Raw genomic sequence first — 54,549 nt, forward strand, 5'->3', positions numbered from 1 at the left:
GGAAAACGCCCCGCGCACTCGGCGTGTCGGGGCGTTTTTCCTGTGCTCGGCGGCTGGTGGCCGGGCAGCGGCGGGGTCAGTCGTTCTGGAGGAGGATGCCGTCCTGGATGGCGCGCTTGCGCAGCGCCACCTTCGTGCCGACGTCGTAGCCGGCCACGCGGTACTTCTCGCGGATGCGCTTCAGGTAGCTCTTGGCGGTCTCGTCCGAGATGCCGAGCTGGAAGGCGACGGCCTTGACCGGCTCGCCCGCGCCGTACAGCGCCATCACGCGGCGCTCCTGCGCGCTGAGCTTCGGCGCCGCACCGGCCTCGCCCGCGTTCAGCGCGAGGTCGAGCTCGGCCGAGATGAACGACTCGCCCTTGCTGGCGGCGCGGATGGCCTCCACGATCATCTCGGCGTCCTCGCTCTTGACGAGGTAGCCGAGGGCGCCGGCGGCCAGCGCCTCGCGCACCACCGCGGGCTCGGAGTACGTGCTCATGAGCACGGTCCGCACGCCGGTGGTCTTCAGCGTCGACAGCTTCAGCGAGACCGGGATGTTGTCCTTGAGGTCGAGGTCGAGCAGCACGACGTCGACGGGGAACTCCGGGTGCGTCAGCAGCTCGGGCCAGCTGGCGACGGCGGCGACCATCCGGATGTCGTCCGCAGCACTGCGGATCCATTCGGTGAGGGCGCCGAGCAGCATCTTGTGGTCGTCGACGATCGCGATTCGGATGGGGGGTGCCTCGCTCACGGCTGCCTCTCTTCAGGTTCCAGCGGCCGGCTGGGTCAGCCCAGCGCGGCCGCGACATCGCTCACGGTGGTGATCTCGATCCGGAGCGTCGAGCGCGAGAACGACTCGACGTAGCGGCCCACCTTACGGATAGCTTGCCACGCCGCAGGGTCTACCCCGTTTCGCGGCACACCGGTCGTTCTGATCACGATGGACATTGTCGCACCGGTGCCGGGGCTGGCGGGCTGCTGCTCCGGCCGGGTGATGTCGAGCGACAGCGACCGCGGCTGGCCGGTGCCCGCGCGCACCGGGTCGCTGATGAGCAGCCACACCGCCGTGAGGAGGCCGTCGCGCTGATCCCGCGCGAGCCCGGCGGCGAGACCGTCGGCGTCGGTGAGTGTCACGGCCGGGCCGAGCAGTGCCGACTCGGTCACCGCGTGGTACAGCCAGGTCTCCTTGCGGCCCTGGATGAGGTGGAGGCGCAGGTCCGTCGCGATCGTCGCCGCCGTCTCGGCCGTGGTCTCGTCGAGGGGCAGCGGGGTGCGGCCGGTCGCGACGCCGTCGAGCAGGCGCTCGGCGGCGAGGTCAAGCCGGGCGAGCTCCTCCGACGCCATCATCCCCACCGCGTAGCCGGGAGAGGAGACCGTGCTCTGCACCTGCACGAGGTCGAGCTCCAGCTGGACCAGCCGCCGCAGGGCGCGCACGATCTGCACGCCGATCAGGGGTGGGGCGACCGCGATCGCGATGGTGGCGAACGACGGCCCGAGCAGCTGCGGGTCGATGCCCGCCCGCAGGCCGAACACCGCGGCGAGGACGACGCCGAGCACGCCGGAGGCGGCGACGATCTCGCGCGCCGGGCGGACGGGCGCGCAGAGCAGCAGCGCCGGACCGACGGCCGCTGCGGCGGTGAGCGGATACCAGTCGGTGCTGCTCGCGGTGCCCGCGACATCCAGCACCACGGCGGCGCCCCACGCCACGAGGGCGACAACGAACAGCCAGAGCGGCAGCTCGTCGGGCAGCCGGAAGCGCAGCACCAGCGCGGCGACGAGCGTCCCGGCGACGAGCGCCCATGCGCCGATGCTCAGCGGCGGCGCGGGCAGCGCCGCAGCGGTGAGCAGGAACATCAAGAACAGGAACAGGATGAGCGTCAGCGCGGCCACGTTGAAGCCCAGGTCGAGCCGGGCGCGGCCGAGCGCGTCGCGCTCGTCGCCCTCCGCGGGGTGCCCGAGCGGCCCGCGCGGGATGGTGCGCTCGTCAGCGCGGGTCACTTCGGCACCTCCAGCACCACGGTCGTCCCGCTGCCGGGGGACGAGAACAGGCGGGCGTTGCCGCCGACGTCGCGCAGCCGGGCGACGATCGACTCCGTGTAGCCGAGCCGGCCCTCCCCGATGGTGGCGACGTCGAAGCCCTTGCCCGCGTCGGTCACCATCGCGCGGACCGTGGTCTCGTCGTCGGTGATCGTCACGTGCGCCTCGTTGACGCCCGAGTGCCTGCGCACGTTCTCCAGGCATTCGCCGAGCGCCAGCAGGAAGGAGTCGAGCACGTCGCTCGGCAGGAACACCTGCCCGGCACCATGCCAGTTGACCTCCAGGCCCATGCGCCGGAAGCGCTGCTTGACCGACTCGAGCGTGTTGCCGAGGGTCGACTCCTCGACCGGCTTCAGCCGGTAGTCGCCTGAGCGGGAGGGGTCCGGCGTGAAGCCGAGGCGCAGCTGCCGCAGCAGGGCCGCGTCCTCGGCGGCCTGCTCCCGCAGCGCGCCGACGCCGACGCCGACGCCGGAGTGTGCGAGCAGGGTCAGCGTCGCCAGCACCGTGTCGTGGAGGAGGCGCGCGCCCTGCCGGCGCCGCGCCTCCGTCTCGCTGGCCTGCCGCTCGACGCGGTAGGCGCGGCTCATGGTCGAGATGCGCTTGAGCGTGCGCGGGACCGTGCGGGCGAGCCAGATGCCCGTCGCGGTGAGCGTCACCCAGCCGGCGACGATCAGCAGCAGCGGCTCGATCATCCGCGAGCCGGTAGCCAGGAGGGTCGCGGTGGAGGCGGCGAGCGTCGCGAGGCCGGCGCCGCCGAGCAGCAGGATGCGGGCGCGGGAGGTCACGGCCGGGATGGCGAGGCACGCGACGCCCGCCGCGGCGATCACCGCGACCGCGCTCACCGCCGACGCGCCCAGGGGAGCGGCGGGGAGCAGGTGGATGAGGACGAGCGAGATCCCGGCGACGGCGATCACCGTCATCCACACCACCGGGCGCTGCAGGCCGGCCAGCTCGTACTGCGCCACGCCCATGCAGGCGAGCAGCACCAGAGAGGCCAGATACAGCGGCAGCGGAAGCGTGTCAGGGATGCTCAGGCAGAGGAAGGCGGTGGCGGTCGCCGTCAGGCCGACCGTCCGTGCCGTGGAGGCGAGGAGTCGATCACGCTCCTTCTGGATGCGCGACATGCCCCTCCGTTCCCCTCACGCTGCGAGCAGCCTCCGCAGGTGCTCGCCGACGGCGTCGTCTTCGATCAGGAACGCGTCGTGACCGAAGTCGGACCTGATCACCACTGGAACTCTACCGTCGATCGTGTCGGGCAGGTGCGCCGCGATCAGCTCCTGGCCCTCGACGGGGAACAGCCGGTCGGAGTCGATGCCGAGCACCAGGGTGCGCGCCGTGACGCGCGACAGCGCCGCTGCCAGCCCGCCGCGACCGCGGCCGACGTCGTGCGAGTTCATCGCCTGCACGAGCGTGATGTAGCTGTTGGCGTCGAAGCGCCGGGTGAATTTGTTGCCGTGGAAGTCGAGGTACGACTCGACCGCGAACCGGCCGCCGCCGCCGAGCGGGCTGATGCCGCTCTGCCAGGTCCGCTCGAAGCGCTCGTTGAGCTCGTCCGGGCTGCGGTAATTGAGCAGCGCCATCCGCCGGGCGAGCGCCAGCCCGCGGTGCGGGCCGTCGCCGTCGCCCGCGTCGTAGTAGAGCCCGCCGCGGAACAGCGGGTCGGTGCGGACGGCCTCGATCTGCACCGAGTTGAGCGCGACCTGGTCGGCGGTCGAGAACGGGGGAGCGGCGAGGATCGCGAGCCGCTCGACCCGCTCCGGGAACATGACCGCCCACTCCAGGGCCTGCATGCCGCCCATCGAGCCGCCGACCACCGCGGCCCAGCGGTCGATGCCGAGCGCGTCGGCCAGCGCCGCCTGGGCGTTCACCTGGTCGCGGATGGTCGTGAACGGGAACCGCGGCCCCCACTCCGCGCCATCCGGGGCGATGGAGGCGGGACCGGTCGTCCCCTGGCACCCGCCGAGCATGTTCGGCACGACCACGAACCAGCGGTCGGTGTCGATCGCCTTGCCGGGGCCGATGACGCCCTGCCACCAGCCGGCCGTCGGGTGGCCGGGGCCGGAGGCGCCGACCGCGTGGCTGTCGCCGGTGAGCGCGTGGGCCACCAGCACGGCGTTGTCCCGCTCGGGGCTCAGCTCGCCCCAGGTCTCGTACGCGACGCGCACGAAGGGGAGGCTCTCCCCGCTCTCGAACGAGAAGGCACCGATCCCCGCGAACCGGCGGGAGCCGGCAGGGTCGGACTCCTTCCAGGCGCCGCTCGCCGGCGGCTTCCCGAGCAGCGAGCGCGCCTGCGCCTCCGTGATGAAACTCGACGGGGCCGTGTCGGCGGAAGTCTGCCACTCCATGACACCCATTGTCCTGGAGCCGGGAGCGGCCGCGGTCCGTGTTACGGCGCCTCGCCCTCCCGCTCCTCTGCGGCCTCCTCCTGACCGCGGAGCTCGGGATGGCTCGCCTCCTTCGCGCGCAGGTGCCCTGTCCGCTCGTTGAGGTACGACACGATCGTCGCGCTCGCGGTGCCGACGATCGCGACGCCGCCCATCATCAGCACGACCGCGAGCACGCGGCCGGGGATCGTGACCGGGTAGTAGTCGCCGTAGCCGACGGTCGCCATCGTGACGCACGCCCACCACACCGCGTCGCCGAAGCTGCGGATGTTCGAGCCCTGCGCGTACCGCTCGACCTGGAACTCCGCGAGCGAGATGACGTAGATGAACATGACGACGAAGCTCGCCGCGATGATGATCACGCGCCGCCGCAGGTGCGAGGCGGTGTTGCCGCGCAGGCCGGGGAGGCGGAACAGGCCGGTCAGCAGCCGGAACGGCCGTGCGGCCGGCAGGAACACCGACAGCAGGTCGATCGGGTTGTGCTGGACGAACCGCAGCTTGTGCTCCGCGAGGCTCAGCCGCACGACGTAGTCGAGCACGAAGAAGGCCCACACCGCGATCAGGACCGCGATCAGCACGACCGAGTGGCCGGGCGGCTTGTGCTCCTCCAGGATGTTCCAGGAGTAGGCGATGAGGAAGAGCGCGCTCGCCGCGACGCCCGGCCACGCGGTGGCGCGCTCCCAGCGCTGCCGTTTCGCGTCGTCCGCCATCCCCGCCCCCTTCCGCGCCTGCGCTCCGTCCGCCTGCCTCAGTCTGCGACCTGCAGCGGCCCCTTGTGCAGACGGTACGGCGCGGCCTGCGCCACCGGCTTCACCACGATCAGGTCGAGGTCGACGTGTCCGGGCAGCCCGAGCGCGTGCACGATGGCCTCGGCGACGTCCTCCGCCGAGAGCGGCTCCGGCACGTCCTCGTACACGGCGTCGCGCCTGGCCTTGTCGCCGCCGAACCGCACGAGCGAGAACTCCTCGGTCGCCACCATCCCCGGCGCCACCTCCACGACGCGGATCGGCTCGCCGTTCAGCTCCAGCCGCAGCACCTCGGTGAGCGCGTGCTGCGCGAACTTCGCCGCGTTGTAGCCGCCCCCGCCGACGTAGGCGGTGTGCCCGGCGATGGAGGTGAGGTTCAGGATGTCCGCGTGCCCCGACTCCGCCGCCGCCGACCGCAGCAGCGGCAGCAGGGCGGTGATCATGCGCTTGGTGCCGAGGACGTTGACCTCGTACATCCAGGTCCAGTCGTCGATCGCGGACTTCTCGACCGAGTCGAGGCCCTTCGCGCCGCCGGCGTTGTTGATCAGCGCGTGCACCGGGCCGGTCGCGGCGAGGTGGTCGCGGAGGGCGTCGACGTCCTCCTGGCGGGTCACGTCGGCCACGAAGACCTCGGCGCCGGTCTCCTGCGCCAGCTCGCGGAGGCGGTCGTCGCGGCGGGCGACGCCGACGACCTCCCACCCCCGCTCGCGGAACAGGCGCACCGTCGCCGCACCGATACCCGAACTCGCTCCCGTCACGACCACACGTCTGCTCATGGCCCCCATTCTTCCGGGTTACGGCGTGTTGCGGGTGCGTTGCCGGCCGAAGCGTGCAGCCCTAGCCTCGATCTGGAGGCGGTGGCACTGCCGCCACGACAGCCCTCACCCAACGCTTCACCCGAAGGAGAGACGCCATGACCGACGCCGCCCAGTGGCAGTTCGAGACCAAGCAGATCCACAGCGGCGCCGCGCCGGACCCGGTGACCAAGGCCCGCGCCACGCCGATCTACCAGACGACCTCCTACGTCTTCGACAACGCCGAGCACGCCAAGAACCTGTTCGCGCTCGCCGAGTTCGGCAACATCTACACCCGCATCCAGAACCCGACCCAGGCGGTCGTGGAGGAGCGGCTCGCGGCCCTCGAGGGCGGCTCTGGCGCGCTGCTGGTCGCCTCCGGCCAGGCCGCGGAGACCTTCGCCGTGCTCAACATCGCGCAGGCCGGCGACCACATCGTCTCGTCGAGCTCGATCTACGGCGGCACCTACAACCTGTTCAAGTACACGCTGGCCAAGCTCGGCATCGAGACCACCTTCGTCGAGAACCAGGACGACGTGGAGGAGTGGCGCCGCGCCGTCCGCCCGAACACCAAGCTGTTCTTCGCCGAGACCATCGGGAACCCGAAGATCAACATCCTCGACATCCGCTCCGTCGCCGACGTGGCGCACGAGGCCGGCGTGCCGCTGATCGTCGACAACACGATCGCGACCCCCTACCTCATCCGCCCGTTCGAGCACGGCGCCGACATCGTCGTCCACTCGGCCACCAAGTTCCTCGGCGGCCACGGCACGGTCATCGGCGGCATCATCGTCGACGGCGGCACCTTCGAGTGGTCGAAGAACGTCGAGAAGTTCCCCGGCCTCACCGAGCCCGACCCGTCGTACCACGGCGCGAGCTACACGGCCGCGGTCGGCGACTCCCTCGCCTACATCATCAAGGCGCGCGTGCAGCTGCTGCGCGACCTCGGTGCGGCCATCGCGCCGGCGAGCGCCTGGCAGCTGATCCAGGGCATCGAGACCCTCTCCCTCCGCGTCGAGCGTCACACCCAGAACGCGCAGGAGATCGCGGAGTTCCTGGAGGCGCACCCCGACGTCGCGTCGGTGAACTACTCCGGCCTCCCGACCAGCCCCTGGTACGCCGCGGCCAACAGGTACGCGCCCAAGGGCGTCGGCGCCGTGCTCTCCTTCGAGCTCAAGGGCGGCGTGGACGCGGGCCGCGCGCTGGTGGACAACCTCGCGCTGTTCAGCCACCTCGCCAACATCGGCGACGTGCGCAGCCTGGTCATCCACCCGGCGTCGACCACGCACTCGCAGCTGACCCCGGAGCAGCAGCTCACCGCGGGCGTCACGCCGGGCCTGGTGCGCCTGTCGGTCGGCCTCGAGAACATCGACGACCTCAAGACCGATCTCGCCACCGGCCTCGCCGCGGCCCGCGCGGTGGCCGAGGCGGCGCGCGCCTAGTCTCCGCACCGGACGCGAAGGGTCCCGACCCGCCGCCCGGCTCCGGCCGGTGCGGTGAGCCGGGACCCTTTCGCGTGCGCCGCGGTCAGGACTCCTCCGCGAGTGCCACGCACCGGCGCAGCAGGCGGATGGCGCGGCGCGCATCCCCCGTGGTGAACGTCTGGCGGTCGCCTGCGCGGTCGCGCACGGCGCGGTCGAGCAGTTCGGCGTACTCCGGCCAGCGGGCCGCGGCGACCGCGGCAGCCTCGCTCTTGGAGACGACCTCCCCGGTCTCCATCGACGCCACCAGGCGGATGGGGCCGAGCGCGATCCAGCGCACCGTCTCGTTGCGCACGGGGTCGTCGTCGGAGCGGCTCGCGAGCTCGGCCTCCGCGCCGTCGCCCACCTGGCGCCAGTAGTCCAGGAGGTTGCTGCGCGAGTACTGCCGCACCCCGCTCTCCGAGTCGGGATGCCGGTCGGAGGTCGGCGACCAGATGACGTCCCCGCCGTCGACGATGCCCTGCACCCCGCTCTCGAGCTCCCGCCAGGTCGCCCAGCTCAGCTGGCCGCCCGGCATGGCCGAGACGAGCACGCCGTCCACCACCTGCGGCGCGGTGAGCACGGCCTCTGGCCCGCGGGCGAGCTCCGACTCGGTGAGGTAGACGCCGTCGATGTGGGGCTGGGAGTCGGCGTGCAGCCGGGCCAGCGCCTCCAGATCGGGGGCGGGGTCGCGGTTCACGACGAACACGACGTCGATGTCGCTCGCGCCGTCGTGCCAGTCGCCCGCCGGGGCGGAGCCGGTGACGATCGCGCGGCTGACGAGTCCGGGCGCGATGCGGCGCTGTTCGAGGAGGAAGCGGGTGAGCGCCTGCGCGACGGCGGGCGGGAGCTCGGGCATGGGCGGTTCGCGATCCATGGTCGTCGTCCTCTCTGGCTGCGGATCAGGCGGTGGGGACCTCCGCGTCCCCGAAGGCGAGCTTGGGCACGAAGAACAGCAGCACGGCCGCGGTCAGCGCGCCGAGTCCGCAGATGGTCCACACGACCATGTAGCCGAGGAGGCTGGCCGCCGTCGCCGTGACGGCCGCGGCCCCGCTGAGCAGCACCACCCCGAAGACCGCGGAGGCGAACGAGCCGCCGATCGTCTTCGTCGTGTTCGTCATGGCGGTCGCGACGCCCGTCTGCCCGCGGGGCGCAGCAGCGGCGGCCGCGGCGGGCAGCGCCCCGACAAGGGCGCCGGAGCCGACGCCGGCGATCGCCATGTTGACGAAGACCTCCCACGTCTGCAGATGGAAGGGCAGGAAGAGGAGGTACCCCGCGGCGACGAGGAACGACGCGCCGATCAGCGTGACCCGCGGCGTCAGCCGCGACGAGACGACCGGGAACAGCAGCGCGCCGACGATCATCGAGATGAGGTACGCCCCGATGAGGATGCTGCGCTGACCGGCCGAGAGTCCCAGCCCGTAGCCGTTGACCGGATCCGTCCCCGCGTAGGTGCTGAGCGGCGCCTGCGCCCCGAGCAGGCTGATGCCGATGAGGCCGGCCGTGAGCTGCACCGGCCACATCGCCGGCCGCCGCAGCACGCGGAGGTCGATGGCGGGGTCGTCCTGGCGCAGCTCCCAGCGGGCGAACGGCACGAAGGCCAGCACCCCGAGCAGGATGAGCGCCCACACCCACCAGGTGCCGACGCCGTTGAGGCGCAGGAAGGTCAGCCCGGAGGTGATGAGCAGCAGCGCGAGGGCCAGCAGGCTGAAACCGACGCCGTCGAGCCTCCGGCCCGCCACCGGCTCCGACTCGGGAACGCCGAACAGGATGGCGAAGAACACGAGCGTCACCGCCACCGCCGGCACGACGAGCGTCAGCGTCACGTTCTGCCCGAGGGCCTCGAACAGGAGCCCGGCGCCGACCGCGCCGAGGATCGCCCCCGCCTCCAGCGCCACCACCAGCAGGCCCGCCGCGCGGCGGGTCTGCGACGCCGCCGTGCCGGTGCGGCGGCCGCGGTCGAAGATCAGCGCCACCTCCAGCGGCAGCCAGACCACGTAGAAGCCCTGCAGAGCGAAGGCGATCAGGTACGTCGTGAAGTCGCCGGAGAACGCCACCGCCCAGGTGGCGAGCGCCGTCAGCAGCGTCGCGGCCAGCAGGATGCGCTTGTGGCCGAACATGTCGCCGAGCTTCGCGAGCACCGGGACGACGAGGGCCGAGAGCAGCAGCTGCGCCGCCTCGAACCAGTTGTAGTCCGCGTCGTGGATGCCCAGATGACGCACGATGTCGGAGATCAGCGGCACGTAGTAGCCCTGGAGGACGCCGCTGGTCAGCTCGACGAGCGCGAGCCAGCCGATGAGACCGGCGGTGACGCCGATCGCGGCGGACGCCCTGCTCTGGACGCCCGTCTTCTGCGTGGTCATGCTGGATGCTAACACCGGCCGCGCCCCGCTACGGTAGAGGGATGGCCGGCCCTCTCGACGACTCAGGAACAGACGTGCTCGCGACATCGGAGCGGGAGGTCCTGGGCTGGTTGGAGTTCGGCGAGGCCTCGCGCCACCTGGCCGGCGAGGTCATGGAGAGCGGCTTCGAGCCCGACCTCGTCGTCGCGATCGCGCGCGGCGGCCTGCTGCTGGCCGGCGCGATCTCGTACGCGCTCGGCATCAAGGCGTGCGGCGCGCTGAACGTGGAGTTCTACACCGGCGTCGACTCGCGCCTCCCGGAGCCGGTCGTGCTGCCGCCGATGCTCGACGCCGCCGCCCTCGACGCGAAGCGCGTGCTGCTGGTCGACGACGTGTCCGACTCGGGGCGCACGCTCGCGATGGTCGTCGACCTGATCGCCGCGTCCGGCGCCGACGTGCGCACGGTGTGCCTGTACTCGAAGCCGCGGACCGTGCTCGAGCCGGACTTCGTCTGGCGCCGCACCGACCGCTGGATCACCTTCCCGTGGTCGGCGCTTCCGCCGGTCACCGCGGCCACCCATTGAGCCTGCGGTGACGGGCGCCGTGCCGAAGACGCTGGACGAGCTCGCCGCCGACGGGTCGATGGACCCCGGCTGGGCCGAGGCCCTGCAACCGGTCGCCGACCGCATCCGCGACCTGGGCGACTTCCTCCGGGCCGAGGTCGCCGCGGGCCGGCACTACCTGCCGGCGGGCGAGAACGTGCTGCGCGCCTTTCGCACGCCGCTCGCCGACGTGCGCGTGCTCATCGTCGGGCAGGACCCGTACCCGACGCCCGGACATCCGATCGGGCTGTCGTTCGCGGTGGAGCGGCACGTGCGGCCGCTGCCGCGCAGCCTCCAGAACATCTACCGCGAGCTGCGCGACGACCTCGGCATCGTGCCTCCGCCGCACGGCGACCTCAGCGCATGGTCGGCGAACGGCGTCATGCTGCTGAACCGCGTGCTGACGGTGCGACCCGGCGAGCCCGCCTCGCACCGCGGCAAGGGCTGGGAGGCGGTGACCGAGCACGCGATCCGGTCGCTGGTGGCGCGGCGGCGGCCCTTCGTCTCCATCCTGTGGGGGCGCGACGCCGCCACGCTGAAGCCGCTGCTCGACGGCAACCCCGTCATCGAGTCGGCGCACCCGAGCCCGCTGTCGGCGTCGCGCGGCTTCTTCGGCTCGCGCCCGTTCTCACGGGCCAACGCGCTGCTCGAGAAGGCGGGGGAGCGCCCGGTGGACTGGTCGCTGGAGCCCTGACGCGGCGGGCGGACCGGCCGCGCTTTCGCAGCCTCCCGTAACGCGCCCGCAACGGCGGCGACGTACGCTGGTGCCGTGCTGGAAGAGGAGTACCAGGAGCGCCGCGTGCTGCCGCGCCATCTGCGCAAGTCCGCGCCGCAGGAGGCGCCGTTCGAGTACTCCATCCGGGAGGCGCGGCCGGAGGATCTCCCCGACGTGCGCGAGATCTACAACCACTACGTCGCCAACAGCACCGTGACCTTCGACGAGGACGCGATGACCCTGCGCGAGTGGCGCAGCAAGTACGCGTACCTGAAGAAGCTCGGGATGCCGTTCATCGTCGCCGAGTCGCCGAGCGGCCAGATCCTGGGCTACGCGCTCGTCACGCCGTGGAAGCAGAAGCGCGCCTACCGGTTCACCGTCGAGAACTCGATCTACCTGCGCGCCGCCTCCACCGGCAAGGGCCTCGGCCGGGTGCTGCTGCAGGAGCTCATCGACCGCTCGAAGGCGGCGGGGCTCAAGGAGATGATCGCCGTCATCGCCGACAAGGGCGCGGAGGCGTCGATCCGGCTGCACGAGAACTTCGGCTTCACCGAGATCGGTCGCATGGGCCGCGTCGGCTACAAGTTCGACCGCTGGCTCGGCACGGTGCTGCTGCAGAAGTCCCTGAAGTAACGGCGGCGCCCGCTACAGTCGAGCCGTGGACGAGTCGCTCACCGCACGCACCCGGTCGTTCTACCAGGAGGTCGCCGGCAGCTACGCCGAGCTGCTGCCCGATGTGCGGTTCGAGTCGGCGATCGAGCTCGCGCTGATCGCGGACTTCGTGGAGCAGGTGAGCGGCGGGGGCAGCGGCGACGGTTCCGAGCTGCTGGACGCCGGCTGCGGCACCGGTCGACTCGTCGCGCATCTCCGCGGCCTCAACGGCGGCCTGCGCATCACGGGCGCCGACCTGTCGCCGGCCATGCTCGAGCACGCGAGGGCCGCGCACCCCGACGTCGAGTTCGTGGAGGCGCCGCTCGCCGCGCTGCCCTTCGCGGACGAGCGGTTCGACGGCGTGCTGGCGTGGTACTCCATCATCCACACCGCTCCGGGCGCGCTGCCGGAGGTCTTCGCCGAGCTGCGGCGGGTGCTGCGGCCGGGCGGCGCGCTGCTGCTGGGATTCCAGGAGGGGACCGGCGAGCGCACTGCGACCGGCGCGTACGGGCACGACGTCGAGCTGCACGCGTTCCTGCACACCACCGCGTCCGTGGGAGCAGCGCTGGAGGCGGCCGGCCTGACCGTCGACACGACCATCGACCGGGCGCCGCGCGGGCCCTTCGAGCGCCGGCCGCAGGGGTTCGTGCTCGCGAGGAGAGGGCGCTAGGCTCGCGCCCGTGACCACCGTCAGCCCCGACAGCCGCCCGGTCGCCTCCGCCGCCCCCGCGGCGCCCGCGAATCTGCCGCTGCGCCAGCGCCCGATCGACATCCTGTTCATCGTCGTGTTCTCGCTGTTCATCGTCACGTGCGTGATCAGCGACGCGATCCCGACGCTCGGCATCCCGCAGACCGCGGACTCGCCGAACCTGCTCGCGCAGTGGAACTGGTGGTACTCGCACCAGTGGGATCCGCTCTACCAGGACCCCCCGCTGTGGCTGCGCTTCATCACGGGCACGAGCGCGTTCATCTACCTGCCGTTCTACGTGGTGCTCGTGGTCTGCCTGGTGAAGGGCGTCAACGGCATCCAGCTGTTCGCGGTCATCTACGCCACCATGATCATCAGCCTGACGGCGATCCCGATCTTCGGCGTCGAGTTCTTCGGCCCGGTGGGGCAGCGTACGCCGAACCCGGCGATGTTCCTGCTCTACAACGGCCCGTATGTGCTGTTCCCGCTGCTGCTGCTCATCCGGATGCGCAAGCCGCTCCCGTTCACCAGGAGGTTCTGAATGCCGCTGCTCGAAGATCTGACCGTCTACGAGGACGGCGACGACTACACGGTCTACGACCACACCGAGGTCCTGGAGCAGGACGCGGAGCTCGGCCGCGGGCGGCCGCTCGGCGTCATCCGCGCGCAGGCCGACGGCACGTACGTTCCGGAGGGTGTCGGCGCGGTCTTCACGTACACGCCGCCGGCGCGCACCCTGGACGAGGCGCTGGAGGCGTTCGTCGGGTCCGCCTGACGCCCTCGCTGCTCAGGCGGCCGGCTGCTTCGCGCCCAGCTCCAGCAGGCCGACGCCGCCGACCACGAGCACCAGCCCGACGATCTGTACCCACGTCAGCGGCTCTTTGAAGAACAGCCAGGAGATCAGCGCGATCGCCGCGACGCCGACGGCCGACCAGATCGCGTAGGCGATCCCGAGCGGGACGCCGCGGGCCAGCGTCTGACTGAGCGCGAAGAACGAGGCGACGTAGCCGACGACCACGACGACGTACGCCCACCATTTCGGGTCCTCGCCCGACGTGAACTTCAGGAAGGTCGTGGCGACGACCTCCGTGGCGATCGCGACGGCGAGGTAGACATAGCCCAGCATGAGACGCAACGCTACAGAGTGGAGGTGACGCGCGGATGGACAGCGGCGACACGGTACGGCAGCTGCGGATCGTGGTGGAGGCCGAGGACTACGACGAGGCCCTCGCCTTCTTCCGCGACGCGCTGGGCCTGGCCGAGCAGGAGGCGTATCAGGGCCAGGGCGGTGCGCGGGTCACGATCCTCGACGCCGGCCGCGCCACGCTCGAGCTCGCGAACCCGGCGCAGAAGGCGATGATCGACGAGGTGGAGGTCGGCCGCCCGGTCGCCCCGCACATCCGGCTGGCGTTCGAGGTCGGCGACGGCCGCGAGGTCACCGCCCGGCTGGTGGCGGCGGGCGCCGAGCAGCTCGCGCCGCCGACGGTCACGCCGTGGAACTCGCTCAACGCGCGGCTGGCGGCGCCCGCCGGGCTCCAGATCACGGTGTTCCAGGAGCTCGGGGGCGCCGCCGACTGATGGCGGGCCGACGCGCGGCGCTCAGCTCTTGGGCGTCGCCCGGCTGAGCGCGGCGTACCCGACGACCGCGGCCACCGCGGTCGGCACGAGCAGCCAGGCGACCACGCCGACCGGCCCCATCCGCACGAACCAGTCGCCGACCGCCGGCCAGCTCTGCGTGAGCGTGATCAGGGCGATCCCGCCGACGATGGCCAGCGTGAGGAGCGCGCCGGCGAACAGCACCCCGTACATCCGCCACCGCATGTACAGCGTCCCGGCGGCCGAGCCGACCGCGAAGAAGAACAGCATCCCGGCGAACACGATGAAGAGCCGGGAGAGCAGCCCGCCGTCGGCGACGTACACGGTCGTGAACATGTGCCCGCCGAGACCCCAGCCGTTCGTCCACTCCTCGATGTACGACAGCAGGGTGAACCCGACCGCCCATCCGGCCGACAGCAGCACGAAGGTGAGCCCGGCGCCGAGCGCGAAGTCGCGACGCGTCACGCTGTAGCCGAGGGCGAACGGGAACGTCAGGGTGACGACCTGGACGCCGACGACCAGCATGTAGACGAAGACGTAGAACGACGCGCCGCTCCACTGCGTGCCGTCCATCGCGTCCGCCCGGTCGGCCGGCACGGTCGCACCCCAGATGATCCACCAGATCAGCCAGTTCACCAGCCAGATGAATCCCATGATCATCGCGGGCAGCCAGATCGCCGTCGCCTTGTTGACGACGATGAGCCGGACCACGCGCCAGATGCGGCGGGCGGAGGCGGGGGCGGCGCTCAGGGTCGGCGCCGCCGATTCGGGGGTGATCGCGGTCATGCGCTCTGCTCGAATTCTGTCTCACGGACGTTGGTCTTGCGGATGATGAGCTGCTGGAGGGAGACCGGCGCGAGCTCGAGGCCGGCGCTCGCCGCCTCCGCCCGGTCGGCCGGGCCGAGGCCCGAGACGGTCACCGAGGCGAGTCCGCCGATGCCGTCGCGGTGCAGCACCTCGCGTGCGGCCACGAACGACTCGACCGCGGTGCGCGGGCCGACCACCGTGGTGGCCGAGCTGCGGAGCGTCTCCGCGTCCTCGTCCATCAGGATGCGGCCCTGGTCGATGACGACGACGTGCTCCAGGAGGTTGGCGACCTCGTCGATCAGGTGGGTGGAGAGCACGACGGTGCGGGGGTACTCGGCGTAGTCCTCGAGCAGCCGGTCGTAGAAGAGCTGCCTGGCCACGGCATCCAGCCCGAGGTAGGGCTCGTCGAAGAAGGTCAGCGGCGCGCGGGAGGCGAGCCCGACGATGACGCCGACCGCCGAGAGCTGCCCGCGGGAGAGCTTCTTGATGCGGCGGTTCAGCGGCACGCGGAACTCGTCGATCAGCTGCTCGGCGAACTCGGCGTCCCAGTGCTCGAAGAACCACGGCGCGCTGCGGAAGACGTGCTTGGGCTGCCAGTCGTCCGGATAGCGCTGGCTCTCCTTGATGAAGCAGATGTTCTGCAGCACGCGGGCGTTCTCGGTCGGCCTCTCGCCGAACACGCGGACCTCGCCGTGCGTCGCGAAGTCCTGCCCGGTGATGAGGTGCATCAGCGTCGTCTTGCCGGCGCCGTTGCGCCCGAGCAGGCCGTGGATGCGCCCGGGGCGCAGGGTGAGGGTCACGTCGTCGATCGCGGTGAACGATCCGAAGCGCTTGGTCAGCCCGGTGAGCTGCACCGCCGGGGCGATGGAGGCCGGAGCGACGCGGCCGTGGGCGGGGGAGGTCGATGGCGCGTTCATGCGCTGATGCCTTCCTTCTCGATCATGCTGGTGAGCTGGTCGGGGCCGATCCCGAGCTTCGCCGCCTCGGCGAGCAGGGGACGGAGGTACTCGTCGCGGAAGGCCTCTCGCCGTTTGGCGACGAGCTTCTCGCGAGCGCCGGTGGAGACGAACATTCCGATTCCTCGCTTCTTGTACAGGATCCCCTCGTCGACGAGGAGGTTGACGCCTTTTCCGGCCGTGGCCGGGTTGATGCGGTAGAAGGCCGCGAACTCGTTGGTGGACGGCACCTGACCCTCGGCGGGGTAGACCCCGTCGATGATGTCGTCCTCGATCTGCTCGGCGATCTGGACGAAGATCGGCTTGCCCTCGTCGATCACCGAAGCCTCGCCGTCAGCCTCGCTGGTTCATTACTCATGTAACTAACCAACCAGGTCGGCGGGGTGTCTGTCAAGAGGGATAGCCTGGCCGCATGGCCGACCTTCACGAGCTGACCGCGCTGGCCCTCTGGCAGGAGCTGCAGAGCGGCCGGGTCTCGCCGCGCGAGCTGACCGAGCACTACCTCGACCGGATCGAGCGGCTCAACCCGTCGATCGGCGCCTTCGTGACCGTCGACCGCGAGGCCGCGCTCGCCCGCGCCGACGAGGTCGCCGAGCAGGTTCCGCGCACCGCGCCGCTGTGGGGGCTGCCCTCCGGCGACAAGGACCTCTGGCAGCGCGCAGGCGCTCCTGCCGGATTCGGATCGCGGGCGCTCGCCGGGTTCGTCGCCGACACCAGCGACGAGATCGTGCGGACGCTCGACGCCGCGGGGACCGTGAGCCTGGGCCGGACCGCCGCCCCGGAGTTCGGCCTCCCCTCGTACACGGAGTCGCTCGCGAACCCGCCCGCCCGCAACCCGTGGGACCTCGGCCTCGGCGCCGGCGGGTCCAGCGGAGGCGCGGCGGCGGCGGTCGCAGGCGGCCTGCTGCCGTTCGCGCCCGGCTCCGACGGCGGCGGCTCCGTCCGCATCCCCGCCGCCGCGTGCGGGCTGGTCGGGCTGAAGCCGTCGCGCGGGCTCGTGCCGGCGGGCAGCGGCCTGGAGTCGCTCGGCGGGCTGGTCGTCGCCGGGCCGCTCGCGCGCACCACGGCCGACGCGGCCCTCCTGCTCGACGGCATCATCGCGCAGCGCAACGGCAGGATCGACCACCACTACACGCTGCGCGCGCCCTACGACGACGACGGCCCCTTCCTCGGCACGGCCGTGCGCGGGGAGGGGCGGTTCCAGCTCGGCGTGATGACGACCTCCGCCTGGGACGACGCCTACGACATCACCGTCTCGCCCGAGGCGCGCGCCGCGCTCGACGCCGCGGTCGAGGCCTTCAGCGCGATGGGGCACGGGATGGAGGAGACCGCGCTCGCGCCCGATCCGACCTACGCGCCCGCGTTCCGCACGCTCTGGCAGGCGGGCGCCGCCTCCATCCCGGTCGAGGGGGAGCAGCTCGACCTGCTGGAGCCCCTCACCTCGTGGCTGGTCCGCCGCGGACGCGAGCTGAGCGCCCGGGAGCTGGCGGAGGCGCTGCGCGCCCTGACCGCCTACGAGCGGTCGTTCATCGCCCAGCTCTCCGCCTACGACGCCGTGCTCACGCCGGCGCTCGCGCTGACCCCGCGACCGGTCGGCTGGTACGACCAGGAGGACGGGGAGCGCAACTTCGCGCAGCAGGTGCAGTACACGCCGTTCACCTCGATGGTGAACGTGACCGGGCTGCCCGCGATCGTGCTGCCGATCGCGCAGACCGACGACGGCCTCCCGATGGGCGTGCAGCTGATCGGCCGGCCCGGGGGCGAGCGCACGCTGCTCTCGCTCGGCGCGCAGCTGGAACGGCGGGTGCGGTGGGCCCAGCGGCGGCCGCCGGTCTGGTGAGCGCCGCGGGTTCGGATGGTGTGCGCGGCGACTCGGCTGGTGTGCGAGGCGGTGGCGCGCCGCTAGCATGCGGCGTGTGAGCGATCGGGAGGATTTCGGTCCGGCGCTCGACGAAGCGCTCGTGCTCGCCGAGCGATGGCTCGACGGGGTGCGCGAGGGGCGCATCCCGCCGCGGACCGACGTCGAGGCCGTGAAGGACGCCCTCGGCCGCCGGCTCCCCGAGCGCGGCCCCGATGCGGTCGAGGTCCTGCGGCGGATGGCCGACGCTGTCGAGCCCGGCCTGATCCGCATGCACTCGCCGCGCTTCCACGGCTGGGTCATCGGCGGCGCGGAGCCGGTCTCGCTGGGCGCCGACTGGCTCGTCTCGGCGTGGGACCAGAACACCGCCCTGCGCACGGTCACCCCCGGCGTCGTCGCCGCGGAGGAGCTCGCGGGCGAGTGGCTCATCGACCTGCTCGGGCTCCCCGCCGGTGCGGAGGTCGGCTTCGTCACGGGCGCCACCGTCGCCAACCTCGTGGGCCTGGTCTGCGGCCGCGACGAGGTGCTGCGGCGGGCCGACTGGGACGCGCGCACCGACGGCCTCGCCGGCGGCCCCGCCGTCCGCCTCCTCGTCGGCCGGGAGCGGCACGGCTCGGTGGACAGCGCCGCCATCCTCGCCGGGCTCGGCGCCGGCCGGGTGGTGGAGGTCGACGACCAGGGGCGGATGCGGGTCGACGCGCTGCGGGAGGCGCTCGCCGAGGGGGAGGGACCGGCGCTGGTGTGCCTGCAGGCGGGCAACATCCACTCGGGCGCCTTCGACCCGCTCGCCGAGGCGACCGCGGTCGCGCACGAGGCCGGCGCGTGGGTGCACGTGGACGGCGCGTTCGGGCTGTGGGCGGCGGCCTCCCCGCGGCTGCGGCACCTGGTCGAGGGCGTCGAGACGGCCGACTCGTGGGCGACCGACGCGCACAAGACGCTGAACGTCCCGTACGACTGCGGCATCGCGGCCGTCGCCCATCCGGACGCGCTGCACGCCTCCTTGGCGCAGCATGCGGCGTACCTCCCCGGCTCGATCGACATCGCCGACCCCGCCGACCGCGTGCCGGAGCTCTCGCGCCGGGCGCGCGGCGTCCCGGTGTACGCGACGCTGGCCCAGCTGGGACGCGCGGGGGTCGCGGCGCTGGTGGAGCAGCTCGCGGACGCGGCACGGGCCATCGCGGACGGGGTGGGCGCCCTGCCCGGCGCCGAGATCCTCAACGAGGTCGGCTACACCCAGGTCTGCGCGACGTTCGGCGACGACGACCGCACGCGGGCGGTCGGGGAGGCGCTGCGGGCCTCCGGCAGCGCGCTCGCCTCCCCGTCCACCTGGCACGGCCGCGCCGTCCTCCGCTTCTCGGTCAGCAACTGGCTGACCGACGCGCACGAGGCGGCCAGGACGGTCGCGGCGGTGAAGGCCGCGGTCGCGGCGGTCGGCTGACCCGCGGTCACCGCCCCGCCGCGTACCCCTGCATCCCGCGCGGGTTGGCCGCCGCCTGCAGCAGCCCGGTCGACGGGTCGCGCGTGACCGCGGACAGGCGGCCCAGCGTCCAGTCGCCCGCGCGCGTGACGCGGTGGCCGCGGGCCTCGAGCCCGGCGATCACGTCGTCGCCGAGGCGGTCCTCGACGACGGCGCCCGCCGGCTCCCAGGTGCGCGGCCAGAACGAGCCTGCGATCGCGGTGCTGTGCAGCGTCGGCGCGTCGATCGCCTGCTGGGGCGTGTAGCCGCCGACGATCGTCCGCAGCAGGTAGGGCAGCTGCCACTGGTCCTGCTGGTCGCCGCCCGGCGAGCCGACCGCCATGACGGGCGCGCCGTGGCGCAGCACCAGGGTCGGCGTCAGCGTCGTGCGCGGCCGCCGGCCCGGGGTCAGCGTGGCAAGGGAGCCCTCCTCCAGCCACGTCATCTGCAGCCGGGTGCCCAGGCAGAAGCCCAGGGAGGGGATGGTCGGCGACGACTGCAGCCAGCCTCCCGACGGCGTCGCCGACACGATGTTGCCCCAGCGGTCGACGACGTCGAGATGACAGGTGTCGCCGCGGGTCTCCCCGCTCCGGGAGACGGTCGGCTCGCCGACGCCTGCCGTCGCGGTGCCGGCCGGCGGCGTGTACGAGGTGCGCAGCGGCGGGAGGAACGGCTCGGCGCCCGGCACACGCCCGGGACGGAACTCGCCCGACGCCGTCTCGCCGATGAGCGCCCTCCGCTCGGCGGCGTACTCCGGCGAGAGGAGGTGGTCCAGCGGCACGTCCGCGTCGCCGTAGTACGCGTCCCGGTCGGCGTACGCGAGCTTCTGCGCCTCCAGGAGGGTGTGCGCGCCCCGCTCGGTGGCCGGGTCGAGCCGCTCGTCGTCGAAGCCGTCCAGGATGGCGAGGGTCTGCAGCAGCGCAGGACCCTGCCCCCAGGCGCCCGTCTTGGCGATGGTGTGCCCCCGGAACTCCAGCGTCACCGCCGGCTCGTACGAGGCGCGGAACGCCGCGAAGTCGTCCTCGGCGATCACGCCCGCGTGGTCGGTGCCGGGGGAGTGGCGGTGCGGCGTGCGGACGAAGGCGGCGGCCTCCCGTGCGACGAATCCGGCCGCCCACTCGGTGCGGGCGGCCTCGATGCGGTCCTCGCGCCTGGCCTCCGGCCCGAGGGCGTCGCCGGCCGCGATCAGCCGCGCGAGCACGTCCGCGTACGCCGGGTTGCGGACGATCTCGCCGGCCTCCGGCACGCGCCCGTCCGGCATCCACCGCTCGGCCGACGACGGCCAGTGCTGCGCGAACAGGTCGGACACGGCGCGGATGGTCGCGGACACCCGCTCCAGCACCGGGTGCCCGTCGCGCGCATATCCGATGGCGAACGACAGCGCGTCGGCGAGCTCCCACGTCCCGTGGTCCTTCAGCAGCAGCAGCCAGGCGTCGACCGCGCCCGGGACGGCCGCGGCCAGCGCGCCGGAGCCGGGGACCAGCTCCAGCCCCTCCGCCCGGTAGTGCTCGGGAGTCGCGGCCGCCGGCGCAGGGCCCTGCCCGGCCAGCACGACCGGCGTCGGGTCGTCGCCGCGGGCGAAGAGCGCGACGAGGTCGCCGCCAGGGCCGTTGAGGTGCGGTTCGACGACGTGCAGCACGAACGCCGTCGCGACGGCGGCGTCGAAGGCGGTCCCGCCGCGTTCCAGCACGGCCTGCCCGCTCGCCGTGGCGAGCCAGTGGGTGGAGGCGGTCATCCCGAAGGTGCCCTGCAGCGTCGGGCGCGTGGTGAAGGGCGGAGGCGACGTGAAGCTCATCCCTCCATCCTGCCCCGGCTAGGGTGGAGGACCGTGTCCGTCTCCCACCGCCTGGCCCGTGTCGACCGCGACCGGCTGCACCTCGCCCTGATGCTCGCCCTCACCTTCTCGACCGGGGTCGTCGACGCCGTCGGCTACCTCGGCCTCGACCGGGTCTTCACCGGCAACATGACCGGCAACGTCGTGCTGCTCGGCATGGCGCTCACCGGCACCACGAACCTCCCGATCGTCCGGCCGCTGCTCGCGCTGTTCTTCTTCCTCGCCGGCGCGGTGATCTCGGGCCGGGTGGTGCGCCGCGGGCCGGAGGGATGGTCGGGCGCGGTCTCGTGGATGCTCTGGGTGATCGCCGCGCTGCTCACCGCGATCGCGGCGGTGCTCGCGTTCCTGCTCCCGCTCGACCCGGAGCTGGTCGGCACCATCGCCACCTCGGCGCTCGGCTTCGCGATGGGGATGCAGGCGGCGCTCGCGCGGCGGGTGAAGGTGGCCGACGTCACGACGGTGGTGGTCACCTCGACCCTCACCGGCCTCGCGGCGGACAGCCGGCTCGCCGGAGGGAACGGCGCGTTCTGGGTGCGGCGCGCGCTCGCGGTCGTGCTGATCATGGCGGGCGCGGCCGCGGGGGCGCTCGCGCTGCTGGTGCACGTCTCGCTCGGCGTGCTGCTCTCGGCCGTCATCTCGATCGTCGTCGCGATCCTCGGGCACAGCGGCCACAGCGGCCGCCGGCGCGCGGCCGCGGAAGCGGAGCCTGCGGCGGCCTGACAGCGGCCGTTCGGTTCGCCGGCCCCTCAGTCCAGCAGCAGCTCAGTGCAGCGGCCCGCTCAGTCCAGCAGGCGCCGCAGGGCGGAGGGCGCCCGGTTGCGGTAGGCGTCGGTGACGAGCTCGCGCATGAGGGCGGGCTCGATGCGCGCGAAGTCGACCCGTGCCGCGTTCAGCCGGCCGGCGTACCAGCTCTCCGAGCAGTGCTCGGGCCACGCGGCCGCAGCCTCCCGGATCCCGGCCTCGCCCAGCATCAGGTTGACGGTGCCGGCCGCGGCGTCGAGCATGGTCGCGAACCGGGTGCCGCGCACGCGGAACGCCGGCAGGCCGCCGTGGTCGTACTCCTCGGCCTCCGGGAGGCCGAGGGCGAGCTCGCGGACGGCGGCGGCGTCCATTTGCGGCCTAGCTGACCGGGCCGGTGTACTTCTCGCCCGGGCCCTTGCCGATCTCGTCCGGGATGGGGGAGGCCTCGCGGAAGGCGAGCTGCAGCGACCGCAGGCCGTCGCGCAGGCTGCGCGCGTGCTGGTCGCCCAGGTGGGCGGCGCTCGCGGTCACGAGGCCGGCGAGGGCATCGATCAGCTTGCGCGCCTCGTCGAGGTCGGTCTGGGCGTCCGGATCGTCGGCGAGACCCGTCTTGACCGCGGCGGCGCTCATCAGGTGGACCGCCGTGGTCGTGATGACCTCGACCGCCGGCACCTCCGCGATGTCGCGCGTCGCGTCGGCGATCGCCGCCTCGTCGTCGTGGTCGTGCTCGCCGTTCTGGTCGGCGAAGGCGAAGGTGTCGCTCACTGCATTCCTCTGTTAGAATCGTTCGGGCTCCGGGGCTTCTGCTCCGGTACGAAAGTGGAGAATCCTCCCACCCGCGTTGACCGCTTCATCAAGGTTACCGGGTCGTTGCACTCCGCCGCCGCTCGTCACGAGCGGGGGTAGTCAGGGTGCTGTACCAGGCCTGCGAATGAATCGCAGGGCTGCGCTGGTGCGTGGATTCTCTCCTTTCGCTCGGGCGGTCACCGACCACCCGAGGCACATCGAAGCATCGCTCGATCAGAGGAGAAAGACATCAGCGATCCCCGTACGAATGACCGTATCCGCGTCCCCGAAGTTCGACTCGTCGGCCCCAGCGGAGAGCAGGTCGGCGTCGTCAAGATCGAGGTCGCACTGCGACTCGCGCAGGAGGCCGACCTCGACCTGGTCGAAGTCGCCCCCAACTCCAAGCCGCCCGTCGCCAAGATCATGGACTACGGCAAGTTCAAGTACGAGGCTGCGCAGAAGGCCAAGGAGGCCAGGCGCAACCAGGCGAACACCATCCTCAAAGAGGTGCGTTTCCGCCTCAAGATCGACAAGCACGACTACGAGACCAAGCGCAAGCGCGCCGAGGGCTTCCTGAAGTCCGGCGACAAGGTGAAGGCCATGATCCTCTTCCGCGGACGCGAGCAGTCGCGCCCGGAGCAGGGCGTGCGCCTGCTGCAGCGCTTTGCGGAGGATGTGGCCGAGCTCGGCACCGTCGAGTCCAACCCGACCATCGACGGTCGGAACATGGTCATGATCATCAGCCCGCTCAAGAACAAGTCCGAGGCCAAGCAAGAGGCCAACGCACAACGTGCCGCTTCCAAGGCGCGCGCCCAGGGGCGCGACCAGGAGGGGGCTGCTGCCGCAGACGACTCTGCGCAGTCCGACGAGAGTTCGCCCGCCCCGGCGACGAACGAGGAGAAGTAATGCCCAAGCAGAAGACCCACTCCGGCGCCAAGAAGCGCTTCAAGATCACCGGCAGCGGCAAGGTCATGAAGCAGCAGGCCGGTATGCGCCACAACCTCGAGGTCAAGGCCAGCGACCGCAAGCGCCGCCTCAACGCCGACCAGGTCGTTCCCGAGGTGGACGCCAAGGTCGTCCGCCGGATGCTCGGCAAGTAACAGACCCGCACACGTAAGGAAATCGACTAATGGCAAGAGTGAAGAGGGCGGTCAACGCCCACAAGAAGCGTCGGGTCATCCTCGAGCGCGCCGAGGGCTACCGCGGCCAGCGTTCGCGTCTCTACCGCAAGGCGAAGGAGCAGGTCACCCACTCGCTCGTCTACGCGTACCGCGACCGTCGCCAGAAGAAGGGCGACTTCCGCCGCCTCTGGATCCAGCGGATCAACGCCGCGAGCCGCCAGAACGGCCTCACCTACAACCGCTTCATCCAGGGCCTCGGCCTCGCGGGTGTCGAGGTGGACCGTCGCATCCTCGCCGACCTGGCCGTGAACGAGCCCGCGACCTTCGCGGCCCTCGTCGAGACCGCCAAGGCTGCCCTCCCGGCCGACACCTCGGCCCCGAAGGCCGACGCCGCCGCGTAAGCGCCTGCGAACACGGGAACGGCCCGGACGACCTCGCGTCGTCGGGGCCGTTCGTCGTCTCCGCCGTGCCCGATCGAGTTGTCACGACACGCCGCCTCCGCCCGACCGGAGACGGCGTGTCGTGACAAGTGGATGGCGTCAGTCGTCGGCGCCGTGGCCGCCGTGGCGGCCGTGGTCGTCGCCGACGTCGTGGGTGGCGGGGTCGTCCGCGCCGTGGTCGTCGCCGACGTCGTGGGTGGCGGGGTCGTCCGCGCCGTGGTCGTCGCCGACGTCGTGGGTGGCGGGGTCGTCCGCGCCGTGGCTTCCCGAGCCGCGGTCGTCCACGCCGGGCACGGCGGTCGACGCCGGGATGCTGTCGGGCGTGGGCCGCGGGGACGGCGTCGCGGGCGCGGGCGTCGTGGCCGGCGCCTCCACCCGGTCGTCCACCTTCGGCGGGTCGTCGCTGCCTCCGCCGGTCGCCGCCACCGCGCTCGCGGTGCCGACGCCCAGCGCGAGCACCGCCGCCCCGGCCATCAGCGTCATCCTGAGTCGTCTCTCCATCGTCCGCCTCCTTCGCGTTATGGATGACACGAAGCCGGAGCCCGAATCGATCAATCGCCGCCGGAGCCCGCCGCCCACTACTCTGGTCGCATGCTCGACAACCCGCGCTCGCCGCGCGTCCGCGCTGTCGCCAAGCTCGCCAAGCGGCCGGCCCGCTCCGAGACCGGACTGTTCCTCCTTGAGGGTCCGCAGGCCGTCGCCGAGGCCCTCCAGTATCGGCCGGAGCTCGTCGTCGAGCTGTACGCGACGCCGACCGCGCTGGAGCGCTACACCGACATCGCGCAGACCGCCGTGGAGGCGGGAGTCGACGTCGAGTTCGTCACCGAGCAGGTCCTCGACGCGATGGCCGACACGGTCACCCCGCAGGGCTTCGTCTCGGTGTGCCGCCAGTTCCCGACCTCGGTGAAGGACATCTTCGCCTCCTCGCCCCGGCTGGTCGCCGTGCTGGAGGAGGTGCGCGACCCCGGCAACGCCGGCACGATCATCCGCGCGGCCGACTCCGCCGGCGCCGACGCCGTGGTCCTCACCGGCCGCACGGTCGACCTGTACAACCCGAAGGTGGTCCGCTCCACCACGGGCTCGCTGTTCCACGTGCCGGTCGCGGTCGGCGCCGACCTCTCCGACGTGGTCGGGCGGGCCCACTCCGCCGGGCTGCAGGTGCTCGCCGCCGACATCAAGGGCGATGACCTCCTCGACGCCCGCCAGGAGGGGAGGCTCGCGCAGCCCACCGCCTGGGTCTTCGGCAACGAGGCGCACGGCCTCGCCGACGAGCTGCTGGAGCTCGTGGACCGCGTCGTCACCGTCCCGATCTACGGCCAGGCGGAGTCGATGAACCTGGCGACCGCCGCCTCCGTCTGCCTCTACGAGTCGGCCTTCGCCCACCGCTCCTGACGACACCCTCGCCGAGTACGCGGAAAGTCGCCCGCAAACCGCCGAGTACGCAGAGGATCCGCGTACTCGCGGGTTGCCCACGCCGGGGGATGCGGAGGGGCGGGCCCGACTAGACTGGGGAACCGTGTCCGAACCCACTGAGATCACCGAGAGCGCGGTCGAGGCGGCCGTCGCCGCGGCCCTGGCCGCCATCGACGCCGCGCAGGATTCGGCGGCGCTGAAGGCCGTCCGTCACGACCACACCGCGGAGGGCTCGCCGCTCGCCGTGCTGAACGCCTCCATCCGCAACCTCCCCAACGACCAGAAGGCCGGCGCGGGCAAGCTCGTCGGCGCCGCGCGCGGGCGGGTCACCCAGGCCTTCGCGGCGAAGGAGGCGGCCATCGCCGTCGCCGAGGAGGCCGCGCAGCTCACCGCCGAGACGGTCGACGTCACCGCGCTGCCGAGCCGCTGGACGCCCGGCGCCCGGCATCCGCTCAGCCTGCTCCAGGAGCGCATCGGCGACATCTTCGTCGGTATGGGCTGGGAGCTCGCGGAGGGCCCCGAGCTCGAGAGCGAGTGGTACAACTTCGACGCGCTCAACTTCGACGCCGACCACCCGGCGCGTGCGATGCAGGACACCTTCTTCGTCGAGCCCACCGACTCCCACCTCGTGCTGCGCACCCACACCTCGCCCGTGCAGCTGCGCGCGCTGCTCGGCAACGAGCTGCCGGTGTACCGGGTCGCGCCCGGCCGTGTGTTCCGCACCGACGAGTTCGACGCGACGCACCTCCCCGTGTTCACCCAGATCGAGGGCATCGCGGTCGACAGGGGCCTCACGATGGCGCACCTGCGCGGCACGCTCGACCACTTCGTGAAGACGCTCTTCGGCGAGGACGCCAAGGTGCGCCTGCGCCCCAACTACTTCCCGTTCACCGAGCCGAGCGCCGAGCTCGACCTGTGGCACCCGACCTTCAAGGGCGGCGCGCGGTGGATCGAGTGGGGCGGCTGCGGCATGATCAACCCCAACGTGCTCCGCTCGGCGGGCATCGACCCCGACGAGTACTCGGGCTTCGCGTTCGGGATGGGCGTCGAGCGGGCGCTGATGTTCCGCAACGACGTCAAAGACATGCGAGACATGGCCGAGGGCGATGTCCGGTTCTCCCAGCAGTTCGGAATGGTGGTCTGATGCGCGTCCCCCTGAGTTGGCTCGGCGAGTACGTCGACCTCGCTCCCGGCACGACGGCCGACGAGGTGCACGCCGCCCTCGTGGCGGTCGGCCTCGAGGAGGAGGACGTCCACACCTTCGAGATCTCCGGGCCGGTCGTCGTCGGCCAGGTGCTGGAGTTCGAGGAGGAGCCGCAGAGCAACGGCAAGACCATCCGCTGGTGCCAGGTGCGCGTCGCACCCGACGGCCAGACCGCGGCCGACGGAGGGGAGGCCGTCCGCGGCATCGTCTGTGGCGCCCGCAACTTCGAGCGCGGCGACAAGGTCGTCGTGACCCTGCCCGGCTCGGTGCTGCCCGGCCCGTTCCCGATCGCCGCGCGCAAGACGTACGGCCACATCTCGGACGGGATGATCGCCTCCGCGCGCGAGCTCGGCCTCGGCGAGGACCACGCGGGCATCCTGCGCCTGGTCACCCTCGGCCTCGACCCCGAGGTCGGCACCGACGCGGTGTCGCTGCTGGGCCTCGACGACACGGCGGTGGAGGTCAACGTCACCCCGGACCGCGGCTACGCCTTCTCGATCCGCGGCATCGCCCGGGAGTACTCGCATGCCACGGGCGCGGCCTTCCGCGACCCTGCCGAGGCCGTCACCGTCTACCCGGCGGGCGAGCACGCGCACGGCTTCAGCGTCGCGGTGGACGACCGCGCGCCGATCCGCGGCCGCGTCGGCGCGAGCGTCTTCGTGACCCGCGTCGTCCGCGACGTCGACGGCACCCGGCCCACCCCGCCGTGGATGGTCGCCCGGCTCAAGCTCGCCGGCATCCGCTCGATCTCGCTCATCGTCGACATCACCAACTACGTGATGCTCGAGCTCGGCCAGCCGATCCACGGCTACGACCTCGACAAGCTCGACGGCGGCATCGTCGTCCGGCGCGCGCACCCGGGCGAGACGCTGGTCACGCTCGACGACCAGACCCGTGCGCTGCACGAGGAGGACCTCCTCATCACCGACGGCTCGGGGGCCATCGGCCTCGCCGGCGTCATGGGCGGCGCCTCCACCGAGATCACCGGCGAGACGCGCAACGTGCTCATCGAGGCCGCGAACTTCGACCCGGTGTCGATCGCCCGCACGGCCCGCCGGCACAAGCTGCCCAGCGAGGCGTCCAAGCGCTTCGAGCGCGGCGTCGACCCCCGCGTGGCGGTCGCCGCGGCGGCCCGCGTCGTCCAGCTGCTGGAGCAGCTCGCCGGCGGCCACGCCGACGAGCTCGGCTCGCTGCACGACACGGCCGCCGAGGCCGAGCCGATCCTCCTCCCTGCGTCGTACATCCCGTCGCTCATCGGCGTCGACTTCACCGACGACGAGGTGCGCGGAGCGCTCGCCGAGATCGGCGGCACCGTCGTCGACGCGGAGGGCGGGCTGCTCGTCACACCGCCGAGCTGGCGCCCCGACCTCACCGACAAGTCCGACCTCGCCGAGGAGGTCGCCCGCATCGTCGGCTACGACCGCATCCCCTCGGTGCTCCCGGTCGCCCCGCCCGGCCGCGGTCTCAGCCGCGAGCAGAAGCTGCGCCGCTCGGTGGCGCAGGCGCTCGCGGCCGGGGGCGCGACGGAGGTGCTCGCCTTCCCGTTCGTCTCGGAGGCGCAGAACGACCGCTTCGGCTCGCCCGATGAGGGCGGCGTGCCGGCCGTGAAGCTCGCCAACCCGCTCGATGCGACCGCGCCCTACCTGCGCACGTCGCTCCTCCCCGGGCTGCTGGAGGTCGCCAAGCGCAACCTCGCCCGCGGCCTCGTCGACCTCTCGGTGTACGAGATCGGCACGGTGTTCCTGCCCTCCGGCTCGCCGCTGGGGAGCGCCGAGCTCCCGGCCGGCGTCGCCCTGCCGAGCCAGGAGACGCTCGCCGCGCTCAACGCGGGCATCCCGCGGCAGCCGCGGCACCTCGCCGGGCTCGTCGTCGGCCATCCGGTGCTCAAGCAGCCCGGTCAGGAGGCGGTGCCCGCCGGCCTCGCCGACGCGCTGACCATGGTCAGGCAGACGGCCACGGCCCTCGGCCTCGCGGTCGAGCCGGTGCAGGGCCGCCACCAGGCGCTGCACCCGGGACGCACCGCGCAGCTGGTCGCCCGCGGTGCGGACGGCGCGGCGACGGTCGTCGGTCATGCCGGCGAGTTGCTCCCCGCCCTCGCGCACGAGCTGGACCTGCCGCGCGTCGTCGCGGTGTTCGAGCTCGACCTCGACGCGCTCATCGCGGTCGCGCCCGCCGACATCGTCGCGCGCGTCATCGCCGGGTTCCCGGCGGCGACGCAGGACCTGTCGCTCGTCGTCCCGGAGGACGTGCCGGCGGGGGAGGTGCTGGTCGCGGTCCGCGACGGCGCCGGCCCGCTGCTCGAGGACATCCGCCTGGTCGACGACTACCGCGGCACCGGACTGCCCGACCGGCGCAAGTCGCTCACCTTCGCCCTCCGCTTCCGCGCCGAGGACCGCACGCTGACGGCGGCCGAGGCGAGCGAGGCGAAGCTGGCCGGCGCGGCGAAGGCCGCGGAGCGCTTCGGAGCGACCGTCCGCGAGTGACCGTCACGCATCCAGGGGTCCCGGCACGCCGCACCGCACCACGTGCGGACGGCGTGCCGGGGCCCCTGTGCGTTCGGCGTCGGCGTGTTCGGCATCCGCGCGATTTGGCGGCGCACCCGGCGGGCGCGCTAGGGTTGACGCATGCTTTCCGTCCGGTGCACCCCGAGCCCGCGCGCGGCCCTCGCCGCCCGCTCGCTGCGCCGACGCCTGCGCGACCGCCGAAGCTAGGCGGCGCTCTGGCGACCCTGTACGGGGCCGGGTGGGCGTCGCCGTCGCCGACGCACTGTCCACTCTGAAAAGGGAGAAGCATGACTTTCTCGGTCGCCGTCGCCGGTGCCTCCGGGTACGCGGGAGGCGAGCTGCTGCGCATCCTCGCCGGGCACCCCGACTTCGAGATCCGCACCGTCACCGCGCACTCGAACGCGGGCAGCCCGCTGATCGAGCACCAGCCGCACCTGCGCTCGCTCGCGCACCTGACGCTCGCCGAGTCCACGCCGGAGAACCTGGCCGGGCACGACGTCGTCTTCCTGGCCCTGCCGCACGGGCGCTCGGGCGAGATCGCGGCGCAGCTGCCCGCCGACACGCTCGTCATCGACTGCGGCGCCGACCACCGCCTCGAGGACCCGGCCGACTGGGCCGCCTTCTACGGCGGCGAGCACTTCGGCTCCTGGGCGTACGGCGTACCGGAGCTGATCGTCGGCGGTGAGCCCGGCAGCCCGGTCAAGCAGCGCGAGCGGCTCGCCGGCGCCACGCGGATCGCCGCCCCCGGCTGCAACGCGAGCGCCATCTCGCTCGCGCTCGGCCCCGGCATCCACGCCGGGGTCATCGAGGAGCAGGACATCGTCGCCGTGCTGGCCGTCGGCCCGTCGGGCGCGGGCAAGAGCCTCAAGACCATGTACCTCGCGAGCGAGATCCTCGGCTCCGCCAACCCGTACGCCGTCGGCGGCACGCACCGGCACATCCCCGAGATCCAGCAGAACCTCCGCAAGGCCGGCGCGACGGCGCCGACTGTGTCGTTCACGCCGGTGCTCGTGCCGATGGCCCGCGGCATCCTCGCCACCTCCACCGCCCGGGTGAAGCCGGGGGTCACTGCCGCCCAGTTGCAGGAGACGTGGGAGGAGGCCTACGCGGGCGAGCCGTTCGTGCAGGTGCTGCCCGCCGGCTCCGTCCCGCGGAGCGCCGATGTGCTCGGTGCGAACACCGTGCTGATCGGAATCGCCCTCGACGAGGCGGCCGGGCGGGTCGTCACGGTGCTCGCGATCGACAATCTGTACAAGGGAACCGCGGGCGCCGCCATCCAGTCCGCGAACATCGCCCTCGGCCTCCCCGAGACCGCGGGCCTGAACGTGAACGGAGTCGCGCCGTGAGTGTGACCGCAGCATCAGGGTTCGAGGCGGCGGGCGTCGCCGCCGGGCTCAAGTCGAGCGGGAAGCGCGACCTGGCGCTCGTGCGCAACACCGGTCCGCTGACCGCCGCCGCGGCCGTCTTCACGACCAACCGCTGCAAGGCCAACCCGGTGCTGTGGAGCGAGCAGGTCATCGCCGACGGCGTCGTCTCGGCCATCGTGCTGAACTCCGGCGGCGCCAACTGCTACACCGGCGCGCAGGGCTTCCAGACCACGCACGCCACCGCGGAGGCCGTCGCCGACCGGCTCGGCGTCTCCGCCGGGGACGTGCTCGTGTGCTCCACCGGCCTGATCGGGGAGCAGCTCGACCTCGCGAAGCTCACCGCCGGGGTCGAGGAGGCCGCGGCCGGGCTGGCCGCGGACGCGGGTCTCCACGCCGCCGAGGCGATCATGACGACCGACACCCGCCCCAAGGAGGCCGCGCACCGCGACCCCGCCGGCTGGACGGTCGGCGGCATGGCGAAGGGCGCCGGCATGCTCGCGCCGGGCCTCGCGACCATGCTCGTCGTGCTGACGACCGACGCGGTGCTCGATGCGGAGGCGCTGGATGCGGCCCTGCGCGCCGCGACCCGCGTCACGTTCGACCGGCTCGACTCCGACGGCTGCATGTCGACCAACGACACGGTCGCGCTGCTGGCGTCGGGCGCGAGCGGCGTGACCCCGGACGAGGCGGAGTTCCGGCTCGCGGTCACCGCGGTCTGCCGCGACCTCGCGGAGCAGCTGCAGGCCGACGCGGAAGGCGCCTCCCACGACATCGCGATCGAGGTCGTGAACGCGCGCGATGAGGAGGACGCGGTCGCCGTCGGCCGTGCCGTCTCGCGCAGCAACCTGTTCAAGGCCGCCATCTTCGGCAACGACCCCAACTGGGGCCGGGTGCTCGCCGCCGTCGGCACGACCGACGCCGCCTTCGACCCGTACGGCATCGACGTCGCGATCAACGGCGTGCAGGTGTGCACGGCGGGGGAGCCGGACCAGCCGCGCGACCTCGTCGACCTCACGCCGCGCGCGGTGCACGTGCTCATCGACCTGCACGCGGGCGAGGCGACGGCGACCATCCTCACCAACGACCTGACCCACGACTACGTGCACGAGAACAGTGCCTACGCCAGCTGAGATGAGCGAGACGACGCAGACCGTGACCACAGCCGAGACCACCGCCGACGCCGAGGCGGCCGAGCAGCGCGTCGCCGCCGAGAAGGCCGCGACCCTGATCGAGTCGCTGCCCTGGCTGCAGACCTTCCACGACCGCATCATCGTCGTGAAGTTCGGCGGCAACGCCATGGTGAGCGAGGAGCTGCAGCGCAGCTTCGCCGAGGACATGGTCTACCTGCGCTACGCGGGCATCCACCCGGTCGTGGTGCACGGCGGCGGGCCGCAGATCTCGGCCATGCTCGACCGGCTCGGCATCGCCTCCGAGTTCCGCGGCGGCTACCGGGTGACGACGCCGGAGGCGATGGACATCGTCCGCATGGTGCTCACCGGCCAGATCAACCGCGACATCGTCGGCAACATCAACAAGCACGGGCCGCTCGCGGCCGGGCTCTCCGGCGAGGACGCCGGGCTGTTCCAGGGCCGCCGCCGGGGCGCGGTGGTGGACGGCGAGGAGGTCGACCTCGGCCTCGTCGGCGACGTGGTGGGCGTCAGCCCGGAGGCGGTGCTCGCCCAGATCGCCGCCGGCCGCATCCCCGTGGTCTCCTCGATCGCCCCCGACGTCGACGACCCCGGCCAGGCGCTCAACGTGAACGCCGACGCGGCCGCCGCGGCGCTCGCGGTCGCGCTCGGAGCGGCCAAGCTGGTCATCCTCACCGACGTCGCAGGCCTCTACAGCGACTGGCCGAACCGCGAGTCGCTGCTGTCGAAGATCGACGCTCACGAGCTGCGCGCGCTGCTGCCGTCGCTCGAGTCGGGCATGATCCCGAAGATGGCGGCGTGCCTCGCCGCGGTCGACGGCGGGGTGGAGAAGGCGGCGATCATCGACGGACGCGTGCCGCACTCCATCCTCCTCGAGGTGTTCACGCAGTCCGGCATCGGAACGGAGGTGGTGCCGTCGTGACCGCGGAGGTGACGCAGGGCCAGTGGAAGGGGCGCTTCGGCAGCGCCATGATGCGCACGCTCGCGACCCCGCAGCTCATGCTGGAGCGCGGCGAGGGCTGCCGGGTGTGGGACGTCGACGGCAACGAGTACCTCGACTTCCTCGCCGGGATCGCCGTCAACTCGCTCGGGCACGCCCACCCGGCGCTGGTGGAGGCGGTGAGCCGCCAGGTCGGCGCGCTCGCGCACGTCTCCAACTACTTCTCGACCCGGCCGCAGCTGGAGCTGGCCGAGCGCCTCCGCACGCTCACGGGGGCGGGGGAGCAGGGCCGCGTGCTGTTCGGCAACTCCGGCGCCGAGGCGAACGAGGCGGCGTTCAAGCTGGCGAGGCTCAACCGTGGCCGCAGCGGCAGGCGCACGCGCGTGCTCGCCCTGCACAACGCGTTCCACGGCCGCACGATGGGCTCGCTCGCGCTCACCGGCAAGCCGCCGATGCGCGAGGCGTTCGAGCCCCTCCCCGGCGGCGTCGAGCACATCGACTCCACCATCGAGGCGCTGGAGGCGGCGATCGACGACCGCGTCGCCGCGCTGTTCATCGAGCCGATCAAGGGCGAGGCGGGTGTGCTGGAGCTCCCGGCCGGCTTCCTGAAGCGTGCGCGGGAGCTGACCGAGCAGCACGGCGCACTGCTCATCCTCGACGAGATCCAGACCGGCGTCGGGCGCACCGGACGCTGGTTCGCCTACCAGCACGCCGACATCCTCCCCGACGCGGTCACGGTCGCGAAGGGCATCGCCGGCGGCGTGCCGATCGGCGCACTGGTGACCTTCGGCCGGGCCTCCGACCTGTTCACGCAGGGCCAGCACGGCTCGACCTTCGGCGGCAACCCGCTCGCGACCGCGGCGGGCAACGCCGTGCTGAGCGAGATCGAGCGGGCCGACCTCGTCGGCAACGCGGCCCGGCGCGGCGAGGAGCTGCGCGCGATCATCCGCTCGTTCGGCCACCCGCTGATCGGCGAGGTCCGCGGCGCCGGCCTGCTGATCGGCATCGGCCTCACCGACGGGGAGGCGCACCGGCTCTCCTCGGCGGCACTCGCGCAGGGACTGATCATCAACGCCCCCAACGAGTCGAGCATCCGCCTCGCGCCGCCGCTGATCGTCGGCGACGCCGAGCTGGCCGAGTTCCGCGAGAAGTTCGGCCGGGCGCTCGCCGCGCTGTGACCCTTCACCACATACACGAAAGACACCGATGACCAGGCACTTCCTCCGCGACGACGACCTCAGCCCCGCCGAGCAGGCGGAGGTGCTGGCGCTGGCGGCCGAGCTCAAGCGCGACCGCTTCTCGGCCACGCCCCTCGCCGGGCCGCAGACCGTGGCGGTGATCTTCGACAAGACCTCGACCCGCACCCGCGTCTCGTTCGCGGTCGGCATCGCCGACCTCGGTGGCTCGCCGCTGATCATCCAGAGCGGCGAGAGCCAGCTGGGCGGCAAGGAGTCGCTGGCCGACACCGCACGCGTGCTGGAGCGCATGGTCGCCGCGATCGTCTGGCGCACCTTCGCCCAGTCGGGTCTGGAGGAGATGGCCGCCGGCACCCGCGTCCCGGTCGTCAACGCGCTCTCGGACGAGTTCCACCCCTGCCAGATCCTCGCCGACCTGCAGACAATCCAGGAGCACAAGGGCCGGCTGGCCGGGCTCACGATGAGCTTCTTCGGCGACGGCGCGAGCAACATGGCGCACTCGTACCTGCTCGGCGGCGCGACCGCGGGCATGCACGTGCGCGTCGCGGCCCCGGCCGGCTTCCAGCCCGACCCCGCCGTCGTCGCCGACGCCGAGGCCATCGCCGCGCGCACGGGCGGCTCGGTCCTCGTCACGACGGACGCGGGCGAGGCTGCGGACGGAGCCGACGTGATGATCACCGACACCTGGGTGTCGATGGGCAAGGAGGACGAGAAGGCCGAGCGCATCGCGGTCTTCGGCGACTACCGGGTGGATGCGGCGCTCATGGCGCGCGCGGACGCCGAGGCCGTCTTCCTGCACTGCCTCCCCGCCTACCGCGGCTACGAGGTGAGCGCCGACGTGCTCGACGGGCCGCAGTCGGTCGTCTGGGACGAGGCGGAGAACCGCCTCCACGCGCAGAAGGCGCTGCTCGCCTGGCTGCTGCAGAAGAACGAGGAGGCGGCGGCATGACCGACGAGACGAACGGTGCAGGGGCCGGCGAGGCCGACGAGACCGGCGTCGGGAAGACCGGCGAGGGATCGCTCTGGGGCGCGCGCTTCGCCGGGGGACCGTCGCCCGAGCTCGCCGCTCTCAGCAAGTCGACGCACTTCGACTGGGCGCTCGCGCCCTACGACATCGCGGGGTCGCGCGCCCACGCGACGGCGCTCGCGGCCGCGGGCTACCTCACCGACGACGAGCTGACCGGGATGCTGGCCGCCCTCGACCGGCTCGACGCGGACGTCGCCTCCGGCGCCTTCGCCGCCGCCGAGACCGACGAGGACGTCCACGGCGCGCTGGAGCGCGGCCTGATCGAGCGGGCGGGCGCGGACCTCGGCGGCAAGCTGCGCGCCGGCCGCAGCCGCAACGACCAGATCGCCACCCTCATCCGGCTGTACCTCCGCGACCATGCGGGCGTCATCGCCGAGCGGCTCATCGCCCTGGTCGACGCCATCGCGTCGCAGGCCGACGCGCACCCGGCCGCGATCCTCCCCGGCCGCACGCACCTCCAGCACGCCCAGCCCGTGCTGCTCGCGCACCACCTGCTCGCGCACTGCTGGCCGCTCGTGCGCGACCTGGAGCGGCTCGCCGACTGGGACCGCCGCGCGAACGTCTCGCCGTACGGCGCCGGTGCGCTGGCCGGCTCCACCCTCGGCCTCGACCCGGCACTGGTCGCCCGCGAGCTGGGCTTCGCGCACAGCTCCGAGAACTCGATCGACGGCACGGCCGCGCGCGATGTGGTCGCCGAGTTCGCCTTCATCGCCGCGCAGATCGGCATCGACGTCTCGCGGTTCGCGGAGGAGATCATCCTCTGGAACACGCGCGAGTTCGGCTTCGTCACGCTCGACGACGCCTACTCCACCGGCTCGTCGATCATGCCGCAGAAGAAGAACCCCGACATCGCCGAGCTCGCCCGCGGCAAGGCGGGCCGGCTCATCGGCAACCTCACCGGCCTCCTGACCACGCTGAAGGGCCTCCCGCTCGCGTACAACCGCGACCTGCAGGAGGACAAGGAGCCGGTGTTCGACTCGGTCGCCACGCTCGAAGTGGTGCTGCCCGCCTTCGCCGGGATGGTCGCCACCATGCGCTTCCACACCGAGCGGATGGCCGAGCTCGCGCCGCAGGGCTTCTCGCTCGCCACCGACGTGGCCGAGTGGCTGGTCAAGCAGCACGTGCCGTTCCGGGTGGCGCACGAGCTCACCGGCAGCCTCGTCCGTGTCGCGGAGGAGAACGGGCTGGAGCTGCACGAGGTGAGCGACGAGCAGCTCGCGGCGATCTCGCCCCTGCTGACCCCGGAGGTGCGCTCGGTGCTGACCGTCGAGGGCTCCGTCGCCAGCCGCTCCGGCGTCGGCGGCACCGCCCCCGAGCGGGTGGCCGAGCAGCTCGCCCAGCTGACGGAGCGGGTGCGTGCCGTGACCGGAGCGATCGCCGCCACGAGAAGGGACCTCGTCTGATGAGCCGACCCGACCGCCGTGCACCGAAGTACCCGTGGATCATCCCCGCCGTCGTCGGCCTCGCGGTGGCCGTCATCGTGATCGGCCTCATCGTCACGGTCGCCGTCGGCGGACGCATCTTCTGACGGGCCCGCTGCCGACGTGACGCTGCACACCCCGGAGCGCGACGCCTTCCTCCCGTCGTCGATCGAGGTCGCACCGCGCCTGCTCGGCGCGGTCCTGCGGCACACCACCGACGACGGGACGGTCGGGCTGCGCATCACCGAGGTGGAGGCGTACATCGGCGACGGCGCTGACCCCGGCTCCCACGCCTTCCGCGGGCGCACCCGCCGCAACGCCGTGATGTACGGGCCGCCCGGGCACCTCTACGCCTACTTCACCTACGGGATGCACGTCTGCGCGAACATCGTGTGCTCACCGGAGGGCGAGGCGTCGGCGGTGCTGCTGCGCGCGGCGGAGGTCGTCGAGGGGGAGGAGCTGGCGCTGCTGCGCCGCTCGGGCCGGACAGGGCGCGCGATCCCGCACCGCGACCTCGGCCGCGGCCCCGCCCGCCTGGTCGTCGCGGCCGGGATCACGCTCGCCGACGACGGCGCCGACCTGTTCGGCGGCCGGTTCGAGCTGCTCCTGCCGACCGAGCAGGCGGCGTACGAGACCGGGCCGCGCACGGGCGTCTCGGGCGCGGGAGGCGGTGCCGCGTTCCCCTGGCGGTTCTGGCTGCCGGGCGACGCGACGGTGTCGCCCTACAAGCGCCACCCCAAGTCGCACGACTGAGCCGGGTCCGGCGGCGCGCTCAGGAGACGGCGAAGCGGAACAGGCCGGCGCACACGCACGCCCACACGATGCTGGCGAGCGTTCCGATGATGAACCGCTCCCGCGCCTCCGCCGCGTCGAGCTCGGTGAAGCGGCCGACGCCCTTGATCGCGATGATCACGCCGAGCGCCTCCGGGAAGCCGGCCATGATTGCGCCCGTGGTCGCGAAGCGCTCCAGGACGCCGATCGTGGCGCCGCCACGCAGCACCTCCCGCGTCGCCTCGGCGCCGGTGGTGCGGTCGTGCACGAACAGTCCGGTGTTGCCGGGGACCGAGACCGTGCGCGTGGCCAGCGCGAGCACGACCTGCGCCGCCGGTCCGCCGCCCGTCACGCTGAGCGCGAGCGCCACGATGCCGATGAGCACCCGGAAGACCAGGGGCGCCTCCTGCTGCGGCAGCGCGACGACGACGATCGCGAGGGCGAGCAGTCCCGCTGCGGTGTAGACCAGGGGGCGGCGCGGCAGGCGCAGGGTCGCGATCATGCAGCACAGGGAGGCGACGGCCAGCAGCAGCGTCACCGCCCACAGCGCGTGCGGCAGGAGGGCGTTCCAGAAGGCGGCCGGGGGCAGCGCGGTCATTCGTCCTCCGTTCGTGCGGCCGCGGCCCGGCTCTGCGCCGCGTCCGCGTCGGCCAACAGCCTAGCCAGCGCGGGCAGCGCGGCGAGCTCGACACGGAGTCCCGCCGCACGCGCCCGGTCGCTCGCCGACTGCGGGGTGATGCCGAGCCGGGCGCCCGCCTCCGCCTGGGTGAGGCCGGAGGCGACCAGGTCGTACAGCTCCCAGCCCGCGTCCGACCGCGCATCGCGCACGGTGAGCAGGAGGCCCAGCACGGCCTCCATGTCCTCCGCGCGCTGCGGGTCGGCCACCGCCTCCACCGCCAGCCGCGTCGGCGTCCGCTTCGCGCGCGTGACCGCGGCCCGTGCGGCGACGAAAGCGTCGCCGCTGGCCTCCCTGGTCTGCTCCGGCAGCGGGGTGCGGACCGCGCCGAGCCCCAGTCCGACGCTCCACTCCCGCGTCCGGGTGAGAGCGAGCACCAGCTCGAGTGCGGTGGCGGCGTCGCCCGTCAGCGCCTGGACCTCGTCGCCGGCGTTGCGGTCGACGGGGAGGCTGAGGCGCTCGCCGAACCGCCCCTGCAATCGCTCCAGTGCCGAGCCGGCGAGGTCGGGCCCCGAGCGGCTGCCGATCTGGTCGGCGGTGATGACGAACATGGTCCCTCCCATCAGGGCTGCTGGCCTGATGCCGATGATATCAGGTCTGCAAGCCTGATGGAAGGCTGATCAGGGCTGCGGACCTGACCGGCTGCCCGGGGAGGGCGGAACGCCGCTGATAATCTGTGGGGATGTCCGACACCTCCATCCTCGACGTCCAGGCCAACGACCCGACGTTCGACGACGTGTGGGACGAGCTCCGCTGGCGCGGTCTCGTCCACGTCTCGACCGACGAGTCGGCGCTCAAAGAGCTGCTCGCGGGGGAGCCGGTCACCTATTACTGCGGCTTCGACCCGACCGCGCCCAGCCTCCACCTCGGCAACCTGGTGCAGCTGCTCACGATGCGCCGCCTCCAGCTCGCCGGCCACAAGCCGCTCGGGCTCGTCGGCGGCTCCACGGGCCTGATCGGCGACCCCCGGCCGACCGCCGAGCGCACGCTCAACACGCGCGAGACGGTCGCCGAGTGGGTGCGCTCGCTGCAGGGCCAGGTCTCGCAGTACCTCAGCTTCGAGGGCGAGAACGCCGCGCGCCTGGTCAACAACCTCGACTGGACCGCGCCGATGTCGGCGATCGACTTCCTCCGCGAGATCGGCAAGCACTTCCGGGTCGGCACGATGCTCAAGAAGGATGCGGTGGCCGCGCGCCTCAACTCCGACGAGGGCATCTCGTACACCGAGTTCAGCTACCAGATCCTGCAGGGGATGGACTACCTCGAGCTGTACCGCCAGTACGGCTGCGTGCTGCAGACCGGCGGCAGCGACCAGTGGGGCAACCTCACCAGCGGGACCGAGCTCATCCGCAAGGTGGAGGGCGTGCACGTCCACGCCATCGGCACGCCGCTGATCACCAACAGCGACGGCACCAAGTTCGGCAAGAGCGAGGGCAACGCCGTCTGGCTCGACGCGGCGCTGACCAGCCCGTACGCCTTCTACCAGTTCTGGGTCAACGCCGACGACGCCGACGTGATCGCGCGGCTCAAGGTCTTCACCTTCCTCACCCGCGACGAGATCGTCGAGTACGAGCGCAAGGTCGCCGAGGAGCCGTACAAGCGGGAGGCCCAGCTGCGGCTCGCCCGCGAGGTCACCACGCTGGTCCACGGCCCCGCGGCGACCGAGGCCGCGATCTCCGCGTCGCAGGCGCTGTTCGGCCAGGGCGACCTGGCCGGGCAGGACCGCGCAACCCTGGAGTCCGCGCTGCGCGAGCTGCCGAACACCACGACGGCCCCGGCCACGACCATCGCCCAGGCGCTGGTCGACACCGAGCTGACCAAGAGCCTCGGGGAGGCGCGGCGCGCCGTGCAGCAGGGCGGCGTCTACGTCAACAACGCGAAGGCGGAGGACGCCGAGACGCCGATCGGCGACCAGGTGCTGCCGGGCGGGATGGTCGTGCTCCGGCGCGGCAAGAAGACGCTCGCCGGCGTGTTCGTGGAGTAGGCCGAGCCCGCACAGGGAGCGGCAGACGGGCCGAGCGGGAGGGACTCACCCCACCCGCTCGGCCAGCCACGCGTCGAAGGCGCCGTAGCGCTCGCGCACGAACGCCTCCAGTCGCTCGGCGACCCGCGGATCGCCTGGAAACGTCGCGCGGGCACGCAGGTCGTCGAGCGCGCGCGTCAGCCCCGCGACCGAGTCGACGAGCATCAGCAGCCCGCCCGCGTGCGGGAGCAGCTCCTCCGTCGCCGGAGTCCGCAGCGTCACCACCGGGCGACCGGCGGCGAGGCCCTGCCACACCTTGTTCGCGACCACGCCGCGGGCCTTGGGCGAGTCGCCGAAGATGCCGAGCACCACGTCGGCGTCGTGCATCCGCTCGACCAGCTCGCGGTGGCTGACGGGCGGGTGGAGGGTGCAGCGGTCCGCGATGCCGAGGGCGTCGATGCGGGCCTGCACCGCCTCCCGGGGCCCGGAGAGCACGAGGTCGAGCCGGACGCGCGGGTCGGCGGCGGCCACCGCCGCCAGCGCGAGGGGAAGGCCGTGCAGCGGGATGTTGCCGCCGGAGTACAGCACCCGCAGCGTCCCGTCGGTTCCGCGCGGCGGCCGGGGCGCGATCCAGCGCGGGGCGCCGACCGGCAGCGCGATCACCGGCGTGCGGCGCCCGTGACGCCGGCGCAGGGCTTCGGCCCTCGCCTCCGTGTCGATGAGGTAGAGGTCGGCCGCGCGGATGGCGGCCCGGTCCACCACCCGGAGCAGCAGCGCGCGCAGCGAGCGGCGCGACGCGTAGCCCCAGTCCTCGATGGCGGTCTCGTGCTTGCCGACGAAGCCGTCGACGACCAGCGGGATGTCGCGCAGCCGCGCGATCAGCCGGGCCGCCGGCGCCGACGGGAGCGAGAACTCCGAGAGCACGGCGATGCGCGCGCCGCGGGTGTCCCTGAGCATCGCGACCAGATCGACCAGGAGGCGCAGCGGCTTCGGACCGCGCTGCGCCCGGGGCGAGACGCGCACCTCCATCCCGTGCCGGCGCAGGTGCTCGCGGAGCCGGGCGTTGCGCGGGTAGCCGATGTCGTGCACCCGCAGCTGCACGGCCACCGGCCTCGCCGGCGGGCGCGGACCGCCGCTCATGCGCGTGCCTCGATGCCGCGCGCCCGCAGCTCCATGCGGCGCAGCCGGTCGATCAGCGGCCGGCGCTCGTCGGGCGCCAGCCGCAGCGCGTGGTCGCGGAAGCGCTCGATGTCCTCCAGCACGCCGGCGGGCGCCTGCCCGAGCGGGAAGCCGTCGCGCCGCCACGCGAACCACCGCGGCACGAAGCCGAGCGCCTGCCAGCCGACCACGCCGAAGATCTCCTCCACCCGGGAGTCGGCCGAGCGCGCCTCCCACCAGCCCGGCTGAGCGGTGGTCTGGACGGCCGTGCGGCGGTAGACGAGCCGCGGGATGCGCAGCCGCTCGAGCTGGTAGCCGGCCGCCGCCGCGCGCAGGTACAGGTCGAAGTCCTCGCTCGCGACCGTGCGGTAGCCGCCGAGCGCGCGCATCGCCCGCGTGCGGGCGACCATCGTCGGGTGCATGAACGGGTTCGTGAGCAGCAGCATGAGGGGCGCCGTCGCCGTGGAGACCGGATGCGGCAGCTGTGGTCTGACCCGCGCCGTGCCCTCCCACCACTGCACGCCCGTCGTGAAGCTGAAGTCGATGCCGGCGCGGATGCGGCGCACCTGGGCGCCGAACCGGCCGGGCAGGCTGATGTCGTCGGCGTCCATCCGCGAGACGAGCGGCGTCTCCACCTGGTCGAGCAGGACGTTGCCGGAGGCCGCTGTCCCGAGCCAGCGGTCGTCCGCGAGCAGCCGCACGCGCGGGTCGTCGACCGCGCGGACGGCCGCGAGCGTCCCGTCGGTGGAGCCGTCGGAGCGCACGATCACGCGGCCGTCGGCGGGCAGCGCGCTGAGCACGCTGCGCATGGCGAGCGCGACGGTCCGCTCGGCGTTGCGGGCCGAGACGAGGACGGTGATGGCGAGGGAGGTCATGGCGGATCCGTTCGAGGCGGTGTTCATGAGCGGCGGGCGGCGCGGAGGAGGTCGAGCCCGCGGAGTCCCGCGCGCAGTGCGAGGGGCAGGAGGGGAGGGCAGGTCCGCAGCAGGAGCACGGCGGCGCCGAGCAGCGGGGAGCGGCGCAGGAGGCGGCCGAGGCGCACCTCGCGCGCCCGGCGACGCGCGACCGCGAGCGCCTCGCGCACCGCCGGGCGCCCGGCCTCCCAGCGCACCGCGGTCTTCACCGCCGCCAGGCACAGGAACCGGGCCGTGAAGACGTCGCGCCCTGCCGCGCTCGCGTGCTTTCCGGCGGTGGCGAGCACGAGGTCGTGCGCACGCTCCAGGGCGCCGACGTCCGGCGTGCGGCGGCGGGTGATCGAGCCGGGGCTGCGTACGTAGGTGTAGACGGTGTCCGGGAGGAGGCGCACCGTCTCGGCGGCAGCGAGTGCGGCCGCGACGCCGACGATGTCGCTCTGCGCGGGCAGGGCGGGGAAGGGGGCGGCGCCGAGCACCTCCCGGCGGATCAGCTTCGACCAGAGGAAGCCGTGGAAGGCGCCCTCGACGAGCAGGGCGGCGGCACGCGGCCCGTCGACGTCGGTGGGCCGGTCGACCGGTGCGCCGTCGATCCGGCGGCGGTCGCTGGCTCCCGGTCCCCAGCGATAGTCGGCGCCGGCGACGACCACGTCCGCTCCCGCCGCGGCCCGGCGCAGGGCGGTGAGGTCGCCGACCGTCCAGTCGTCGTCGTGGTCGACGAACCAGACGTAGTCGCCGCGCGCCCAGGCGAGGGCCTCGTTGCGGCGGGCCGCCACCCCGGCGGGGTCGGCATGGCGCACCAGGGTCACGTCGACGCGCCGGGGGAGCAGACGGGCGAGCGCGTCGCCGGTGCCGTCCGCCGAGCCGTCGTCGACGACGACGACGTCGACCCCGCGCTGCGCGGCCACGGCGGCGACGCGTGCAGCCAGGGCGGGCACCGCGTCGCGTCCGTCGCGGATGCAGAGGACGACGGAGGCGGAGGGGAGAGGAAGTGGAGGAGTCATGACTGAAATGCAATACGCACTATACTTGACCTCTCATGTGCGACGGCTGGGTCCGTCGTGCCCCGCCGCCCGAACGGATCGCCGTGTCCTCCCTCCCTCCCGCACCCCGTCGCCTGCCGAGGCTGCGCCGCGCGCTCGCCGTGCTGGCCGGGTACCTCGCGGTGCCGCTGCTCGCGGCCGTGTCGCCCCTGCTGGCGCTGCCCGCGATCACGGCGACGCACGGGGAGGCGGCGTGGGCGGCCATCGCGCTCGGGCAGTCGCTCGGTGCCACGGCCGGCGTCGTGGCCGAGCTGGGCTGGGGGATGTCCGGCACGCAGCGCGTCGCGCGGCAGGCGGCTCGCAACCGTGCGCGGCTGTTCGCCCTCTCGCTGGTGACGAAGGGCATGGTGGGCGTGCCCGCGATCGGAGCCGCGGCCCTGATCGCAGCACTGCTCGCTCCCGCGCACGAGCCGGAGGCCGCCCTCGTTGCGTGCGCGGCCGGCATCGCCATGTTCGCCGGCGGCTGGGTCTTCATCGGCACGATGCGGCCGCGGCTGTTCCTCCTGACGGAGGTGCTGCCGCGCGCCCTCCTCGTCGCCGCCTCCGCGGTGGTGATCGCGGCCGGCGGCCCGCTCCTCGTGTACCCCGTGGCGTTGCTGCTGGCGGCCCTCTCCGCCCCGGTCGCCGGCGCGGCGGTGCTCGGCGTGCGGCCGGCGGACCTCGCCCGGACCTCGCTGCGGCGCTGCCTGCGGGTGCTCCGGTTCCAGCTCGCCGCGCTCTCGACCAACGTCTTCTCGAGCCTCTACATCTCCCTCGGCGTGACCGTCGCGACCCTCGGCTCGCCGCACTCCACGCTGCTGTACGCGTCGGTGGACCGTCTGCTGCGCATGACGCAGCAGGTCATGGCGGCGCCCAACAGCCTCCTGAAGGGATGGGTCGGCCGCGTCGTCGACCCGGCGCAGCGCGTCGACCGGGCGGTGCGCGCGGTCCGTCTGGCCGCGGTCGGCGGCGGCCTCGCGGGAGCGGCCTTCGCGCTCGGGAGCCCGCTGGCGGCCCGGCTGGTCTTCTCGGGGACCGTCGCCGTCCCGCCACTCGCCGCCCTGCTCGGCGGGCTGTCGATCGCCGTGATCTGCACGAGCATGGCGAGCGGCTTCGTGCTGCTGGTGGCGCTCGGCCGGATGGAGGCCGTTGCCAGGTCGGCCGCGGCCGGGGCGCTGGTCGGCATCCCGCTCATCGTGGTCGGCAGCGCGACCGGGGGAGGCGTCGGGGCCCTCGGCGGACAGCTCGCCGCGGAGGCCGTGGTGCTGGCGTACCAGCTCGCGGCCGCGTTGCGCGCGTTGCGGCAGCGCCGGGCGGCGGCTGTCGGAGCGCGTCAGCCCCTCACCCCGCCGACCGCCGTGTAGCGTTGACGGCATGTCCGATCAGACCGCTGACGCCGAAGGCTCCCTGCTGGCGCGGCTCGACGTGATCGAGCAGCAGCCGCTCGCCGACCGCGCCGACGCGTACGCGCAGCTGCACGAGCAGATGCGGCGCGAGCTGGAGGGCGGCGACGCGCATGCCGCAGGCTGAGCGGCTCGACGTCGCTCTGGCCGCCCGCGGTCTCGCCCGGTCGCGCAGCCACGCCGCCACGGTGATCGCCGAGGGCCTGGTCACGGTCGACGGACGCCCCGAGCTGCGCGCCTCCGCCAAGGTCCGCCCGGAGCAGGTCGTCGCGGTGGCGGGCGCCGACCACTATGTCAGCCGCGGCGCGCACAAGCTCATCGCCGCGCTCGACGCGTTCGCCGTGCCCGTCGACGGCCGTGTGGCGCTCGACGCCGGAGCCTCGACGGGCGGGTTCAGCCAGGTGCTGCTGGAGCGCGGCGCCGCCCTCGTCGTCGCGGTCGACGTGGGGCACGGCCAGCTGGCGCCCGCGCTGGCGGGGGAGGAGCGCCTCCGCTCGTTCGAGGGCGTAAACGTCCGCTCGCTCACGGCCGCCGACTACGCGGAGCTGACGGGAGGCGTGGAGGCGCCCGGCCTGGTCGTCGCCGATCTCTCGTTCATCTCGCTCACGCAGGTCATCCCGGCGCTCGTCGCGGTCGCCGCGCCCGGCGCCGATCTGGTCGTGCTGATCAAGCCGCAGTTCGAGGTCGGGCGGCAGGGCGTGCGCGAGGGCATCGTGCGGGAGGCCGGGCTGCGGCTCGACGCGGTCACCGACGTGCTGTGGGCGGCGCACGACGCGGGCCTCGGCACGGCGGGCATCATCCCGTCGCCGATCGCCGGCGGCCACGGCAACCGCGAGTACCTCGCCCACCTGCGGGCGGGAGCACCGGACCCGTCGGCGCTGCGCGACGAGGTCGAGCGCATCGCGCGCTGACCGGCGGGTGGAGGCCGTCCCCAGCCGTGAGCCCGGTGAACGTTCTCCACATTCGCGGCCCTGCGGCACATGCCCGGCCCGAAACCAGACAGAATGGAGGGACGACCAGTGAGGGAGGGACCAGTGGCGGCAAACGGTGCAGCGGCGCGGTACATCCTCGTCGTCGCGCACACGGGTCGCCAGGACTCCCTCGAGGCCGGCGTGCTGGTGTGCCGGCAGCTGCTCGCGGCGGGCGTGGTCCCGGTGCTGAGCGCCGACGAGCGACGCGACCTGCTCGCGGCGGACTCCTCGCTCGGCGAGGTGGCGGTGCTCGGCGACGAGGTGCGGGCGCAAGAGCTGGAACTCGTCATCGTGCTCGGCGGTGACGGCACCATCCTGCGGGCGGCCGAGCTCGTGCGCGGCTGCTCGGCGCCGCTGCTGGGCGTCAACCTCGGGCACGTCGGCTTCCTCGCCGAGAGCGAGCGCGACGACCTCGAGATCGCGGTCGCGCGCGGCCTCGCCAAGGACTACGAGGTCGAGGAGCGCATGACGCTCTCGGCCAGGGTCAAGGTCGGCAAAGAGGTCGTCTACGAGAGCTGGGCGCTCAACGAGGCCACGGTCGAGAAGGCGAGCCGCGAGCGCATGCTCGAGGTCGTCATCGAGGTCGACGGCCGGCCCATGTCGAGCTTCGGCTGCGACGGCGTCGTCATGTCGACGCCCACCGGCTCCACCGCATACTCCTTCTCGGCAGGCGGACCGGTCGTCTGGCCGGGCGTCGCCGCCCTGCTGCTCGTGCCGCTCAGCGCGCACGCCCTGTTCTCGCGCCCGCTCGTGGTCGACGCCGAGTCGTCGCTCGCGGTCGAGCTGCTCGCCCGCGCCGGCGGCGCCGGCATCCTCTGGTGCGACGGCCGGCGTGCCTTCGACCTGCCGCGCGGCGCCCGCGTCGTCGTGCGGCGCTCGCCCATCCCCGTGCGGCTCGCGCGCCTGCACCCCGGCCCGTTCACCGACCGGCTCGTGCACAAGTTCGATCTTCCCGTGACGGGATGGAGGGGGCCGGCGGGGTCGTGACGGGCGTGCGTGGCGGCATCGAGGAGATCTCGATTAAGGATCTGGGCGTCATCGCCGACGCCTCCCTCCCGCTCGGGCCGGGCTTCACGGCGATCACCGGCGAGACCGGCGCCGGCAAGACGATGGTGGTGTCCGCGCTCGGCCTGCTGCTCGGCGAGCGCGCCGACACCGGCGCCGTGCGGGCCGGGAGCCCGCAGGCGTGGGTCGAGGGCCGCTGGCGGGTCCGCGGCGACGGCGACGTCGTCGAGCGGGTGCGCGACGCCGGCGGAGACGTCGACGAGCTGACGGACGGCGCCGCCGAGCTGGTGCTCAGCCGCTCGGTGTCCGCGGAGGGCCGCTCGCGCGCCGTCGTCGGCGGACGCAGCGCCCCGGTCAGCGTGCTCACCGAGCTCGGCGAGCAGCTCGTCGTGGTGCACGGCCAGTCCGACCAGCTGCGGCTGCGCTCGGCGGTCGCGCAGCGCGAGACGCTCGACCGCTTCGCCGGACCGGTGTTCGCGGAGGCGCTCGAGACCTACGCGAGCGTCTACCACCGCTGGCGCGACAACCGCACCGAGCTCGACGAGCTCATCGCCGACCAGGACCGCCGCGCCCGCGAGGCCGAGGACCTCCGCCTGGCGATGGCCGAGATCGAGGCCGTCGCGCCGCAGCCCGGCGAAGACGACGAGCTGGCCGAGCGCGCCGAGCGCCTCACCAACCTCGAAGAGCTGCGGGTCGCCGCCGCCGGCGCCAGGGAGCTGCTCTCCGCCGAGGAGTCCGAGGCCGCCGACGCGCTCGCCCTGCTCGACAACGCCCGCCGTCAGCTGGAGCGGATGGCGCCCCACGACGCGGCGCTCACCCCGCTCGCCGAGTCGGTCGCCAACGCGAGCTACCTGGTGTCGGATGTCGCCCTCCAGCTCTCCAGCTACCTCGCGACCCTCGACACCGACGGCGCCCGCGAGCTCGAGATCGTGCAGGAGCGGCGCGCCGACCTCGCCGGGCTGGTGCGCAAGTACGGCCCGACCCTCGACGACGTGATCAACACGCTCGAGACCGGCAGCCTCCGCCTCCTGGAGCTCGACGGCGACGCCGACCGCATCGAGGAGCTCACCCGCGAGGTCGAGGCCGACGCTGCGCTCGTCGCCGAGCTCGCAGCGGGCCTCAGCGCGAGCCGCCGGGAGGCCGCCGCCCGGCTCGGTGCCGCCGTCTCCGACGAGCTGAGCGCGCTCGCCATGCCCGACGCCCGCGTGGTGGTCGAGGTGACCGAGCGCGACGAGTACTCCGCCTCCGGCCGCGACCAGGTCGCGATCCTGCTGCAACCGCACCCCGGGGCCGAGCCGCGCCCGCTCGGCAAGGGCGCCTCCGGTGGCGAGCTCTCGCGCGTGATGCTCGCGCTGGAGGTCGTCATCGCCGGCAGCGACCCGGTGCCCACCTTCATCTTCGACGAGGTCGACGCGGGCGTCGGCGGCGCCTCCGCCATCGAGATCGGCCGCCGGCTCGCGCGCCTCGCCGAGTCCGCGCAGGTCATCGTCGTCACGCACCTCGCCCAGGTCGCCGCCTTCGCCAGCAACCACCTCACGGTCGTGAAGGGCAACGACGGCGCGGTCACCGCCTCGAGCGTCCGCCGCCTGGAGGGGGAGGAGCGCATCGCCGAGATGGCCAGGCTGCTCTCCGGCCTGCCCGACTCCGAGAGCGGACTCGCTCACGCCCGCGAGCTCGTGGAGCTGGCCGTCGCCTCCTGAGTGCGGATCGCGAACGACGCGCGCCCGTCGCGGTCGGGACGGGGCGGTCTCGGTGATAAGCTATAAGCCCGTGGTGGATTATTCAGACGCGGGCCCAAACAGCGGCAAAAACACAGCGAACGGCATTACCAAGCACATCTTCGTGACAGGTGGTGTCGTTTCTTCGTTGGGGAAGGGTCTCACGGCCGCCTCTCTCGGCAACCTTCTCACCGCCCGCGGACTGCGGGTCGTCATGCAGAAGCTCGACCCCTATCTCAACGTGGACCCCGGCACGATGAACCCGTTCCAGCACGGCGAGGTCTTCGTGACCGACGACGGCGCCGAGACCGACCTCGACATCGGGCACTACGAGCGGTTCCTCGACATCAACCTCGGCCAGTCCGCCAACGTGACCACCGGTCAGATCTACTCCAACGTCATCGCGAAGGAGCGCCGCGGCGAGTACCTCGGCGACACCGTGCAGGTCATCCCGCACATCACGGACGAGATCAAGCGCCGCATGCGCCTCCAGGCTCAGCCGGGCCCGGACGGCGAGCCGGCGCCGGACGTGATCATCACCGAGATCGGCGGCACGGTCGGCGACATCGAGTCGCAGCCGTTCATCGAGTCGGCGCGCCAGGTGCGCCACGAGCTGGGCCGCAAGAACTGCTTCTTCGTGCACGTCTCGCTGGTGCCGTTCATGAACGCCTCCGGCGAGCAGAAGACCAAGCCGACGCAGCACTCTGTGGCCGCCCTCCGCTCCATCGGCATCCAGCCGGACGCGCTCGTGCTCCGCAGCGACCGCCCGGTCTCCGACGGCAACAAGCGCAAGATCGCGCTCATGTGCGACGTGGACGAGCAGGCCGTGGTCAACGCGGTCGACGTGCCGAGCATCTACGACATCCCGACCATGCTGCACGACCAGGGCCTCGACGCGTACATCATCGACCAGCTCGGGCTCGACAAGGCCGGCGACGTCGACTGGAACGGCTGGGCGCGCCTCCTGGAGGCCGTGCACGACCCCAAGCATGAGGTCACCATCGGCCTGGTCGGCAAGTACATCGACCTCCCGGATGCGTACCTCTCGGTGACCGAGGCGCTGCGGGCCGGCGGCTTCGCGCACCAGACCAAGGTGAAGCTCAAGTGGATCGCGTCGGACGAGGCGCAGACGCCCGAGGGCGCCGCCGCGCAGCTCGGCGACGTCGACGCGATCTGCGTGCCGGGCGGCTTCGGCGTGCGCGGCATCGAGGGCAAGCTCGGCGCGCTGCGCTTCGCCCGTGAGAACGGCATCCCGGCGCTCGGCCTGTGCCTCGGCCTGCAGTGCATGGTCATCGAGTACGCCCGCAACGAGGCCGGACTGGCCGGCGCCTCCTCGTCGGAATTCGACCCCGACACCGAGTTCCCGGTGATCGCGACGATGGCCGAGCAGGTGGAGATCATCGCCGGCGGCGACCTCGGCGGCACGATGCGCCTCGGGCTCTACCCGGCCGCTCTCGCGGAGGGCTCGATCGTCTCCGAGCTCTACGGCGCCTCCGAGGCCAGCGAGCGCCACCGCCACCGCTACGAGGTGAACAACAACTACCGCGAGCAGATCGCCGACGCCGGCCTCTGGTTCTCCGGCACCTCCCCGGACGGGCACCTGGTCGAGTACGTGGAGCTGCCGCGCGACGTGCACCCGTTCTACGTCGGTACGCAGGCGCACCCCGAGCTGCGGTCGCGGCCCAACCGCGCGCACCCGCTGTTCGCGGGCCTCGTGGGCGCCGCGCTGCAGCGCCAGCAGTCCAGCCTCCTCTTCGACGTGCCGGCGGAGGCGTGATGCCGGCCCAGGACCCGCGACCGGCGCAGAGTCTTCGACCGGCGCAGAGTCCGCGACCCGCCCTGAGCGACGAGCCGTTCCGGCCCGAGATCGTCTCGTCCGAGGTCGTCTTCGAGGGCAAGATCTGGGATGTCCGTCGTGACGACTTCCGGTACAACGGCGACGTCATCACGCGCGAGTACGTCGACCACACCGGCGCCGTCGGCGTCCTGGTGCTCGACGACGACGAGCGGGTGCTGCTGATCAAGCAGTACCGGCACCCGGTGCGCCACCGCGACTGGGAGATCCCGGCCGGCCTGCTCGACCAGTCCGGCGAGGACCCGCTGGAGGCGGCCAAGCGCGAGCTGGGCGAGGAGGCCGACCTCACCGCCGAGACCTGGAACGTGCTCGCGGACGTGTTCTCGAGCCCGGGCGGGAACGACGAGGTCATCCGCATCTACCTGGCCCGCGGCGTGAAGCCGACCGGCTCGGCGTTCGCCCGCGAGGCGGAGGAGGCGGACATCGAGCTGCGCTGGGTGCCGCTCGACGAGGCCGCCGACGCGGCGCTGGAGCGCGGCCTCCACAACGCCCCGCTGCTGATCGCGCTGCTCGCCGCTCGCGCCTCCCGCGAGAAGGGCTGGAGCACGCTCGGCGCGGCCGACGAGCCGTGGCCGAGCCACCCGAAGCTGGAGCGGCTCGTGCAGCAGGGCGGCGGATCGGGCGGGAGCGCAGCGGCGACCGGCGGCGGCACCGCCGCGGAGTGACGCCGTGACCGTCGCGGCGGACGTCGACGCCTACCTGCGGCACGTGACGATCGAGCGCGGCCTGTCCGCGAACACCGTCGCCGCGTACCGCCGCGACCTCGCGCTGTACGCCGGCTGGCTGGCCGAGCAGGGCGTGACGGAGGTGGGGGAGGTGTCGGCCCCGCTGATCTCGGACTTCGCGCTGCATCTCGGCTCGCGGCCCGAGGCGCCGCTCACCGCGTCCTCGCTCGCCCGCGTGCTGTCGACCGTGCGCGGCCTCCACCGGTTCCTCCTCGAGGAGGGCCGCCTGCAGCGGGATGTGGCGAGCGAGGTGCGGCCCCCGAAGCTCGCGTCGCGCCTCCCGAAGGCCATCTCGGTGGAGCAGGTGGGCGCTCTGCTCGCCGCGACCGACGGCGACGAGGTGGCCGACCTCCGCGACAAGGCGCTGCTGGAGCTCATGTACGCGACCGGCGCCCGCGTGAGCGAGGCGGTCGGCCTCAACGTGGACGACGTGGTCGACACCGACGTGGTCCGGCTGACGGGCAAGGGCAGCAAGCAGCGGATCGTGCCGCTCGGCAGCTACGCGCGGACGGCGGTGGACGCGTATCTCGTGCGCGCCCGGCCCCTCCTCTCGGCGAAGGGGCGCTCGACCCCCGCCCTCTTCCTCGGGATGCGCGGCGCGCGGCTGTCGCGGCAGAACGTCTGGCTGATCATCCGCGCCGCCGCCGACAAGGCGCAGCTCGGGGTGGAGGTGTCGCCGCACACGCTCCGCCACTCGTTCGCCACGCACCTGCTCGCGGGCGGCGCCGATGTGCGGGTGGTGCAGGAGCTGCTCGGCCACTCCTCCGTCGCGACGACGCAGATCTACACCCTCGTCACCGCGGACACGCTCCGCGACGTGTACACGACGGCGCACCCGCGGGCCCGATGAGCCCGGCTCACGAACCGCCGCCGGCACGGCCCGCGGGCGAGGGGCACGGCCGTTAGACTGTCCCCTTGAAACAGGCCGCCTAAGAGAGGGACGAGGAACACCCCGGTGACGCGCAACGACGAGGTCAGGACCGAGCTTCCGGGCATGGACGAGGCGTCCGTGCCGGCGCGGCTCGGACCCACCGGGCGGCCGCTGCGCTCGTTCCCGCAGCCTCCTGCGCTCGCCCAGCACGGCCCGGCCAAGATCATCGCGCTGACCAACCAGAAGGGCGGGGTCGGCAAGACCACGACCTCCATCAACCTCGGCGCCTCGCTCGCGGAGTACGGCCGCAAGGTGCTCGCCGTCGACTTCGACCCGCAGGGCGCGCTCTCCGCCGGTCTCGGTGCGCAGACGCACGACGTCACGACGATCTACGACCTGCTGCTGAACCGCAACGCCGACATCCACGAGGCCATCCAGCACACGAACGTGCCCGGCCTCGACATCATCCCGGCCAACATCGACCTGTCGGCGGCGGAGGTGCACCTCGTCAACGAGGTCGCCCGCGAGCAGATCCTCGCCGGCGTGCTGCGCAAGGTGAGCGGCGACTACGACGTCATCCTCATCGACTGCCAGCCGTCGCTGGGCATCCTGACCGTGAACGCCCTGACCGCGAGCCACGGCGCCCTGATCCCGCTGGAGTGCGAGTACTTCGCGCTCCGCGGCGTCGCGCTGCTGCTCGAGACCATCGAGAAGGTGCGCGAGCGGCTCAACCCGGCGATCGAGCTCGACGGCATCCTCGCGACCATGTACGACTCGCGCACGCTGCACTCGCGCGAGGTGCTGGAGCGCGTGGTCGACGCCTTCGGCGACCGCGTGCTCGAGACCGTGATCTCGCGCACGGTGAAGTTCCCGGACGCCTCGGTCGCCGCGACCCCGATCACGCAGTTCGCGCCGGAGCACCCCGCGGCGGAGGCCTACCGGCAGCTGGCGAGGGAACTGATCTCGCGTGGCGCCGTCGCCTAGCACGTCCGAGCCGACGGAGGCGGCCGCGCCGGCGCAGGGCGACGAGGCCGCGCAGACCGGCTTCCGCGTCTCGCTCGGCGAGTTCGAAGGGCCGTTCGACCTGCTGCTGACCCTGATCGGCAAGCGCGAGCTCGACATCACCGAGATCGCGCTCAGCACGGTCACCGATGAGTTCATCGCCTACCTGCGGCAGCTCGACACCGAGGAGAGCCTCGACGAGGCGAGCGAGTTCCTGCTCGTCGCCGCCACCCTCCTCGACCTCAAGGTCGCCGGGCTGCTCCCGCAGGGCGAGCTGGTCGACGCGGAGGATGTGGCGCTGCTCGAGGCCCGCGACCTCCTCTTCGCGCGGCTGCTGCAGTACCGCGCCTTCAAGGAGGCGTCGGCCTGGTTCGCCGGGCGGCTGGAGGCGGAGGGCGCCCGCCACCCGCGTGCGGTGCGGCTGGAGGACAAGTTCCGGCAGCGCACGCCCGAGCTGGTCTGGACGCTCACGGCGGAGGACTTCGCCGCGCTCGCCACGCTCGCCCTCACCCCGCGCGAGATCCCCGTCGTCGGGCTCGACCACCTCCACGCGCCGCTGGTCAGCATCCGCGAGCAGGCCGCCGTCGTCGTCGGGATGCTGCGCCGCGGCGAGCCGCTGTCGTTCCGTCAGCTGGTGGCAGGCGCGGAGCAGAAGGGCGTGATCATCGCGCGGTTCCTGGCCGTGCTGGAGCTGTACCGGCACGCGGCGATCGCGTTCGAGCAGCTGGAGCCGCTCGGCGAGCTGACGCTCCGCTGGACGGCAGAGCACTGGTCGGAGGAGAACCTGTCGAACCTGGGAGCGGACTATGACGGTTGAGGAAGCGGTCGAGACGACCGACGTCGCCGACGCGATCGGCGGGAGCGAGGCGACGGACACCACCGAGGTGCCGGCCCCCGTCGACGACGCGCGCATCGAGCGGGCGCTGGAGGCCATCCTGATGGTCGCCGACGAGCCGATGAGCGTGGTCACGCTGGCCACCGCGGTCGGAGCGCCGGTGAAACGCGTGCGGCAGGCCGTCGCGGCGCTGGTCGCCGACTACGACGGCGAGACCGAGGGCGGCGTGCGGCGCGGCTTCGAGCTGCGGGAGGTCGGAGGAGGCTGGCGCATCTACGTGCGCGACGAGTTCGACGCCGTGGTGTCCGGCTACGTCCTGCAGCAGAACCCGACCAAGCTGTCGCAGGCGGCGCTGGAGACGCTCGCGGTGATCGCGTACAAGCAGCCCATCAGCCGCGGCGCCATCGCCTCCATCCGGGCCGTCAACGTGGACTCGGTGGTGCGAACGCTGCTCGGCCGCGGCCTGATCACCGAGCTCTTCACCGACAGCGAGACGGGCGCGATCAACTACGGGACGACCGACCTGCTGCTCAGCCAGCTGGGCATCAACTCGATCGACGAGCTGCCGAAGATCTCGCCGCTGCTCGCCGACGGAGCGGAGGGGTTCGACGATGTCCGCTGAGAACGGCGCGCAGAACGAGGGCGAGCGCCTTCAGAAGGTCATGGCAGCCGCGGGCGTCGCCTCCCGCCGGGTCTCCGAGCAGCTGATCGTGGAGGGGCGCGTCACCGTCAACGGCACGACCGTCACCGAGCTCGGCACCCGCGTCGACCCGGCCGTCGACAAGGTCGCCGTCGACGGGACCGCGGTGCAGCTCGACCCGAGCCGCCGGTATGTGATGCTCAACAAGCCGGTCGGCGTCGTCAGCTCGATGCGCGACGAGCAGGGGAGGCCCGACCTGTCGCGGTTCGTCTCCGGCTACTCCGAGCGGCTGTTCAACGTCGGGAGGCTCGACGCCGAGACGTCGGGGCTGCTCATCCTGACCAACGACGGCGAGCTGGCGCACGTGCTCGCGCATCCCAGCTTCGGCGTCACCAAGACGTACATCGCGCGGGTGCGCGGCATCGTCACGCCGCAGACCATCTCGCGGCTGACGAAGGGCGTGCAGCTGGAGGACGGCCCGATCGCCGCGGACAAGGCCAAGCTGCTGCAGGTCAACCCCGGCGTGCGGGACAGCCTGGTCGAGATCACGCTGCACTCCGGCCGCAACAGGATCGTGCGCCGCATGCTGGCCGAGGTCGGCCATCCCGTCGTCGAGCTGGTCCGCCGCCAGTTCGGCCCGCTGCACCTCGGCACGCTGAAGGCCGGCGCCCTCCGCGACCTGACCAAGGAGGAGCTGGGCGCCCTGCTCACCATCTCCCGCCAGGGCCCCGCCGACTCGTGACATGGTGTCACTTCTCGCCCGCACAAGCCGCAACGAGTCACGACTCGGCGGGAGGGTCGGCGCCGCTG

At 72.9% G+C, this 54,549-nt stretch carries 59 protein-coding genes; 38 read left to right on the plus strand and 21 right to left on the minus strand.

Annotated elements, in window-relative coordinates; genetic code table 11:
• Positions 1–76: 76 nt before the first annotated feature.
• Genes ACR9ZG_RS01600 through ACR9ZG_RS01625 form a run of 6 tightly spaced genes read right to left on the minus strand, consistent with a single transcriptional unit; the run spans position 77 to position 5,922 of the window.
• The gene (locus ACR9ZG_RS01600) at positions 77–730 is read right to left on the minus strand and encodes a response regulator (protein ID WP_481283071.1); all 654 of its coding nucleotides are present in this window, start codon (positions 728–730) and stop codon (positions 77–79) included.
• Positions 731–765: 35 nt separating this feature from the next.
• Positions 766–1,977 (minus strand): hypothetical protein, encoded by a 1,212-nt coding sequence (locus ACR9ZG_RS01605; protein ID WP_481283072.1) that lies wholly within the window; start codon positions 1,975–1,977, stop codon positions 766–768.
• On the minus strand, positions 1,974–3,140 hold the full coding sequence (locus ACR9ZG_RS01610; protein ID WP_481283073.1) for a sensor histidine kinase: 1,167 nt from the start codon (positions 3,138–3,140) through the stop codon (positions 1,974–1,976). Before ACR9ZG_RS01610 ends, ACR9ZG_RS01605 begins: the two co-directional genes overlap by 4 nt.
• 15 nt (positions 3,141–3,155) lie before the next feature.
• Positions 3,156–4,361: a homoserine O-acetyltransferase MetX gene (metX, locus tag ACR9ZG_RS01615; RefSeq protein ID WP_481283074.1), complete on the minus strand. Its 1,206-nt coding sequence runs from the start codon at positions 4,359–4,361 to the stop codon at positions 3,156–3,158.
• Positions 4,362–4,402: 41 nt separating this feature from the next.
• Positions 4,403–5,110 carry a potassium channel family protein gene (locus ACR9ZG_RS01620; protein ID WP_481283075.1) on the minus strand — a complete coding sequence of 236 codons (708 nt, stop codon included), beginning with the start codon at positions 5,108–5,110 and terminating at the stop codon, positions 4,403–4,405.
• A gap of 38 nt (positions 5,111–5,148) precedes the next feature.
• Entirely contained in the window at positions 5,149–5,922 is a 774-nt protein-coding gene (locus ACR9ZG_RS01625; RefSeq protein ID WP_481283076.1) for an SDR family oxidoreductase, read from the minus strand.
• A 137-nt stretch (positions 5,923–6,059) separates the two neighbouring features.
• On the opposite strand from ACR9ZG_RS01625, the gene ACR9ZG_RS01630 reads away from it, so the two are divergent.
• On the plus strand, positions 6,060–7,382 hold the full coding sequence (locus ACR9ZG_RS01630; RefSeq protein ID WP_481283077.1) for a bifunctional o-acetylhomoserine/o-acetylserine sulfhydrylase: 1,323 nt from the start codon (positions 6,060–6,062) through the stop codon (positions 7,380–7,382).
• Between the two features lie 85 nt (positions 7,383–7,467).
• On the opposite strand, the gene ACR9ZG_RS01635 is transcribed toward ACR9ZG_RS01630, so the two are convergent.
• Together ACR9ZG_RS01635 and ACR9ZG_RS01640 are read right to left on the minus strand one after the other, a co-directional pair.
• Complete coding sequence (locus ACR9ZG_RS01635) at positions 7,468–8,277, minus strand: aminoglycoside adenylyltransferase domain-containing protein (protein ID WP_481283078.1); 810 nt, start codon at positions 8,275–8,277, stop codon at positions 7,468–7,470.
• 25 nt (positions 8,278–8,302) lie between these two features.
• On the minus strand, positions 8,303–9,763 hold the full coding sequence (locus tag ACR9ZG_RS01640; protein WP_481283079.1) for an MFS transporter: 1,461 nt from the start codon (positions 9,761–9,763) through the stop codon (positions 8,303–8,305).
• Between the two features lie 41 nt (positions 9,764–9,804).
• Between ACR9ZG_RS01640 and ACR9ZG_RS01645 the strand changes: the two genes are divergently transcribed.
• The 6 genes from ACR9ZG_RS01645 to ACR9ZG_RS01670 all read left to right on the plus strand — a co-directional run bounded on the left by ACR9ZG_RS01645 (position 9,805) and on the right by ACR9ZG_RS01670 (position 13,173).
• Positions 9,805–10,326, plus strand: a complete 522-nt coding sequence (locus ACR9ZG_RS01645; protein WP_481283080.1) for a phosphoribosyltransferase — start codon at positions 9,805–9,807, stop codon at positions 10,324–10,326.
• Between the two features lie 19 nt (positions 10,327–10,345).
• On the plus strand, positions 10,346–11,038 hold the full coding sequence (locus ACR9ZG_RS01650; protein WP_481283128.1) for a uracil-DNA glycosylase: 693 nt from the start codon (positions 10,346–10,348) through the stop codon (positions 11,036–11,038).
• A gap of 75 nt (positions 11,039–11,113) precedes the next feature.
• Positions 11,114–11,692 (plus strand): N-acetyltransferase family protein, encoded by a 579-nt coding sequence (locus ACR9ZG_RS01655; protein ID WP_481283081.1) that lies wholly within the window; start codon positions 11,114–11,116, stop codon positions 11,690–11,692.
• A 25-nt stretch (positions 11,693–11,717) separates the two neighbouring features.
• A complete protein-coding gene (locus ACR9ZG_RS01660; protein WP_481283082.1) occupies positions 11,718–12,380 on the plus strand; it encodes a class I SAM-dependent methyltransferase in 663 nt (220 codons plus the stop codon).
• A 10-nt stretch (positions 12,381–12,390) separates the two neighbouring features.
• Entirely contained in the window at positions 12,391–12,939 is a 549-nt protein-coding gene (locus tag ACR9ZG_RS01665) for an EXPERA domain-containing protein (protein ID WP_481283083.1), read from the plus strand.
• A complete protein-coding gene (locus ACR9ZG_RS01670; protein WP_481283084.1) occupies positions 12,940–13,173 on the plus strand; it encodes a hypothetical protein in 234 nt (77 codons plus the stop codon).
• Between the two features lie 12 nt (positions 13,174–13,185).
• On the opposite strand, the gene ACR9ZG_RS01675 is transcribed toward ACR9ZG_RS01670, so the two are convergent.
• Positions 13,186–13,533, minus strand: coding sequence for a DMT family transporter (locus tag ACR9ZG_RS01675; RefSeq protein ID WP_481283085.1), 348 nt, complete (start codon positions 13,531–13,533; stop codon positions 13,186–13,188).
• Between the two features lie 26 nt (positions 13,534–13,559).
• Here ACR9ZG_RS01675 and ACR9ZG_RS01680 point away from each other — a divergent pair, with 26 nt between their 5' ends.
• Positions 13,560–13,976, plus strand: a complete 417-nt coding sequence (locus ACR9ZG_RS01680) for a VOC family protein (RefSeq protein ID WP_481283086.1) — start codon at positions 13,560–13,562, stop codon at positions 13,974–13,976.
• 21 nt (positions 13,977–13,997) lie between these two features.
• Here ACR9ZG_RS01680 and ACR9ZG_RS01685 read toward each other — a convergent pair whose 3' ends face one another.
• The 3 genes from ACR9ZG_RS01685 to ACR9ZG_RS01695 are packed head-to-tail and all read right to left on the minus strand — an operon-like array spanning position 13,998 to position 16,077.
• A complete protein-coding gene (locus ACR9ZG_RS01685; protein WP_481283087.1) occupies positions 13,998–14,780 on the minus strand; it encodes a hypothetical protein in 783 nt (260 codons plus the stop codon).
• Complete coding sequence (locus tag ACR9ZG_RS01690; RefSeq protein WP_481283088.1) at positions 14,777–15,718, minus strand: ABC transporter ATP-binding protein; 942 nt, start codon at positions 15,716–15,718, stop codon at positions 14,777–14,779. The genes ACR9ZG_RS01685 and ACR9ZG_RS01690 overlap by 4 nt, the downstream gene beginning before the upstream one ends.
• Positions 15,715–16,077 carry a GntR family transcriptional regulator gene (locus tag ACR9ZG_RS01695; RefSeq protein ID WP_301210928.1) on the minus strand — a complete coding sequence of 121 codons (363 nt, stop codon included), beginning with the start codon at positions 16,075–16,077 and terminating at the stop codon, positions 15,715–15,717. The genes ACR9ZG_RS01690 and ACR9ZG_RS01695 overlap by 4 nt, the downstream gene beginning before the upstream one ends.
• A gap of 92 nt (positions 16,078–16,169) precedes the next feature.
• Here ACR9ZG_RS01695 and ACR9ZG_RS01700 point away from each other — a divergent pair, with 92 nt between their 5' ends.
• A complete protein-coding gene (locus tag ACR9ZG_RS01700; RefSeq protein ID WP_481283089.1) occupies positions 16,170–17,597 on the plus strand; it encodes an amidase in 1,428 nt (475 codons plus the stop codon).
• 76 nt (positions 17,598–17,673) lie between these two features.
• Positions 17,674–19,053 (plus strand): pyridoxal phosphate-dependent decarboxylase family protein, encoded by a 1,380-nt coding sequence (locus tag ACR9ZG_RS01705; RefSeq protein ID WP_481283090.1) that lies wholly within the window; start codon positions 17,674–17,676, stop codon positions 19,051–19,053.
• 7 nt (positions 19,054–19,060) lie between these two features.
• On the opposite strand, the gene ACR9ZG_RS01710 is transcribed toward ACR9ZG_RS01705, so the two are convergent.
• Entirely contained in the window at positions 19,061–20,866 is a 1,806-nt protein-coding gene (locus ACR9ZG_RS01710) for a gamma-glutamyltransferase family protein (protein WP_481283091.1), read from the minus strand.
• Between the two features lie 90 nt (positions 20,867–20,956).
• Between ACR9ZG_RS01710 and ACR9ZG_RS01715 the strand changes: the two genes are divergently transcribed.
• Positions 20,957–21,625, plus strand: a complete 669-nt coding sequence (locus ACR9ZG_RS01715; protein ID WP_481283129.1) for a YoaK family protein — start codon at positions 20,957–20,959, stop codon at positions 21,623–21,625.
• A gap of 59 nt (positions 21,626–21,684) precedes the next feature.
• Here the strand turns inward: ACR9ZG_RS01715 and ACR9ZG_RS01720 are convergent, their stop codons facing one another.
• Together ACR9ZG_RS01720 and ACR9ZG_RS01725 are read right to left on the minus strand one after the other, a co-directional pair.
• Positions 21,685–22,017, minus strand: a complete 333-nt coding sequence (locus tag ACR9ZG_RS01720; RefSeq protein WP_481283092.1) for an MmcQ/YjbR family DNA-binding protein — start codon at positions 22,015–22,017, stop codon at positions 21,685–21,687.
• 7 nt (positions 22,018–22,024) lie between these two features.
• Positions 22,025–22,348: a DUF1844 domain-containing protein gene (locus ACR9ZG_RS01725; protein WP_481283130.1), complete on the minus strand. Its 324-nt coding sequence runs from the start codon at positions 22,346–22,348 to the stop codon at positions 22,025–22,027.
• A 333-nt stretch (positions 22,349–22,681) separates the two neighbouring features.
• On the opposite strand from ACR9ZG_RS01725, the gene infC reads away from it, so the two are divergent.
• From infC to rplT, 3 genes are read left to right on the plus strand one after another with little or no spacing between them, the layout of a single operon-like run.
• On the plus strand, positions 22,682–23,338 hold the full coding sequence (infC, locus tag ACR9ZG_RS01730) for a translation initiation factor IF-3 (protein ID WP_481283131.1): 657 nt from the start codon (positions 22,682–22,684) through the stop codon (positions 23,336–23,338).
• Positions 23,338–23,532, plus strand: coding sequence for a 50S ribosomal protein L35 (rpmI, locus tag ACR9ZG_RS01735; RefSeq protein ID WP_021755651.1), 195 nt, complete (start codon positions 23,338–23,340; stop codon positions 23,530–23,532). The genes infC and rpmI overlap by 1 nt, the downstream gene beginning before the upstream one ends.
• Positions 23,533–23,561: 29 nt before the next feature.
• On the plus strand, positions 23,562–23,954 hold the full coding sequence (gene rplT, locus ACR9ZG_RS01740) for a 50S ribosomal protein L20 (protein WP_301210916.1): 393 nt from the start codon (positions 23,562–23,564) through the stop codon (positions 23,952–23,954).
• 138 nt (positions 23,955–24,092) lie between these two features.
• Here the strand turns inward: rplT and ACR9ZG_RS01745 are convergent, their stop codons facing one another.
• Complete coding sequence (locus ACR9ZG_RS01745) at positions 24,093–24,494, minus strand: hypothetical protein (RefSeq protein ID WP_481283093.1); 402 nt, start codon at positions 24,492–24,494, stop codon at positions 24,093–24,095.
• A gap of 90 nt (positions 24,495–24,584) precedes the next feature.
• Here ACR9ZG_RS01745 and ACR9ZG_RS01750 point away from each other — a divergent pair, with 90 nt between their 5' ends.
• From ACR9ZG_RS01750 to ACR9ZG_RS01800, 11 genes are all read left to right on the plus strand, one after another.
• Positions 24,585–25,385 carry a TrmH family RNA methyltransferase gene (locus tag ACR9ZG_RS01750; RefSeq protein WP_481283094.1) on the plus strand — a complete coding sequence of 267 codons (801 nt, stop codon included), beginning with the start codon at positions 24,585–24,587 and terminating at the stop codon, positions 25,383–25,385.
• A gap of 124 nt (positions 25,386–25,509) precedes the next feature.
• Complete coding sequence (gene pheS, locus ACR9ZG_RS01755; RefSeq protein WP_481283095.1) at positions 25,510–26,550, plus strand: phenylalanine--tRNA ligase subunit alpha; 1,041 nt, start codon at positions 25,510–25,512, stop codon at positions 26,548–26,550.
• Positions 26,550–29,093 (plus strand): phenylalanine--tRNA ligase subunit beta, encoded by a 2,544-nt coding sequence (pheT, locus tag ACR9ZG_RS01760; protein WP_481283096.1) that lies wholly within the window; start codon positions 26,550–26,552, stop codon positions 29,091–29,093. The genes pheS and pheT overlap by 1 nt, the downstream gene beginning before the upstream one ends.
• A 308-nt stretch (positions 29,094–29,401) precedes the next feature.
• Positions 29,402–30,460 carry an N-acetyl-gamma-glutamyl-phosphate reductase gene (gene argC / locus ACR9ZG_RS01765; RefSeq protein WP_481283097.1) on the plus strand — a complete coding sequence of 353 codons (1,059 nt, stop codon included), beginning with the start codon at positions 29,402–29,404 and terminating at the stop codon, positions 30,458–30,460.
• Positions 30,457–31,611 carry a bifunctional glutamate N-acetyltransferase/amino-acid acetyltransferase ArgJ gene (gene argJ, locus ACR9ZG_RS01770; RefSeq protein ID WP_481283098.1) on the plus strand — a complete coding sequence of 385 codons (1,155 nt, stop codon included), beginning with the start codon at positions 30,457–30,459 and terminating at the stop codon, positions 31,609–31,611. Before argC ends, argJ begins: the two co-directional genes overlap by 4 nt.
• 1 nt (position 31,612) lies before the next feature.
• The gene (gene argB, locus ACR9ZG_RS01775; RefSeq protein WP_481283099.1) at positions 31,613–32,551 is read left to right on the plus strand and encodes an acetylglutamate kinase; all 939 of its coding nucleotides are present in this window, start codon (positions 31,613–31,615) and stop codon (positions 32,549–32,551) included.
• Positions 32,548–33,747 (plus strand): acetylornithine transaminase, encoded by a 1,200-nt coding sequence (locus tag ACR9ZG_RS01780; protein ID WP_481283100.1) that lies wholly within the window; start codon positions 32,548–32,550, stop codon positions 33,745–33,747. The genes argB and ACR9ZG_RS01780 overlap by 4 nt, the downstream gene beginning before the upstream one ends.
• Positions 33,748–33,775: 28 nt before the next feature.
• Positions 33,776–34,714: an ornithine carbamoyltransferase gene (argF, locus tag ACR9ZG_RS01785; RefSeq protein ID WP_481283101.1), complete on the plus strand. Its 939-nt coding sequence runs from the start codon at positions 33,776–33,778 to the stop codon at positions 34,712–34,714.
• Positions 34,711–36,195 (plus strand): argininosuccinate lyase, encoded by a 1,485-nt coding sequence (argH, locus tag ACR9ZG_RS01790; protein ID WP_481283102.1) that lies wholly within the window; start codon positions 34,711–34,713, stop codon positions 36,193–36,195. The genes argF and argH overlap by 4 nt, the downstream gene beginning before the upstream one ends.
• Positions 36,195–36,320, plus strand: coding sequence for a hypothetical protein (locus tag ACR9ZG_RS01795; RefSeq protein ID WP_481283103.1), 126 nt, complete (start codon positions 36,195–36,197; stop codon positions 36,318–36,320). The genes argH and ACR9ZG_RS01795 overlap by 1 nt, the downstream gene beginning before the upstream one ends.
• 16 nt (positions 36,321–36,336) lie before the next feature.
• Complete coding sequence (locus tag ACR9ZG_RS01800) at positions 36,337–36,966, plus strand: DNA-3-methyladenine glycosylase (protein ID WP_481283104.1); 630 nt, start codon at positions 36,337–36,339, stop codon at positions 36,964–36,966.
• A 19-nt stretch (positions 36,967–36,985) separates the two neighbouring features.
• Here the strand turns inward: ACR9ZG_RS01800 and ACR9ZG_RS01805 are convergent, their stop codons facing one another.
• Together ACR9ZG_RS01805 and ACR9ZG_RS01810 are read right to left on the minus strand one after the other, a co-directional pair.
• Positions 36,986–37,582, minus strand: a complete 597-nt coding sequence (locus ACR9ZG_RS01805; protein WP_481283105.1) for a hypothetical protein — start codon at positions 37,580–37,582, stop codon at positions 36,986–36,988.
• Positions 37,579–38,211, minus strand: a complete 633-nt coding sequence (locus ACR9ZG_RS01810) for a DNA-binding protein (protein ID WP_481283106.1) — start codon at positions 38,209–38,211, stop codon at positions 37,579–37,581. Before ACR9ZG_RS01810 ends, ACR9ZG_RS01805 begins: the two co-directional genes overlap by 4 nt.
• Before the next feature lie 131 nt (positions 38,212–38,342).
• On the opposite strand from ACR9ZG_RS01810, the gene tyrS reads away from it, so the two are divergent.
• Positions 38,343–39,644: a tyrosine--tRNA ligase gene (gene tyrS / locus ACR9ZG_RS01815; protein WP_481283107.1), complete on the plus strand. Its 1,302-nt coding sequence runs from the start codon at positions 38,343–38,345 to the stop codon at positions 39,642–39,644.
• A gap of 45 nt (positions 39,645–39,689) precedes the next feature.
• Here tyrS and ACR9ZG_RS01820 read toward each other — a convergent pair whose 3' ends face one another.
• From ACR9ZG_RS01820 to ACR9ZG_RS01830, 3 genes are read right to left on the minus strand one after another with little or no spacing between them, the layout of a single operon-like run.
• Entirely contained in the window at positions 39,690–40,763 is a 1,074-nt protein-coding gene (locus ACR9ZG_RS01820) for a glycosyltransferase (RefSeq protein WP_481283108.1), read from the minus strand.
• Entirely contained in the window at positions 40,760–41,656 is an 897-nt protein-coding gene (locus tag ACR9ZG_RS01825) for a glycosyltransferase family 2 protein (RefSeq protein WP_481283109.1), read from the minus strand. The genes ACR9ZG_RS01820 and ACR9ZG_RS01825 overlap by 4 nt, the downstream gene beginning before the upstream one ends.
• A 23-nt stretch (positions 41,657–41,679) precedes the next feature.
• Complete coding sequence (locus ACR9ZG_RS01830) at positions 41,680–42,696, minus strand: glycosyltransferase family 2 protein (RefSeq protein WP_481283110.1); 1,017 nt, start codon at positions 42,694–42,696, stop codon at positions 41,680–41,682.
• Positions 42,697–42,731: 35 nt separating this feature from the next.
• Between ACR9ZG_RS01830 and ACR9ZG_RS01835 the strand changes: the two genes are divergently transcribed.
• The 12 genes from ACR9ZG_RS01835 (at position 42,732) to ACR9ZG_RS01890 (ending at position 54,481) form a co-directional block, all read left to right on the plus strand.
• Positions 42,732–44,078, plus strand: a complete 1,347-nt coding sequence (locus ACR9ZG_RS01835; protein ID WP_481283111.1) for a hypothetical protein — start codon at positions 42,732–42,734, stop codon at positions 44,076–44,078.
• A gap of 10 nt (positions 44,079–44,088) precedes the next feature.
• Positions 44,089–44,244 (plus strand): hypothetical protein, encoded by a 156-nt coding sequence (locus ACR9ZG_RS01840; protein WP_481283112.1) that lies wholly within the window; start codon positions 44,089–44,091, stop codon positions 44,242–44,244.
• Positions 44,231–45,028 carry a TlyA family RNA methyltransferase gene (locus ACR9ZG_RS01845; protein WP_481283113.1) on the plus strand — a complete coding sequence of 266 codons (798 nt, stop codon included), beginning with the start codon at positions 44,231–44,233 and terminating at the stop codon, positions 45,026–45,028. Before ACR9ZG_RS01840 ends, ACR9ZG_RS01845 begins: the two co-directional genes overlap by 14 nt.
• Before the next feature lie 123 nt (positions 45,029–45,151).
• Positions 45,152–46,075, plus strand: coding sequence for an NAD kinase (locus ACR9ZG_RS01850; protein ID WP_481283114.1), 924 nt, complete (start codon positions 45,152–45,154; stop codon positions 46,073–46,075).
• Positions 46,051–47,793 carry a DNA repair protein RecN gene (gene recN / locus ACR9ZG_RS01855; RefSeq protein WP_481283115.1) on the plus strand — a complete coding sequence of 581 codons (1,743 nt, stop codon included), beginning with the start codon at positions 46,051–46,053 and terminating at the stop codon, positions 47,791–47,793. Before ACR9ZG_RS01850 ends, recN begins: the two co-directional genes overlap by 25 nt.
• A gap of 73 nt (positions 47,794–47,866) precedes the next feature.
• Entirely contained in the window at positions 47,867–49,588 is a 1,722-nt protein-coding gene (locus ACR9ZG_RS01860; RefSeq protein WP_481283116.1) for a CTP synthase, read from the plus strand.
• Positions 49,588–50,331, plus strand: coding sequence for an NUDIX domain-containing protein (locus ACR9ZG_RS01865; protein ID WP_481283117.1), 744 nt, complete (start codon positions 49,588–49,590; stop codon positions 50,329–50,331). Before ACR9ZG_RS01860 ends, ACR9ZG_RS01865 begins: the two co-directional genes overlap by 1 nt.
• A gap of 4 nt (positions 50,332–50,335) precedes the next feature.
• Positions 50,336–51,241 carry a site-specific tyrosine recombinase XerD gene (gene xerD, locus ACR9ZG_RS01870; protein ID WP_481283118.1) on the plus strand — a complete coding sequence of 302 codons (906 nt, stop codon included), beginning with the start codon at positions 50,336–50,338 and terminating at the stop codon, positions 51,239–51,241.
• A gap of 105 nt (positions 51,242–51,346) precedes the next feature.
• Positions 51,347–52,246 (plus strand): ParA family protein, encoded by a 900-nt coding sequence (locus ACR9ZG_RS01875; protein ID WP_481283119.1) that lies wholly within the window; start codon positions 51,347–51,349, stop codon positions 52,244–52,246.
• Positions 52,230–53,081 (plus strand): segregation and condensation protein A, encoded by an 852-nt coding sequence (locus tag ACR9ZG_RS01880; protein ID WP_481283120.1) that lies wholly within the window; start codon positions 52,230–52,232, stop codon positions 53,079–53,081. The genes ACR9ZG_RS01875 and ACR9ZG_RS01880 overlap by 17 nt, the downstream gene beginning before the upstream one ends.
• The gene (scpB, locus tag ACR9ZG_RS01885) at positions 53,071–53,721 is read left to right on the plus strand and encodes an SMC-Scp complex subunit ScpB (protein ID WP_481283121.1); all 651 of its coding nucleotides are present in this window, start codon (positions 53,071–53,073) and stop codon (positions 53,719–53,721) included. The genes ACR9ZG_RS01880 and scpB overlap by 11 nt, the downstream gene beginning before the upstream one ends.
• Positions 53,711–54,481, plus strand: a complete 771-nt coding sequence (locus ACR9ZG_RS01890; RefSeq protein WP_481283122.1) for a pseudouridine synthase — start codon at positions 53,711–53,713, stop codon at positions 54,479–54,481. Before scpB ends, ACR9ZG_RS01890 begins: the two co-directional genes overlap by 11 nt.
• Positions 54,482–54,549 lie beyond the last annotated feature (68 nt).

It is taken from the genome of Leifsonia sp. KNZ12-8B, from assembly GCF_056755495.1.

Coding starts and splice junctions, on each gene's coding strand:
- ACR9ZG_RS01610 (WP_481283073.1), bottom strand. CDS start 3,140: ATGTCGCGCATCCAGAAGGAGCGTGATCGACTCCTCGCCTCCACGGCA.
- metX (WP_481283074.1), bottom strand. CDS start 4,361: ATGGAGTGGCAGACTTCCGCCGACACGGCCCCGTCGAGTTTCATCACG.
- ACR9ZG_RS01620 (WP_481283075.1), bottom strand. CDS start 5,110: ATGGCGGACGACGCGAAACGGCAGCGCTGGGAGCGCGCCACCGCGTGG.
- ACR9ZG_RS01625 (WP_481283076.1), bottom strand. CDS start 5,922: ATGAGCAGACGTGTGGTCGTGACGGGAGCGAGTTCGGGTATCGGTGCG.
- ACR9ZG_RS01630 (WP_481283077.1), top strand. CDS start 6,060: ATGACCGACGCCGCCCAGTGGCAGTTCGAGACCAAGCAGATCCACAGC.
- ACR9ZG_RS01635 (WP_481283078.1), bottom strand. CDS start 8,277: ATGGATCGCGAACCGCCCATGCCCGAGCTCCCGCCCGCCGTCGCGCAG.
- ACR9ZG_RS01640 (WP_481283079.1), bottom strand. CDS start 9,763: ATGACCACGCAGAAGACGGGCGTCCAGAGCAGGGCGTCCGCCGCGATC.
- ACR9ZG_RS01645 (WP_481283080.1), top strand. CDS start 9,805: ATGGCCGGCCCTCTCGACGACTCAGGAACAGACGTGCTCGCGACATCG.
- ACR9ZG_RS01670 (WP_481283084.1), top strand. CDS start 12,940: ATGCCGCTGCTCGAAGATCTGACCGTCTACGAGGACGGCGACGACTAC.
- ACR9ZG_RS01680 (WP_481283086.1), top strand. CDS start 13,560: ATGGACAGCGGCGACACGGTACGGCAGCTGCGGATCGTGGTGGAGGCC.
- ACR9ZG_RS01685 (WP_481283087.1), bottom strand. CDS start 14,780: ATGACCGCGATCACCCCCGAATCGGCGGCGCCGACCCTGAGCGCCGCC.
- ACR9ZG_RS01690 (WP_481283088.1), bottom strand. CDS start 15,718: ATGAACGCGCCATCGACCTCCCCCGCCCACGGCCGCGTCGCTCCGGCC.
- ACR9ZG_RS01700 (WP_481283089.1), top strand. CDS start 16,170: ATGGCCGACCTTCACGAGCTGACCGCGCTGGCCCTCTGGCAGGAGCTG.
- ACR9ZG_RS01710 (WP_481283091.1), bottom strand. CDS start 20,866: ATGAGCTTCACGTCGCCTCCGCCCTTCACCACGCGCCCGACGCTGCAG.
- ACR9ZG_RS01715 (WP_481283129.1), top strand. CDS start 20,957: ATGCTCGCCCTCACCTTCTCGACCGGGGTCGTCGACGCCGTCGGCTAC.
- ACR9ZG_RS01720 (WP_481283092.1), bottom strand. CDS start 22,017: ATGGACGCCGCCGCCGTCCGCGAGCTCGCCCTCGGCCTCCCGGAGGCC.
- rpmI (WP_021755651.1), top strand. CDS start 23,338: ATGCCCAAGCAGAAGACCCACTCCGGCGCCAAGAAGCGCTTCAAGATC.
- rplT (WP_301210916.1), top strand. CDS start 23,562: ATGGCAAGAGTGAAGAGGGCGGTCAACGCCCACAAGAAGCGTCGGGTC.
- ACR9ZG_RS01745 (WP_481283093.1), bottom strand. CDS start 24,494: ATGGAGAGACGACTCAGGATGACGCTGATGGCCGGGGCGGCGGTGCTC.
- ACR9ZG_RS01750 (WP_481283094.1), top strand. CDS start 24,585: ATGCTCGACAACCCGCGCTCGCCGCGCGTCCGCGCTGTCGCCAAGCTC.
- pheT (WP_481283096.1), top strand. CDS start 26,550: ATGCGCGTCCCCCTGAGTTGGCTCGGCGAGTACGTCGACCTCGCTCCC.
- argC (WP_481283097.1), top strand. CDS start 29,402: ATGACTTTCTCGGTCGCCGTCGCCGGTGCCTCCGGGTACGCGGGAGGC.
- argB (WP_481283099.1), top strand. CDS start 31,613: ATGAGCGAGACGACGCAGACCGTGACCACAGCCGAGACCACCGCCGAC.
- argF (WP_481283101.1), top strand. CDS start 33,776: ATGACCAGGCACTTCCTCCGCGACGACGACCTCAGCCCCGCCGAGCAG.
- argH (WP_481283102.1), top strand. CDS start 34,711: ATGACCGACGAGACGAACGGTGCAGGGGCCGGCGAGGCCGACGAGACC.
- ACR9ZG_RS01795 (WP_481283103.1), top strand. CDS start 36,195: ATGAGCCGACCCGACCGCCGTGCACCGAAGTACCCGTGGATCATCCCC.
- ACR9ZG_RS01805 (WP_481283105.1), bottom strand. CDS start 37,582: ATGACCGCGCTGCCCCCGGCCGCCTTCTGGAACGCCCTCCTGCCGCAC.
- ACR9ZG_RS01810 (WP_481283106.1), bottom strand. CDS start 38,211: ATGTTCGTCATCACCGCCGACCAGATCGGCAGCCGCTCGGGGCCCGAC.
- tyrS (WP_481283107.1), top strand. CDS start 38,343: ATGTCCGACACCTCCATCCTCGACGTCCAGGCCAACGACCCGACGTTC.
- ACR9ZG_RS01820 (WP_481283108.1), bottom strand. CDS start 40,763: ATGAGCGGCGGTCCGCGCCCGCCGGCGAGGCCGGTGGCCGTGCAGCTG.
- ACR9ZG_RS01825 (WP_481283109.1), bottom strand. CDS start 41,656: ATGACCTCCCTCGCCATCACCGTCCTCGTCTCGGCCCGCAACGCCGAG.
- ACR9ZG_RS01830 (WP_481283110.1), bottom strand. CDS start 42,696: ATGACTCCTCCACTTCCTCTCCCCTCCGCCTCCGTCGTCCTCTGCATC.
- ACR9ZG_RS01835 (WP_481283111.1), top strand. CDS start 42,732: ATGTGCGACGGCTGGGTCCGTCGTGCCCCGCCGCCCGAACGGATCGCC.
- ACR9ZG_RS01840 (WP_481283112.1), top strand. CDS start 44,089: ATGTCCGATCAGACCGCTGACGCCGAAGGCTCCCTGCTGGCGCGGCTC.
- ACR9ZG_RS01845 (WP_481283113.1), top strand. CDS start 44,231: ATGCCGCAGGCTGAGCGGCTCGACGTCGCTCTGGCCGCCCGCGGTCTC.
- recN (WP_481283115.1), top strand. CDS start 46,051: ATGGAGGGGGCCGGCGGGGTCGTGACGGGCGTGCGTGGCGGCATCGAG.
- ACR9ZG_RS01865 (WP_481283117.1), top strand. CDS start 49,588: ATGCCGGCCCAGGACCCGCGACCGGCGCAGAGTCTTCGACCGGCGCAG.
- scpB (WP_481283121.1), top strand. CDS start 53,071: ATGACGGTTGAGGAAGCGGTCGAGACGACCGACGTCGCCGACGCGATC.
- ACR9ZG_RS01890 (WP_481283122.1), top strand. CDS start 53,711: ATGTCCGCTGAGAACGGCGCGCAGAACGAGGGCGAGCGCCTTCAGAAG.